This is a genomic window from Agromyces sp. Y558, from assembly GCF_059445415.1.
Map to the genome: position 1 here is coordinate 156,115 of NZ_JCAIUH010000004.1, position 57,671 is coordinate 213,785.

The window sequence follows — 57,671 nt, forward strand, 5'->3', positions numbered from 1 at the left end:
TCGAGACGCTCGCTTCGCTCGCTCCTCAACCCGCGAAGCCTCGAGACGCTCGCTTCGCTCACTCCTCAACCCGCGAAGTCCGCGCCGAGCGGGATGCGCACCGTGATCGTCGTGCCGGCACCCACCGGGCTCACGATGAGGAACCGGCCGCCGACGGCGTCGACGCGGTCGGCGATACCGAGCATGCCCGAGCCCGCGTCGACGGATGCCCCGCCCACGCCGTTGTCGCGCACGACGAGTTCGAGTTCGCCGCCGTCGATGCCGGCTCGCACCCATGCCCGCGTCCCCTCCGCGTGCTTCGCGATGTTCGCGAGCGCCTCTGAGACGACGAAGTACGCGGTCGACTCGACGACCTCGGGCAGGCGCCCCTCGGCTTGCACATCGAGCTCGACCGGCACCGGGCAGCGACCGGCGAGTTCCGGCACCGCGAGCGCCAGTCCGCCCGACGACAACAGCGACGGGTGGATGCCGTGCGCGAGTTCGCGCAGGTCTTTGAGGCCCTGGTTCAGCATGCCGATCGTGCCGTCGAGTTCGATCCCGAGCGGCTCGACACCGCGATCGCGCGCCTGGTTCGCCGCGAGGCGCAAGCGCATGCCGAGGGACACGAGCTGCTGCTGAGCCCCGTCGTGCAGGTCGCGTTCGATGCGACGCCTCGCCTCGTCGCCCGCCTCGACGATGCGACTGCGCGACTGGCGGACCTGCTCGAGGGTGCGTTCGATCTCCGAACGCAGCCGCCCGTTGTCGACCGAGAGTCGCAGCGCGCTCGAGACCCCGTCGAGGAGGCGCATGTTGTCGGTGAGCACCCGGTCATGGCGGATGACGGCGATCGGGATTCCAGTCGGCGACGCGACGGGCAACAGGCCGTGATCGCCACGTCGGTCGTCGGGGCCGTGTTCGAGCGGCTCGCCCGCGGCATCCGCATATCTGGCGCGCTCTTCGTCCCACCAGTAGACGCGTACCGAGGCGTCGCGCAGGGTGCGCGCGAGCGATTCGGCCCACAACCCGCGATCGGCGCCCTCGCGCGTGATGCGCATCAGGTCTGCGACCCGGGCGCGCATGTTCCGCGTGTGGGCGATGCCTGCGACGAAGCTGACGGGGATCGACGCGATCGCCACGAGCGAGACGGTGTCGAGCACGAGGTCGGCGGTGCCGGATGCCGCATAGGTGGCTGCCTGGGCCGCGAGGGTGATCACCCAAGCGAACAGGGCGACCGGCATGAGGAACGCCACCGTGCGGGCGGGAACGCTGCCGCGCACCCAACGGACGAGGAGCCGGCCGGCGATCACGAGTGCGAGCAGCACGCCGACGATGCGGTAGCCGATGTCGATCATCGCGAACAGCGCAGGCGCCTCCGCGATGCGGTACGGATTGGGAGCGCAATCGCACACCCCTGCAGACGGCTGGCCGAGCAGGAGCACTCCGAGGAGGTAGCCGACCGACGCGACGAGCGCGATTCCCGCGATCCAGCGATCGACCCGGTCGACGAGCCAGCCGCGCGGATACACGAGCACGAGGATGCCGGTGAGCACCGCCCACCAGAGGTGCAGGCCGTAGAGCAGCGGCCAGAGCCATCCGATGTCCTCGACGACGCGCAGGAACGACAGCGGTATCCACACCACGGCGAAGGTCACCATCAGCCGTGCCGGCACTCGCGAGGGGCCGATCGACCAGGCGATGCCTGCGCACGCCACGAACACGAGCGGAACGAGCGCGTGAAGGGTCGTCCATGACACTTCACGACGGTCCGCCGCTGGGGTGGCGATGTATCCCGAGATCTCCATCGCGAGGCTCACCGCCACGACCACGGCGATGATGATGCTGCGTCTGATGATCCGGCCCTTGCGGCCGGGGGCCATCACCTCGCGCCGAGGAGCGTCAGTACCGCGAGCACCCGTCGGTGGTGCTCGGGCGACTCCTCGAGATCGAGCTTCTGCAGGATGGAGCGGACATGCGTCTCGACGGTCTTCAGCCCGAGGAAGAGCGACTGCGCGATGCCACCGTTCGAATACCCCTGCGCCATGAGTTCGAGCACGGATCGCTCGCGTTCGGTGAGGCGCGAGAGGGGGTCGTCGGCGCGGGTGCGCTGCACGAGCTGTTCGACGACCTCGGGGTCGACGACCGACCCGCCCGAAGCGACCGTCTCGACCGCACGCACGAGCGTCTGAGGCTCGGAGACGCGTTCCTTCAGCAGGTAGCCGGTGCCGCTGCCCGCGCCCATGACGCGCAGGGCGTACTCGGGCGTCGCGTACATCGAGAGCAGCAGGACGCCGATGGTCGAACCCTGTGCGCGCATCTCTTCGAGGGCGAGGATGCCCTCGTCGCGGTGGCTCGGGGGCATGCGGATGTCGAGGACGGCCGCGTCGAGCTCGCCGCGAGCAGCGACCTCGAGGAGTTCGGCACCCGTGCCGACGGAGGCGACGACCTCGATGCCGCCGTCAACGAGCACCTTGGCGATGCCCTCGCGCAGAAGGAGCGCGTCATCGGCGATCGCCACGCGCAGGGGACGTGCGGCCGTCTCCATCGCTCCTCCATTCCGGGGCAGGCGTGACCGTCATCGGGTGGACCCGCCTCCCGTGAGGGTACCGCGGTTGCACTCGGCCCGCGCGGCCCATTTCAGGGGGCACCCCGGTGCGGGCGCACCGGATCACTGCCAGGCTGGAGAGTTCGTGCCCGTCGAGCGCACGCCGATCCCGCTCAGTGCCTGCACCCCGGGCCGCCCCGTGGTCGCCCTGATCCCGCACCCCCGGCCGCGCGGCAGACTTCGGGTCATGTCCTGGTCCGAGCGTTTGCATGGGCTGCTCGATGAGCGCGCACCGGCGTCCGTCGTGCCGCCGGGCACCGGTTCGGCAGCCGAGCGCGTGCCGCACCGCGAACTCGTGCGCCGCGACCTGGCCGAATACGCCGAGCACATCCGGCTGGGCGAGCTCGTGCGCCGTCATGGCACCCCACTCCTCGTGCTCGACACCGACCGGGTCACCATGCGGCTCCTCGACCTGCGCCGGCAGCTGCCGAACGTCCGCATCCACGTCGCGGCGGGAGCACTGCCCCACCCGGCGGCTGCATGCGCCGTCGACGCGTTCGGCGCGAGCATCGACGTCGCGTCCCGAGCGCAGATCGCCCTCCTCGAGCATCACGCCATCTCGGTGGATCGCAGCGTTCACACCCACCCTGTGAAGACCGTCGCCGATCTCACCAGTGCATACCTCCGAGGCATCCGCACCTTCGTCGTCGACAACGCGGCCGAGGTCGCGAAGTTCGCCGGCCTGCCGACGGATGTCTCGGTGCTCGTGCGCCTCTCAGCAACTGCGCCGACCGGCTCGAGCACGCCGGCGGTGAAATTCGGTGTCACCATGGCCGGGGCACCGGACCTCGTCGAGATCTGTCGGCACGCCGGACTGCACAGCGCAGGGTTCAGCGTGGACCTCGCGGTCGGGGCGACGCCGGCGACGTGGAGACGCGCGATCCACGACGCGCTCCACCTCGAGCATCGGCTGCGGAAGCAGGGCGGGCGCCGGAGCTTGCTGCACCTGGCCGGTGAGCTCCCCCTCGACCACGGCGAGCGTGCTGGGGTGCGCGCCGACGTCATTCGCGCCATCCGCAGCGCGCTGGCGGGCGCTCCCGGAGACCTCCGTGTGTCGTTCGACCCCGGCCGCTCCGTCACCGCGCCGGCGATGACACTCGTGACCCGCGTGATCGGCACTGCCGATCGCCCCGACGGGCGCTGGCACCACCTCGACGGGTCGTTGCCAGTTGCGCAGCCCGGCGAGGCCGGTGGCAATATCGCGGAGCGGGTGTTCGCGGCGGCAGAACTCGGCGCTGAGCCGGTGACGGATGGTGCCACGGAGCGGCCGACCCGGCGGCTGTTGATGCGCGGACGCCGACACGTCACCCTCGCCGGTCCCAGCCTCGACCCCGGAGACGGAGTCGTGCGCGGCTGCCTGCTCCCGCCGCTCGGCGACGGCGACCTGCTCGTGAGCCCGATGGCCGGAGCGGGGTTCCCGAACCATCCGGCGGCGCCGGTCGTCGTCATTCCCGGCTGAGGCCCGGGACGCGGATGCCCCGCGCCGATCGTTCGGCGCGGGGCATCCGCTCGCGGCAGGCGTGTTCGACCTAGACGAGCGAGTCCCGCCAGGCCGCGTGGAGCGCCGCGAACCTTCCGGAACCGCCGATGAGCTCGGCCGGAGTGCCGTCTTCGACGAGGCGACCGTGTTCCATCACGAGCACCCGATCTGCGATCGAGACCGTCGACAGGCGGTGCGCGATGATGATGGCGGTGCGGTCGGCGAGGAGCTTGGTCAGCCCGTCTTGCACGAGCCGCTCGCTCGGGATGTCGAGCGAGGACGTCGCTTCGTCGAGGATCAGTACCGCAGGGTTCGCGAGGAACGCCCGCGCGAACGAGATCAACTGGCGCTGTCCGGCGCTCACTCGCCCGCCACGCTTGTTCACATCGGTGTCGTAACCGCCGGGCAGAGCCTCGATGAAATCGTGCGCGCCGACCGCCATTGCCGCCCGTACGATCTCATCGGACGTCGCATCGGGCTTGCCGAGCGCGATGTTGTCGGCGACCGAGCCCGAGAAGAGGTAGGCCTCCTGCGTGACCATGACGATCGCTCGCCGGAGGTCTTTCGGGTGCAGGTCGGCGAGCGCGATGCCGTCGAGCGAGAGGACCCCGTCACTCGGGTCGTAGAAGCGAGCGATGAGCTTGGCGAGCGTCGACTTGCCGGCACCCGTCGAGCCGACGAGCGCGATCGTCTGTCCGGCCGGAATGTCGAGGTCGAACCGGGGCAGGATGACCCGGTCCTTCGTGTAGGCGAACTCGACGCCGTCGAAGCGCACGTGGCCCTCGGCGTTCCACAGGTCGACCGGCTTCACCGGGTCGGGCACGCTCGGCTCCTCTTCGAGCACGCCCGAGATCTTCTCGAGCGCCGAGGAGGCCGACTGGTACCCGTTGTAGAACATCGCGAGGTCTTCCATGGGGTCGAAGAAGCGCTTCGTGTAGAGCACTGCGGCGAGCAGTACACCGACCTCGAGGCCCCCGTCGACCACACGGAAGCCGCCGAGCACGAGCGTGACCGCGACCGCGGTGTTGCCGATGAACGCAAGTCCCGGGTTGAACACCGCGAACAGGCCGAGCACCTTCGCGTTGACGTCGCGGTAGTCCTCGGTGAGTCCGGCGAACTCGGCCTCGTTGCGGCGTTCCTTGCGGAACGCCTGCACGGCGCGCATGCCCGTCATCGTCTCGACGAACTGCACGATGAGCTTCGCGGATGCCACGCGTGAACGCCGGAACAGCGATTGGGAGCGCACCTGGAACCACCGTGTCAGAATGCCGAGGGGCACGAGCGCGACGACCAGCACGAGCCCGGAGGGCAGGTCCATCAGGAGCAGTGCGATGGCGGTGAACACCATGTACATGAGCCCGCGCACGAGGAGTGTGAGCCCCTCGTCCATCAGCTCGCGGATGGCGTCGAGGTCGCTCGTCTGGCGTGAGATGATGCGCCCCGACGTGTACGACTCGTGGAACTCCAGCGAGAGCTTCTGCGTGTGCAGGAACACCCTCGTGCGCAGGTCGATGAGCACGGCCTGGCTGATGCGGGCCGACATCCGGATGTACACCGAGATGAGGAACGCACCCGCGAGGCCCGTCAGGAGGTACGCGAGACCGGCGAATGCGGCGGGGTACCAGTTCTGTTCGATCAGCGCGGGAATGCCCTGGTCGATGCCGAACGCGATGAGCGCCGGGCCGGCGACCTGCGCGGCCGACGACACGACGATCGCCAGCGCCGTGACCCACAGCTTGGCCTTCAGCGGTGAGAGCAGCGAACCGAGGAGCCGCCGCGAGCGGGCGCGGATCTGCGCGGATTCCGCCTTCGTGTAGTCCTGGCGTTCTTCGCCCTGCACTCCGGTGACGCTCATGATGCCGCCTCCTCTCGGATCGTGGTGTCGACATCGACGGCATCGATGCCGGTGTTCCTGCGCTCGTCGTCTTCGAGGCTCGAGATGACGAATCGGTAGTGTTCGCTCTCCTGCAGGAGCTCGGAGTGGGTGCCCACCGCGGTGATCCGCCCGTGCTCGAGCAGCGCGACCCGGTCGGCGAGCATGACCGTCGACGGGCGGTGCGCCACGATGAGCGCCGTGGTCGAGGCGAGCACGGAGCGCAACTCAGCCTCGACCCTTCCCTCGGTCGCGACGTCGAGCGCCGAGAGCGGGTCGTCGAGTACGAGAACGGCGGGCTTGGCCGCGACCGCGCGAGCGAGCGCGAGTCGCTGGCGCTGTCCGCCGGAGAGGCTCATGCCCTCTTCGCCGACCTTGGTGTCGACGCCCTCTGGCAGGTCGTAGACGAACCCGGCCTGCGCGATCCGCAGGGCCTCGTCGAGCACCCGCTCGGCCTCCGCCCGTGTCTCGGGGTCGTCGGCGGCGAGTTCGGGTCGGCCGAGCAGCACGTTGTCGCGCACAGAGGCGCTGAAGAGCGTCGCATCTTCGAAGGCCATGGCGATGAGCGTCCGCAGCTCTTCACGGCTGAACGCGCGCACGTCGACGCCGTCGAGCGTCACCGAACCCGCAGTGACGTCGTACAGGCGCGTGGTGAGTGCGGTCATCGTGGTCTTGCCGCAACCGGTGAGGCCGACGAGCGCCATGGACTCCCCTGGCTCCAGCACGAGGTCGACGCCGTCGAGGAGGTCGTCGAATCGCTCGGGCGAATCCTGATAGCGGAAGTGCACGCCGGTGAAAGCGAGTTGGCCGCGCGGACGTTCGAGGGTGCGCGGTTCGGCCGGGTCGAGGATCGTGTTCTCGCTGTCGAGGATGTCGAAGTACCGGTCGGTCGCGGTGCGCGCGTCGAGGGCGAACGCGAGCATGAAGCCGATCGACTCGATCGGCCACGCGAGCACGGTTGCCGTCGCGAAGAAGGCGACGAGCTCGCCGACGCTCAGCTGTCCCTGCGCGGCCAGCCACACACCCGCCACGAGGCAGATCGAGAGGGCGACCGCCGGAATGACCATGATCCACACCCAGATGGTCGCGTCGAGGCGCGCCTTCTCGATCTCGGTGCTGCGCAGCGACTCGGCCTGCGCGCGGAACGTGGACAGGGCGTGCTTGCCGCGCCCGAACGCCTTCAGCACCCGGATGCCGTGCACCGACTCCTCGACGGCGGTCGCGAGGTCGCCCGCCTGGTCTTGGCTGAGCCGCGACATCTCGGAGTAGCGGCCCTCGAAGCGCCAGCCCGCCCACCAGAGCGGCAACGAGCAGACGAGGAAGATGAGCCCGAGCAACCAGTTCATCGACATCAGGATGCCGACGCCCACGACGATGATCACGACGTTCGCACCGGTCAGCACGAGCCCGAACGAGAGCCACCGGCGGATGAGGCCGAGGTCGCTCACCGCGCGGGAGAGCAACTGGCCGCTCGGCCAGCGATCATGGAAGCTCACGGGCAGATCTTGGAGCTTCGCGTAGAGCGCGTTGCGCATGCGCGCCTCGACCCGGGTGCCGGGGCCCACGACGAGCCAGCGGCGGATCGCATAGAGGATCGCCTCGACAGCGCCGAGGACGAACACGAGCACCGCGAGCGGGATGACCGCGTCGGCCTCACGATTGGCGAGCGGCCCGTCGACGATCTGCTGAAGCACCTGCGGGATCGCCAGGGCGATGAGGTGCGCCCCGATCGCAGCGGCCATGCTGCCGGCGAATGCGGGCATGGCCGGCCCGGCGTACTCGCGCAACCGCCAGAGCGCGCGCAGGGTACCGAGCCGCTCAGGCCCTGCGGTCGAGTCGGGTGCGCCGTGCGCAGGCGCTTGGGGGGATTCGGACACAGCCGGTTCCAATCAGAAGGGGCGCCGAACGCTCCGGCGCGAGCCCGAACGGCGAAGGTTTGGTGAAGAGAGAGTGGCGCGGATCGCGAAGGCGCGTGAATCCGCGGGGCAGGCGAGGCTTGCGCGGCAGGAACGGGCGGTCTACCCGGCAAGCCCGACGACGAGATACGCCGGGCGGGCAGAGCCGTGGACCGCAATCGTGCGGGCGTCGGTTTCTGTCTGCATGGTGTCCTCCTGCAAGTCGTCTGCGAATCTCGAGGCCGGTCGGATCACTCACCGCGGCCAGCCCTTCAGACTATGGCGTTTCCGGGGTGGCACGCAAGACCGCACTCACCGCTAGGCTGTGCGGATTCGTCGCCTACGCGGGCGACAGCGATCGTCTCCCCCCAGACGAACCGCCCGGCCCCGCCCCTACGCCCCTGCGCGTGCGACCCGATCAACGAGGAGAACGCGTGGGTGCGGCACGGATGGCGTTCGCCCGAGCAAACGCTCGCGCTGGCGTGCTCGCATCGATCGCCGCCGTCGTCCTCCTGCTGTCCGCCCTCGGCACCGGAGTCGTCGACTCACTCGCGGGTTCGTCGGCGAGCAGCCTTCGCAGCGGTCTCGAAGCCGTCCAGGGCGCAGCGGGAGCGGCGCGCTGGCAGATCCGTGTGGCGAACGACACGGCGGCCCAAGCGGATGCCGCGGCATCCGTGCTCGATCGCACGCTCACGCCCCACGGCGCGTCGTGGAGTCGCACCGTCGAGACCGCACCTGTGGATGCCACGAGCGGCGAGACGGCCTTCGGCGCCGTCCTCCTCGCGGATGCGGGCGCCGCTGCACGTTCCGAACTCGTCGACGGCGCCTGGCCCGACGAACCCGAGGCGCTCGCCGCGGCCTCGGCCGACGGCGCCGAACCTGCGACGCTCCATGCCCATGCTGCGGAGGCGCTGGGCCTCGCGCCGGGCGACCTCGTCGAGTTCGCCGGTACATCGACTCCGCGCCTCCTCATCGTGGGCACGTGGCTGCCGATCGATCCCAACGATCCGGCGTGGTTCGGCGAGGCCGTCGTCGCGTCCGGCGGCACGCCCGAAGGCGCCGGCCCCTTCCTCGTCGCCGAGGAGGCGACGCTCGACGTGCCCGCCGCGGTCGTCGTACGCTGGACCGCCGTCGTCGACGGGGCCGTCGCCACGCCCGAGTCAGCGCAGGCCCTCCGCGCCGAGCTGCCCGACGTCGAGCCCGCACTCCGCGCGGAGCCCGCCATCGGCACCGACGGCTTGAGTTCGCTCGGCGGCCTCGGTGCCACCCTGACGAGGCTCCTCGCCAGTCTCGGAGCCGTGCGCGCGATCGCACCACTGCCCCTGCTCCTCCTCGCCTTCGCGGGCTTCGCCGCCCTCACCCGGCTCGCAACGCTCCTCGGCGCCGCTCGACGCGGCGAGACCGTGCTGCTCCGTGCTCGAGGAGCCTCCGCCGGCCGGCTCGCACGCGACACCGCGTTCGAGGTCCTCGCGCTCGGCGTACCGGCTGCACTCGTGGGTGCGGCCGTCGCCGAGGCGTTCCTCACGATCACCCGGCGCGGGGAGGCCCGTGACTGGACCACCGCGGCGCTCGTGGCATCCGTCGCGCTCATCGGTGCCGTGCTCATCGTCGCCGGAGGCGCCTGGCTCGATGCCCGACGGCCGGTCGTACGCGGGTCGGGCGATGAGGTGGGCCGGATGTCCCGTGGTCTCGTCACCGGCGGCGTGGTGCTGCTCGTCGCGGTCGCGGCCATCTCCCTCTGGCAGTTCCGCCTGTACGGCTCACCGCTCGTGGCGACCGCGTCGGGCACGATCGACGTCGACCCGATCGCCGTGCTCGCACCGGTGCTCGTGCTCGTTGCGCTCTCACTCGTCGCGCTCGGGCTCTCCCGACCGATCGACGCCGTACTCGAGCGGCTCGCCGCCGCCCGGCCGGCCCTCGTCCCGTCGCTGCCGATGCGCCAGCTCGCGCGACGCGCTGCGCTCTACGCCTCTGCATCGCTCGTCACGATGCTCGCCATCGCGGGGCTCACCCTGACGGCCGCCTTCTCGGGTGCATGGCACGACATCGACCGCACCGCTTCGGCGCTCGCCACCGGCGGCGAGGTGCGTGTCTCGATCGCGGGCCGCGACGTGGTGCAGGGCCCTGACGCGCTCGCGCTCGACGACGCGGTCGCCGGCGTCGAGGGCGTCACCGCCGAGGCACCGGTCTTCCGCGGCGAGGTGCGGGTCGGTTCCGAACCGTCGACCTTCGTGGCGGTGCCCAGCGCGGAGGTCGACGCGGTCGCCCCCGGCACCGGTACGGGGCACGCGACCGCGGCACTCGCCGACTCCGCAGCCGCAGCCGGTGCTGCGTTGCCGCCCGAAGCCACGACGGTCGACTTCACCGTCGAAGTCGATGCGCTGGACGGCATGAGCGGGACCGTCGCGGTGACGGCGTGGCTCCTCACGGAATCGGGCGCGGCGACACCGGTCACCCCGGCGGTCGTCGACATCGCCGCTGGCGGCGGCGCCGTGACCCTCGAGCTCCCGGAAGCCGAAGGCCTCCGATTCATCGGCCTCGGCGCTTCGCTCTCGGGTGCTTCGAGCGCCGACGTGCTCGTCTCGTTCGGCGCGATCTCATTCGACGGCACGAACGTCGCCGCACCCGAGTTCGAGACGGAACGCGAGCTGCGCCTCTCATCGAAGGCGTCGAGCGGGCGGGTGTCGCTCGTGTCGGGCGGGAGCGACCCGCTGCCCGTCGTACTCGGCTCCGAAATGGCCGAGCGGATCGCTGCCGACGTGGGCGACGAGTTCGCGTTGAGAGTACTCACCGGTGGCGTCGAGGTCGACGCGGTCGTGGCCGGAATCCTGCCGGTGGTGCCGACCGCGGGCAGCGACGCCGTACTCGCCGACCTCGGCGCGTTCGAACGGTACGCCTTCGATACGGGCGCAGGCGTTCCTGCGTTCGGGGAACGGTGGGTCGCGGCATCCGACCCCGACCAGGTCGCCGACGACCTGAGTCGCGACCACGGCTCGGCCGTCATCGCCGATGCACGGTCGGCCGCCTCCTCCGCGCCGTTCATCGCTCCCGCGATCGCAGCCCTCTGGACCGGGACAGCCGGCGCCCTGCTCTTCGCCCTGATCGCGGTCGTGGCGCTCGTCGCCGCACTCTCGGGCAGCCGATTCGGCGAGATCGTCGTGCTCCGCGTGCTCGGCGTGCCGGCGCGAACGCAGTCGCGCGCCCGATTCGCCGAGTTGGCCGTGACGCTCGGCACCGCCATCGTGATCGGCGTGCTCGTCGGGATCGTCACGGCATTGCTCACTGCACGCGAGCTCGCCCGGGTCGCCGTGGCGGGAGTTCCGGCGGTGATCCCAGTCGAGTTCGTCCTGGATCCGGTGCCGTTGATCGGGGGGGTCGCAGCGTTCGTCGTGCTCGCTGCGGCGATCGCGGCCGGGGCCGCGGCATCCGTTCGGCGAGTCGCATCACGCCCCGGGCTCAGGCAGGAGGAAGGATGACCGGCCTGCATCACTCACGACTCACCACCACAGGTCTGCTGCGGCGCCAGTTCTTCGCAGCACCGAGCGCATCGATCATGCTCGCGCTGCTCGTGTTCGCCGGAGCGCTGCTCGCCACGGGGGTGCCACGCGCGATCTCGTCCATGCACACGGCTGCGCTCGAAGCAGAGCTCGAACAGTTTCCGGCTCGCGAGCTCGACCTCGTCGCCGCCAGCCGCAACCTGCCCGAGCTCGGGGCATCTGCGGGCGACTCGACGCTGCCGCCCGAAGTCGACGCGGTCTGGGGCGCACAAGAGCAGCGCATGCTCGACATCCGCGCCAATATGCCCGAGCTGCTGCACAGCGTCACGGGAGAACCGCTCACCTCGCTCGTCGCCGGGCCCACCGCCGCAGCCGTGGAAGGTGCCGCACCCGGCTCGACCCTGTACACGCTGTTCACGGGGATCGACCCGAGACTCCGTGAGCACGTCACGCTCACCGGCGGCGAGTGGCCTGCACCCATGACCGGCACGGCACCGAGCAGCACGCCCCTCGACATCGTGCTCGCCGATGCAGTCGCCGCAGAGATGGAATGGGCGTTGGGCGAGGTCCGCTCGATCACGGTCGGCTCCTCCCCTCAGCCGGTGCGCCTGGTCGGCACGTTCGCGGCGGTCGATCCCGACGACGGTTTCTGGACGCACGTGCCGGTGGCGCTCGAACCGTCGGTCGCGTACACCCCCGGCGGCTTCATCAACGTCACCGGGCTCGGCTTCGCCGATCCGGTGTCATGGACGGCGCTGCAGAACTCGCAACTGCCGACCGCGATGGACGCGTGGTTCCCGACGCTGCCCGAGCGCATCCGCGCCGCCGACTCGGCCGAGCTCACGACGCAACTCGGCGAATTCACGAGTCAGTCGTTCGTGCTCGGCGGCGGCTCATGGGAGTTCTGGTTCGCGACGGTCGGCGACGTCGCCTTCACGAGCGGCCTGGCCGACGCCCTCGGTAACGCGGCCGTCGCGGCGAGCGCGACCGACGCGGTGCTCGCCACGATCGCGTCCGGACCGATCGGCGTGATGGTCGCGGTGCTCGTGCTCGGTGCCCGAGTGGTGTTCGAGCGTCGGCGCACCGGACTCGAACTGGCAGCCGCCCGAGGCGCATCGCCCGGCCAGCTCCGTGGCATCCTCGCGCTCGAAGGCCTGGCCATCGGCGTACCGGCCGCCGTCGTCGGCGGTGTCATCGGCACGCTGCTCGTCGCAGCCGACGCCGGACTCGGCGGGTGGGCGATCGCGGCGCTCTTCGCCCTCACGCCCGCTGCCCTCCTCGTCGCAGCTGAGCCCGCACTCAGCCCGCTGCGGCGAGCCAGGTCGGATCTCGGTCGCCCGAGCAGTGGCCGCTTCCGGTGGATCGCCGAGGTGCTCGTCACGGTGCTCGCGGTCACCGCGGTCGTGCTGCTGTTCCGCCGCGGTCTCTCCACCTCCGCCGCGACGACCGGCGTCGACCCGCTGCTGGCCGCGGTCCCGCTGCTCCTCTCGCTGCTCGCCTGTCTCGTCGTGCTTCGGCTCTATCCGCTCCCGCTCTCGGCTCTGGTGCGCCGCACGGCGCGCCGAGCCGATCTCGTGCCGTTCCTCGGTTCGGCGCGAGCGCTGCGCGACCCCTCGGCGGGCCTGGTCCCGGTACTGGCCGTCGTCGTCGGCGTCTCGGTCGCGGTGTTCTCCTCGGTGCTGCTCGGCACGGTGCAGGCCGGCGTCGATCGCGCCGCCGACGCGCAGGTCGGCGCCGACGCCTCGGTGGGCGGCACGCCGTTCACGCTCGTCCAGCTCGACGAGTTCGCAGCAGTACCGGGTGTCGATGCGATCGCGCCGGTGTTCTCGACGAGCCCGACCAAGGTCAGCGCCGACGGGCGCTCCCGCACATCGACGCTCATCGTGATCGACTCCGAGCAGATGCGTCGCGTGCAGGCCGATCGCGCCGGGTCGACCCCCCTGCCCGCCGGACTCGAGTCACCGGATGCCGACGCGGTGCCCGTCGTGCTCTCGAAGACCGTCGCCGACATCGTCGAGGGCGCAGACGCCGCCGAACTCGACGGCCACGAGTTCGAAGCGCTCGCGGTCGTCGACGGGAGAACCGCGTACTCACCTCGCTCGAACTGGGTGCTCATGGATCGTGTGAACGCGAAACCGTTCACCGATACGCTCGTGCCGCGCACGGTGCTCGTTCGTTTCGAGCCGGGTGCCGACGCCGACGAGATCACCGCGGCACTCGCGGAGATCGCCGGCCATTCGGCGACGGTCACGACTCCCGACGAGCTTCTCGAGGAACTTCGCGCGAAGCCCACGACGCAGGCCCTCGTGCTCTCGCTCATCCTCGCCATCGTGCTCGCGAGCCTGCTCACGGCACTCGCGATAGTGCTGACGCTCGTCGTCGGCCGTCCGGCCCGCGACCGGCTGTTGCCGCTCCTGTCGACTCTGGGCCTCGGCCGTCGCGGCGAGCGCGCACTCGTCGCCTGGGAGATCGGACCGGTCGCGATCATCGCCCTCGTCGCCGGGGCGCTCCTCGGAGCGGCGCTGCCGTTCGTGGTGCTCTCGGCGATCGACCTGCGTGCGTTCACGAACGGCGACGTGCAGCCCGCCGTGACGTTCGACCCCTGGCTCATCACCGCGGTGCTCGCGGGCAGCGTGCTCGTGACCGTTGTCGCGGCCGCCGCGGCATCCCGCATCGACGGCAGCGTGAACGCCGCTCGCGCGATGCGCAAGGAAGAGGAAGGATGACCCCGTGACCCCGACCGACATCCAGACGCAGCAGGCGCAGCCAGGCCAGCAGGGACAGCAGGCGACGCAGCGGCCGCACGCCTCACCGGGAGCGCAACCGCACATCCTGTGTACCGACCTGGTGCGCATCTTCAGCGCCGACGGCGTCGAGGTGCAAGCGCTGCAGGGACTGAACCTCCGCGTCGATCCCGGCGAGATGGTCGCCGTCGTCGGCGCATCCGGCTCCGGAAAATCGACGCTGCTGACGATCCTCTCCGGCCTCGACACCGCCACAGCGGGTGTCGCCCACGTGGCCGGACACGACCTGCTCACTATGGGCGGGCGCGAACGCGTGGCGTACCAGCGGCACACGGTCGGCTTCGTCTGGCAGCAGACCTCCCGCAACCTGTTGCCCTATCTCACCGCCGGCGAGAACATCGCCCTCGCGATGAACGTCGCCGGCACCCTCCGTGGTGCGGCGAGGGCGAGCCGTGTCGACGAGCTTCTCGAGCTGCTCAACGTCGGCGATGCGCGCGATCGGCGTCCGGGCGAACTCTCGGGCGGTCAGCAGCAGCGCGTCGCGATCGCGGTCGCGCTGGCGAACTCACCGCACGTGCTGCTCGCCGACGAGCCGACCGGTGAACTCGACGAGGCGACCTCCGCCGCCGTCCTCGAGGCGATGCGCGGCGTCAATGAAGAGCTCGGGGTCACCACGCTCATCGTCACCCACGACCCGACCGTCTCAGACCACGTGCGGCGCACCGTGCAGATCCGCGACGGGCGCACCTCGACAGAAGTGCTGCGTTCGACACGGCTCGACGAGTACGGCGAGGAGGAGCACATCGCCGAGGAGTTCGCCGTGCTCGATCGAGTCGGCCGCCTGCAGTTGCCGCACGACTTCATGCAGAGCCTCGAGCTGAGGGACCGCGTGCGCCTCGCACTCGAAGCCGACCACGTCGGCGTGTGGCCGGGCGACGAGGGGCGAGCGGATGCCGCGGCACGGCCCTCCCCCGAAACGATCGATGCCGCGCCCACGAGTGCCACGGATACCGACCGCACCGGCGACGGCGGCTCGCCGACTGCCGGTGGCACCCCGGCTGCCGGTGGCTTGCCGGCTGCCGGTGGCTCCCCAGTGGACCACGGTGCATCCGGCCCGGCCGAGCCGGCGGACTCGGCGCCGTCGAGTCGGCGCGAACGTCGTGCAGCAGAACGGGCGGCCGATGCCACTTCGACACGCTCGAGGAACGCCGTCACCGACGAACCGGAGGAACCACGATGACCACGCTTCGTGCCGAATCGATCAGCCGCGTCTTCGAGTCGAAAGCTGGCGCGGTGCACGCCGTCGCCGAGGTCTCGCTCGAGGTGAAGCCGGGCGAACTGCTCGTGGTCACCGGGCCGTCGGGCGCGGGCAAGACGACACTACTGAACCTGCTCGGGGGCCTTGACCGGCCGACGGCCGGTCAGGTCTTCCTCGGCGACGACGAACTCTCAGCGCTCGGCGAAGACGCGCTCGCGACGGTGCGCCGTGACCGACTGGGGTACATCTTCCAGTCGTTCGGCCTGATCCCGGTGCTGTCAGCGGCCGAGAACGTCGAGGTGCCGCTTCGCCTGCAGCGCATGGCGCCCGCCGAACGCGACGCGCGCGTCGCCGAGTCGCTCGAACTCGTCGGCCTCGCGGGTCACGCTGCGCAACGTCCATACGAACTCTCGGGCGGCCAGCAGCAGCGGGTGGGTATCGCGAGAGCGCTCGCCGCGCGGCCGCAACTGCTGCTCGCCGATGAGCCGACCGGCCAACTCGACAGCGGCACCGCGGCGACCGTCATGGATCTCATCGGCGAGCTCGTGCATGCGCGCGGAGTCGCCGCCGTCGTGACCACCCATGACCCGGCACTCGTCGGGCGCGCCGACCACGTGCTCGAACTCCACGACGGCCGGGCGGTCTCGCTCAGCGCACCCGCACCGACAAGCATGTGACGCAGCCCTCGAGCTTCTCGAACTCGCCGATGTCGACGGTCACGACCCGGTAGCCGAGACTTGCGATCATCGCGGCCGTCTGCGGTGCCGACGACGACATGAGCAGCGACTCGCGCGACAGCTCGACGACAGCGACGCCCTCGGGTTCGAACACCGGCAGGAAGCGCGGGAAGAGACTCGCCACGTCGAGCAGAGCCGGCTCGCCGATGATCGTGCCGTCGGGCAGCGCCGTCGCGGCGCTCTTGAGGTGCAACGCCTTCGTGATGGGCACCGCGACGACCGTGTAGCGGTGCGGAGTGAGCAAGGTGCGCAACTGCCTGATGCCCTCGGCGTTCGTGCGCTCAGATGCGCCGACGTAGACCGTCGAGCCGACCTTCAGCACGTCGCCGCCGTCGAGCGTGCCCGGCAGCTCGATGCGGGTCACCGTCACGCCCGGCACGGCGCGCACCGCACGTTCGACCGCTTCGACCTCTGGGCGCCGCGACTCGGCGCCGGGGCTCGCGAGCACCGCGAGGTCGCCGAACATCACCACCATGTCCTCGACGAACACCGAGTCGGCGAGCTCGGGCGCCGCGTCGACCTCGATCGTCTCCCAGCCCTCGGCCACGAGCGCGGCGCAGTAGTTGTCCCACTGCCGGTCGGCGAGCGCCTGGTCGATCGGCTGCCGGTCGCGGTGGGTGAGCACGGCCTCGTCGAGGTTCGACGCCGGGATGCGCACGAGCGCGATTCGTCGGTCGGCGACGGCGGGCGCGTAGCCGAGGATGCCGCGGAAGACACGCGGTGCGAGCACCATCTCGCCCACGATGATCGCGATGATGAAGATGAGGTTGAGGCTCACGAGCGACCCGACCACGAAGAGGAATACCGCGCCCGAGAACGGGTTGCCTGCGGCGCTGGCCGTCACGGTCGTCGCGATCAGTGCGGCGAGGCATCCTGATGCGAATCCGGTGATGAGCGTGAGGAACCACGCCCGCGTCGCCCCCACCGCGTTCGCGACGGAGAGCAGCACCCACGCGACGAACGCGGCGAGCGCGAAGTGACCGACGACCTGGCTGAGCACCTGCGGCGACTGGCCGCTGCCGATGAAGAACGCCAGGAGCGCGACGAGCATCGCCGAGCAGGCGACTGCCGCCGAGGAGGCGAACACCGCCGCCACCCGCCGCCCCGGGGTGATCGCCGGAGTGAATCGGGCCGGGGCGGTCGGGGGCATGGCGGGGGACGTCATGGCATGAGCCTACTGGCCGCACGGACACCCGGCGCGCGCCTCCAGCCGGCCCCCCATGAGCCGCACCGATGCGCCGCACGGACACCCGGCGCGCGCCTCCAGCCGGCCCCCCACGAGCCGCACCGATGCGCCGCACAGACACCCGGCGCGCGCCTCCAACCGGCCCCCCACGAGCCGCACCGATGCGCCGCACACACACCCGGCGCGCGCCTCCAGCCGGCCCTCCACGAGCCGCACCGCGGTCGCCTCAGCGGCCCGCGTCGAGCCTCGTGCGTGCGAGCTGTTCCGCGGCCTCGAGCGTCGTCGTCCCGCTGTCGTGAGCACTGCGCAGCACGGATGCCACGGTGTCGCCGATGCCGGCGATGCGCGCGTCGAGCGCCGCTTGATCGGCGCCCGGCCCACTCGCGACGTCGAGGTAGATGACCCCGCCTGCGTTCACCACGAAGTCGGGCGCCCAGACGATGCCACGCTGCTGCAGGAGCGCCGCAACATCGCGCGAGGCGAGCTGGTTGTTCGCGGCGCCGACGACGGCGCTCACCTGCAGACCGCGCACCACCTCGGGCGTCAGCACACCGCCGAGCCCGCACGGCACGAAGACGTCGGCTTCGACGAGGTGGGCCTCGGCCGGCTCGACCCACTTCGCGCCGAGCTCATCTGCGAGGGCGCGCTTGCCCTGCGCGACATCCGTCACGGTCAGGCGAGCGCCGGCGGCGGCGAGGCTGCGTGCCAAGCGACCTCCGACCTGCCCGAGGCCCGCGACCACGAAGTGGCGCCCGGCCGGATCTTTCGAACCGAACACCTCGCCGAGTGTCGCGAGGATGGAGGCGTGCACACCCGCGGCTGTGGCATCCGCCGGCTCGCCGACGCCGCCCTGCTCGGGCGGGAGCCCGCAGACGTGCTCGGTGCGCTCGTGCACGACGGCCATGAGCTCGGCGCTCGTGCCGACGTCTTCAGCGGTCATGTACGCGCCGCCGAGGGACTCGATGGCGTCGCCGAGGTCGAGCATCGCATCGTGGGTCTGGGCCACGTCGAGCGTCGTTCCGGCGGGGATCGCGATCACGGACTTGCCGCCGCCACGGGCGAGACCGGCCGCGGCGTTCTTCAGGGTCATGGCCTGCGAGAGGCGGAGTGCGTCGGCGAGAGCGTCGGTCCATTGGCCGTACCGCCAGAGGCGAGCGCCGCCGAGTGCCTGGCCGAGCCGTGTGGAATGCACGGCCACGATGATTGTGAGGCCGGAGCGGGAGCCGCGGGTGATGAGCACCCGTTCGTGCTCGGGGGCCTCCGTCGGCAGTGCTGCATTGACCTCGGCTGCGGGGGTCGCCGCGGCGTGGGTGATCGTCATCGACCGTTCTCCTTGATTCATCCGCTTCGTGGGCGGAACCTGGCCGCGCGCCTCATGAGCGCGGGTTCGTTTCAAGGGTACCGCCACGCTCATGCGCTCGCTCGCATGCCGCGGCATCCAGCACACACCTCGCACACGGCCCCGCACCGCCACGCCTCCGTCTGGCCACCTCGTCGCGCCACCTCACCCATGCCCCGCACGCGGCGCGCCGTGGTTTGTAGGACATCTGGCGCTGTGTAGGACGTCCCATGCGGCAGGTGTCCTACAGAAGCGCCAACGTCCTACAAAACGTGGCGGGGTGGCAGAAGGAGAGAGAGAGAGAGAGAGAGAGAGAGAGAGAGAGAGAGAGAGAGGCGTGAGCGATCAGTGGAAGAAGTGGCGCTCGCCAGTGAAGTACATCGTGACGCCCGCCGCGCGGGCCGCGGCGACGACCTCGTCGTCGCGGATCGAACCGCCGGGCTGCACGACCGCGCGCACCCCAGCGTCGAGGAGGATCTGCAGGCCGTCGGCGAAGGGGAAGAAGGCGTCGGATGCCGCGACCGAACCCGCGGCCCGCTCCCCCGCACGCTCGACCGCGAGCTTGCACGAGTCGACCCGGTTGACCTGGCCCATGCCCACGCCGACCGAGGCCCCACCCGAAGCGAGCAGGATCGCGTTCGACTTCACGGCGCGACACGCCTTCCACGCGAACTCGAGGTCGGCGAGTGTCGCAGCATCGGCGGGCTCGCCCGCGGCGAGCGTCCACTCCGAAGCCGGCGCGAAGTGCCGGTCGGCCTGCTGCAGCAGCAGCCCGCCCGAGACCTGGCGCAGCTCGACGGCCGTCGGCGTGAACCCCTCAGGCAGCGTCAGCAGCCGGATGTTCTTCTTCTTCGTGAGGAGTTCGAGCGCCTCGGCCTCGAACGCCGGCGCGATGAGCACCTCGGTGAAGATGCCCGACACCGTCTCGGCCATTTCGAGAGTGACGATGCGGTTTGCAGCGATCACGCCGCCGTACGCAGAGACCGGGTCGCATTCGTGCGCTCGACGGTGGGCGTCGGCGATCGGGTCAGCGCTCCCTGAATCTGTCGAAGGGGCCCCGGCAGACGACACGGCGATGCCGCACGGATTCGCGTGCTTGATGATGGCGACGGCCGGCTCTGCGAAATCGAACGCGCTGCGCACGGCCGAATCGGCGTCGACGTAGTTGTTGTACGACATCTCTTTACCGTGCAGCTGCACGGCTTGAGCGATGCCGGGTCGACCTCCCGACGAGGCATAGAGCGCGGCCTTCTGGTGCGAGTTCTCGCCGTAGCGGAGGTCGGAGTCCTTGGTCCAGGTGCCGCCGACCCACGCGGGGAACGGCGACTCGTCGGCCGGCTGGTCGGGGGCGACGACGCTGCCGAGCCACGAGGCGACCGCGACATCGTACGACGCCGTGTGCCGGAACGCCTCGCGGGCCAGCGCGGTGCGCTGCGCGAGGGTCGTGCCACCCGCGGCGACCGCGGCGGCGATCTCGTCGTAGCGATCGGGCGAGACGACCACTGCCAAGTTCGCGTGGTTCTTGGCCGAAGCGCGCACCATGGCGGGGCCGCCGATATCGATCTGCTCGATCACGGCGTCGGGAGCGGCGCCCGCTGCGACGGTCTCGGCGAAGGGGTAGAGGTTCACGACGACGAGTTCGTAGGGCTCGATGCCGAGGCCCGCGAGCTCGGCCTCGTGGCTTTCGAGCCGCAGATCGGCGAGCAGGCCCGAGTGCACGGCCGGGTGCAGCGTGCGCACGCGACCGTCGAGGTGCTCGGGATAGCCAGTGACTTCGGCCACCTGCGTGACCGGCAGTCCGGCGTCGGCGATGGCCTTGCCTGTGCCTCCTGTCGAGACGATCTCGACGCCCGCACCCACGAGCACGGTCGCGAGTTCGACGAGGCCGCGCTTGTCACTGACTGCGATCAGTGCCCGGCGCACCGGTACCAGGTCGCGTTCGCGGTAGAGGCTCGGGTCGTGCGTGGGGCCGCTCATGATCGTGCGAGTTCCTTCAGGTCGAGGTGCGAGTTGGCGATGTCGAGCACGGTCTGAATGAGCAGGCGCCGCTCGACGGGCTTGATGCGGTCGTGGAGGCTCGACTCGGTGTCGCCCGGCAGCACCGGCACGCGCTCCTGCGCGATGATCGGGCCGCCGTCGACGGAGTTGTCGACGACGATGAGGCTCGCACCGGTCTGCGTGACGCCCGCTGCGAGCGCGTCTCGCACCCCGTGCGCACCCGGGAACTCGGGCAGGTATGCGGGGTGCGTGTTGATGAGATTCGGCGAGAACGCGTCGACCACGGCCGGCGGCACGAGCCGCATGAGGCCCGAGAGCACGACCACGTCGGGCTCCCAGCGCCGCACCTCTTCGATGAGAGCCTCGCCCCAGCTGTCGCGATCGGGATACGCCGTGAACGGCACCGAGAACGTCGGTACGCCGTACTCCTCGCCGAGCACGAGGCCTTCGGCATCGCGGTCGGCGCCGATGGCGACGACCCTGGCCGGGAACTCCGCGTCGGCGGAGGCGTCGAGTAGGGCACGAAGGTTCGAACCGGTGCCCGAGATCAGGACGACGAGCTTCAGCACGCTTCGAGCCTACCGGCCGCCAGAGGTTCGAAACTGCGCCATCGCGACGCCCGAGATCAGGACGAAGAGCTTCAGCGCTTCGAGCCTACCGGCCGCCAGAGGTTCGAAACTGCGCCACCGCGACGCCGCTCAGCCCAGGCCGCCGTCGACGGAGCGGATGACCTTCTGCTCGTCTTCGGGCACGAGCACCTCCGTCTCGCGGTTCAACGCCTCACCGCGGAAGAACGGTCGCGAGTCGGCGAAGAACGACCAGACGACCATGAGCACGGCGCCGAGCGCGAGCGATCCCACTCCGACGACGAACACCCCGCCCACGCCGAAGAGCACCGTGTACCCGTAGTCGGGGTCGAGCATGTCGATCGCCGAGAACACGAACGCGAAGATCAGCAGCACCGCCCCGACGAGCGGGAACACGAGTCGATTCCAGAAGTTGCGCCACGAGCTGAAGAGCGTCTTGCGGAAGTACCAGACGCACGCAAGCCCCGTGATCGAGTAGTAGAACGCGATCGCGAGGCCGAGTGAGAGGATCGTGTCCTGCAGAATATTGTCGCTGACGAGGGTCATGCCGATGTAGAACACGATGGCCACGAAGCCCATGAGCAGCGTCGAGAACGACGGTGTGTGGTAACGCGGATGCACCGTGGCGAACCGCTTCGGCAGCGCCTTGTAGACCGCCATCGCGAGCGTGCCGCGCGCCGTCGGAAGGATGGTGGTCTGCGTCGACGACACCGCGGAGATCATCACGGCGACGACGAGAAGCCAGGCCCACGGCCCGAACACCGCGTCCTTCAGCGCGAAGAACACGTCGTCGGCGTTGCCCTCGTTCGCGAGCCCGAGGCCCGTGTCGCCGAGGCCCGCATACGACATCGCCGCGACGGCGACGCCGACGTAGGTCACGAGCAGGATGAGCGTCGTGAGCACCGCGGCGCGCCCAGGGATGCGCTTCGGGTCGCGGGTCTCCTCGTTCAGCGCGAGGCAGGTGTCCCAACCCCAGTAGATGAACAGTGCGAGCAGCACCGCCTCGACGAGGCCGTCGAACGACTCGAACGCGAACGGGTTGAACCAGTCGGCGCTCGGCGCGGTCGACCCTTCGGGCGCGGTGCCCGTCATCACGGCGCCCGCCGCGAACACGACGAAGAGTACGAGGGCGATGTACTGCACCGCGAGCAGTACGTTCTGGATCCGCTCACCGATCTCGAGCCCGCGCCAGCTGATCCACGTCATGAGCGCGATGAACACGACGCCGGTCGCCGTGACGAGGGGCACGTTCTCGGCGAGGTCGGGCGAGACCAGCAGCCAGAAGTAGATGCCGCCGATCTGCGCGAGGTTCGCGAGCACGACGGTGCCGGCGACCGCGACGCCCCATCCGCCGAGCCAGCCGACCCAGGGGCCGAACGCCTTCGTCGCCCAGGTGAAGGTCGTACCGCAGTCGGGCACTGCCCGGTTCAGCTCGCGGTAGGCGAAGGCGATGAGCAGCATCGGCACGAAAGCGATGATGAAGGCGATGGGCGCCTGCGCACCCACCGCGAGCACGACGAACCCGAGCGTGGCGGCCAACGAGTACACGGGCGCAGTCGAGGCGAGACCGATGACGGTCGAACCCCACAGGCCCAGTGTTCCTGCGGCGAGGCCCTTGCCTTCAGTTGCGGGTGGCGCAGTCTCGTTGGGAGCCGACATCGATCCTCCTCGATCAAGCGGTCACGCGCAGAGTAGCACTCGCGCGACCACCCCGGCAGGCCCGGATATCAGCGCAGACCGCTCCCGACATCCGCACCGGTCACGGCGAAGACGCCCTCGTCGTCGTGAGGGCCACGCCGACGCGCCGCATACCCGCCGACGATGGCCCCGACGCCGACGGTCGCCGCTGCGATCACCGCGACCTCCCATGGGTTCGGGCCGACGTCGGCCAGTCGACCCGGGCCGGCAGCGCCGCCAGACCACCAGGCCAGCAGGCCGAGCACGATTCCGGAGACGAGCGCCGCACCGACAGCGACCATGAGCGGCGTCCACCAGCCGCCGCGAGCGGAAGGGCGCACGGATGCCTCGCCGCCGAGTACGAGCCAGGCGCCGATGAAGCCCAGCAGCACCGGCACGATGAGCCAGAGCGCACCGAACGGCGCTGCTTCGGTCGGCAACGCACCGAGCAACGGGATACCGGGCACGGGCCCGAGCAGAGTGCCGGCCGGAGAGACCGAGGTACCGGCGCCGAGCGCGAAGCCCGGCCCGAGTAGCCACGCCGCCGCCCACACGACGACGTTCGGCACGAGAGCGAGTTCGGCGACGGTCAGCGCGATGCCGCCGTCGATGCCGGTGCCGAGCGACTGGTAGAGCCCAGCGATCGTCGCGTAGTCGGCGGCGATGAGCCCCGCGACGAGCACCCCCGCGACGGTGAGCACGCCGAACGCGGCGCCCGCGCCGATTCGTACTGCGGCGCGCACGTTGCGAACGAGCACCGCGGGCAGTGCCGAGATGCCACGACGCACGACGCTGCTCGCGGCATCCGTCATCGGGTCGTCGCGCAGCGATTCGAAGACCGCACCCATCACGACACCGACCGCCATCGTGAAGGCCGGCAGCAGTGCCGCCTGCCACAGCGAGGAGCGTGCGCCATCGACGCCGGCCGTCGCCGCGAGCACGAATCCGGCGAGCGCGTACACGCCGATCGCTGCCAGGCCACCCGTGAACGAATGTCCCTCGGCGGCCGAACGGCGGCCGATGCGGCGGCCGAACGCGACGGAGATGAGCGCGAACCCGAGCAGTGCGATCGTGATCGGGAACGGGTCCCCCGCGCCCGGCAGTCCGGTGCGGGCCGCCGTCACCGCGTCGATCTGCAGCTCGAGGTCGACCCCGTGCCCGAGCAGCCACACGTCGGCTGCCGCGCGGAAGAAGATCGTCGCGTCGACGGCGAGACCGAAGTGCACGGCCCAGAGCAGCATGAGCGGCACGAGCGCGATGCCGAGGCCGATGAGGGCGGCGACGGATGCCTCGAGGCCGGCGAGCAGGGCGATCGTCGTGCGTCTCATTCCGACGCCGAGCTTATCCCGGCCGAAGCCGCTCAGTCGGCAGGACGTGCGGTGTCGGGCGGACTCGGGGTCGCGGCGTCGGCGCCTTCGATCACTTCGACACCGGTCTCGACGCCATCGGTTCCGGCGACGACGAGCACCTCGACCTCTTCGTCGACCGCAGCGGCAGCAGCAGCGTCGGCGTCGGCGTCCTCGGCAGCGGCGGCGCCGTCGGCAGCGACCTCACCCTGAGGTCGCCGGAGCAACTCGACGATGAGCAAGGCGACGAGGGCGACGAGAAGCGTCGTGACGACGAGACCGGCCGAGGCGGGCCGAGAGAACAGCACGACGAGTGCGGCGATCACGGCGATCGCGACATACACGACCACTCGCCAGCGGTCGAGCCCGATGCCGAAGCGACCGGTCGTGATCCCGTGCGCGGCCGCGGCGCGGCGCACCGCCGCGAAACCCGACTCGGCGAACCCGCGCAGTGCGCGGGCGGGCCGCCACGGCCCCGAGAACCAGGCCACCACGGCGACGAGCACGCCGAGTACGACGAGTGCCACGATCGTCGACATCATGATCTCGATGAGCCCCGAATAGATCGCCTCGGCCGTATCCGGCGGCATGACCGACGGACTGACGGCGCCCACGAAGAACCAGCGACCGACACCGACACCGCTCGCGAGGATCAGCATCGAGAGCGCGAAACCGCCGGCGGTCCACACGAGCGCCCTCGTGCGCTTGCGCGCGACGACGACGCCGACGACGAGGAAAGCCAGGATGATCCAGGGCAGCCAGGTGCCGACCCCGATGGCGAGCGCGTAGATCGTGCGGATCAATGCGAAGGCGTCGTCTTGAGCGATGACGACGGCCCGGTCGACCGTCGGGATCGCCTGGGCGAATCCGACGCCCTGCTCGATGAGCCGTTGCTTGACGGCCTCAACGATGGGGCCGAGTTTCACCGAGAGCGTGCCGTCACTGCCGATCGCGAGTGCGGCGTCGGGGTCGCCCTCCATGGCGGCCACGAACTGCCGGTGGGTGATACGCAGCGTCGACGCCCAGACATCCGCGAAGGCCGGGGACTCGACCACCCGATCGACGACGTCGGAGACGAGCGACTGGATGCCCTGCGTCGCGGGCACCTCGAGCAGGCCGAGCGCGGCCTCGGCACGAGGCGGCAGCCCGAGTTCCCGGATGCCGTCGAACAGGTCGGCCGTGATCCCCGGGATGTCGACCTGCTCCTCGATGGCGGCCGTGACCTCGTCGCCGAGGTACGCCTGCACCGCCGGGTCTTCGGCGAGCGGCGCGAACGTCGCCACGAAGCGATCAGTGTCGGCCAGTTCGAGGCGCGCCCACGCGGAGATCACCGCGACGGGTGCGAGCAGGAGCCCCACGACGATGAGCACCACGGCGGTGACGCTGCGGCCCCACCCGCGCCTGGCACGCTGCTGGGCGACGGATGCCGCGGCATCCGCCCCCGGTGCCTCCCGCGCCGGCTCGGCGTCGAGCACGCTCGCGCGCAACGTCTCGTTCTCAGCTTCGAGCGCCGCAATACGTGCCTCGAGCTCAGCCTCGTTCGTGCCGGCCATGGCTCCCCCTTTTGTGAGAAACCTATCGCCACCGGCGGCCCACCGCACGGATTCAGTGGATGAAGGCTTTCAGGGCGATCATCGCGACGCCGAACATCGCGGTGACGAGCGAGCCCGCGAGCCGGATCGGCCAGCGTACTCCGCGCCGTGCGAAGGCGATCCAGCCCAGCACGGCGAGCACGACGACGCCCGCCCAGAGTGCAGTCCAAATGGCGACGGCATCGGGAACGACCCGCGTCGAACCGAGGAGCAGGATGAGCGACGGGATCATCGCCGAGGCGAGCAGCCCGAGCGCACGATTGAACGAAGCACGGAACGCATCGCGCAACCCGATGACGTGCCCCTCCTCGAGACCGTGGCGCGCCACCGTGCCGGCGTAGACGTGCGCGGCCCAGAAGACGATGACGGTCCCGACCACCTTCCAGAACACCTCGAAGGCGTTCGTCCCCGGTCCGCCGGCGACGACGATCATGCCCGAGACGAGGATGACGCCGTACACGCTCTCTTCGGTGACGAATGTCGTGCGCACGAGTTCGTTCGCGATCGTCCGACGCGCGCGTCCCCGTGGCATCGCATTCACGGCATCCGGTGTCGGCTCGACCAAGGACTCACGTTCTGTTCGCGCCGAGTCTTCGCTCATGTTCCCACTCTGGCACGACATCGATCAGGGCGACCGAGACGGGCCCGCCGGTCAGCGCGCGAGCCGCGCTGCCGACGTACTGCGTCGCCGCCGGGCAGTCGCGATGCCGTTGGAAATGGGGGCTTGCGGCTGTCGAGGATGGATCTACAATGCCCTTAACGCTCTCCCGAATTCATCGAGCGCGACCGCGATCTGAATCGGATCGTGTGAAGTCATCCCCCTCGCTAATAAGTACGGTTCGCGCCAATCACGGTCCCGTGACATGCGCCCGACTCTCGAGATGGGAGGCTCCGTGCCATCGACCGCGATGCCCCACGTGGCAGCGACCACGGCACCACAGGAACGGCGAGCGAGGCTTCGAGCCCGGGAATCTCTGCTCGCATCTCGCAACAACCTCATGATGAGGAAACGGATATGCGCATCCACATCGATCAACGGAGATCGAGCAAGACCTCGATCGCACTCATCGCCGCTGGGGCCCTCGTAGCCGCAGTGGCCGTCGTCTCAGGCTCGGGAGCGGCACTCGGCGCCCCGGTGGATTCTCCCGAGACGCGCGCCCAGGCGCTGTTGGAACAGATGACGCTCGACGAGAAGATCGACATGCTCGAGGGCGAACTGAACAACTTCTACGGTTTCTACAATGCTCCCATCGAGCGTCTCGGAATTCCCGCGCTCACCATGGCCGACGGCCCCGCCGGAATCCGAATCGCCAACCCGAACGTGAACGGCAAGCGTTCAACGGCATTGCCGGCCCCCATCGCGCTGGCCGCCACGTTCGACGTCGCCGATGCGGCTGCGTACGGCGACGTGATGGGCGACGAAGCTTTCAAGACCGGTCACAACGTCTCGCTCGGCACCGCGGTCGACATGGCGCGAGTCGGCGTCGCAGGTCGTGGCTTCGAAGGCTACGGCGAAGACCCATTGCTGTCGGGAACGCTCGCGGCGGCGCAGCTCAGCGCCATCCAATCCCACAATGTCGCCGGTGACATCAAGCACTACGCGGCGTACAACCAAGAGGAGGATCGCCTGAGCGGCGGGAATGCCATTGTGGGCGAACGGGCGCTGCAGGAGATCTACATCCGGCCGTTCGACATCGGAGTCAAGGGAAGCGATCCCGCCACAGCTATGTGCTCGTTCAACAAGATCAACTTCATCTACGCCTGTGAGAACTCCGAACTGTTGAACGGCATCCTGCGCGACCAGATCGGCTTCCGAGGTTTCGTGATGAGCGACTACGGCGCGACCCATAGCTCGGTTCCGGCGTTCCGCGCCGGCCTCGATCAGGAACAGCCGAGCTTCGGATTCTTCCTTGCGCTCGAGGACGCAGTGCTGAACGGCGAGGTGGCCGAGTCGGAGATCGATGTGGCGGTACTGCGCATCCTGACAGCCATGTTCCGCATCGGACTGTTCGATACTCCTCCGGTCGAGCAACCGTTCGATGAGGCAGGCCATGCTCTCGAATCGCAGCGGATCGCCGAGGACGGCATGGTGCTGCTGAAGAATGACGGACTCCTTCCGCTCGATCCGTCAGCGATCGACTCCGTTGCGGTGATCGGCGCTGACGCGGACAACGTCACCGCCGGCGGTGGCAGCTCACTGATCCAGATTCCGACCTCGACGATCTCTCCGCTGCAGGGCATTCGCGACGTGGTGCCGGGGGCCACCGTCTCGTTGGCGCGTGGTACCGACTTCGTCACCTCCTCGACGCTCCTGCCCGGCATGGACGCCATTCCGTCGGACTACCTCCGAAGCTCGAATGGCAGTCCGGGCGCCGACGTGATCGTGTACGACGCGGGCGGAAACGTCATCGATCAGGAGACCCTGCAGGACATCTCGATCAACGGCGGGTTCTTCTACTTCGAGGGGTTCAACGCGCAATCGCCGCTGCTGCCGACGCTTCCGGGCGGCGGCATCGCCGCGACGTCGTACTCATCGACACTGACCCCGCCTGCCTCCGGAACATACGAACTGGAACTCGTCGCGGCAGGCGAAGCATCAGTGACTCTGGACGGCGCGACGATTCTCGAGACGACGACGACAGCGCTCACCACGGACACGGTGACGCTCGATCTGGTTGGGGGGCAGGGCTACACCGTCACCGCGACCCACGACGCGAGCGGTGCCACCGGCGATCTGGGTCCGCGCATGAAGCTGGGCTGGACGAAGCCGGCGGGTCTGGTCGACCCGAAGGCGACGGAGGCAGCGGCCCTGGCAGCTGAATCCGACGTTGCGGTCGTCGTCGTCAGGGACTACTCGTCGGAGGGCGGTGACAAGGCCGACATCGGACTGCCCAGCGGGCAGGAGGCACTCATCGACGCGGTCAAGGCGGCCAATCCGAACACCGTCGTCGTGCTGACGACCGGTGGCCCGACCACGGTCGAGTGGGAAGACGGCGTTCCCGCCATCCTCGAGGCGTGGTTCGGCGGTCAGAATCAAGGGGCGGCGATGGCGAGGATCCTCTTCGGTGAGGTGTCACCGTCGGGCAAGCTGCCGGTCACGTTCCCCGTCTCAGAGGGTGAGACGCCGATTTCGACACCCGAGCAATATCCAGGCATCGGAGTCGACTCGTATTACACCGAGGGTGTCTTCGTCGGCTACCGGGGATATGAGGAGTTCGGCATCGCGCCGAAGTATCCGTTCGGGCACGGCTTGTCGTACACCACGTTCGAGTACTCCGACCTGAAAACGAAATCGCGTGGCCACGCACGCGTCTCCGCCACCTTCACCGTCACCAACACCGGCGACACGGCGGGAACCGAGTCACCGCAGGTGTACGTCGGGGCCCTGCCGACGAACGTCGTCCAGTCGGCACCGAAACAACTGGCGGGATACGCCAGCGTGTACCTGGAGCCGGGCGAGTCGGAGAAGATCACGATCGACCTGTCACGGGAGTCCTTCTCGTATTGGGACTCGTACACCGACGCTTGGGTCACACCACGCGGCACGCTCGACATCCTGGTCGGTTCGTCCTCACAGGACATCCGCCTCGATGACGCAGTGAAGGTGAGGTCGGCGGACAAGGAGGAAGCCTCCGGCATCTCGACCCGGGCGGTCTACACGATCGTCAACGAGGGGTCGGGAGCCTGCCTGGATGCGGTGGACCACGGCACGGCCGTCGGCACCCCGGTGCAGCAATGGTCCTGCCCCGCACCGCAGGCGAACGCGGAGTGGACACTGACGAAGGTGAAGCGCGATATCTATCGCATCAGGAACGTGAACGCACCCCTGACGCTCGAGATCGCGGACGCATCGAGGGCGAACGGAGCGCCGGCGGAGCTCGGGAAGTGGACGAGGGATCGCCACCAGCAGTTCGAGCTTCGTCGCATCGGCGACGGCAACTACCAGTTCGTGGCCGTGCACAGCGGCCGCTGCCTGGCGGTCGACGGCGGAGTGCGCGACGACGGTGCCCGGATCGTGCAGCGTTCCTGCAACGCCGACGATCCGGCTCAATCGTTCGCACTGCAACGGCAAGCCGGCTGAGCACTCGCCTGCACACGAGAGGGGTCCGGCGCTGCCGGGCCCATCTCGTCCTCACCTCCCGCGAGAGGAGCACAGATGATCAGCACGCGACGACCTGGTGCCGACTGGCTCCACCAGCGGAAGGTCGGGTGGGTCATCGCGGGTCTGGTCGTCGCCGGCCTCATGGCCGTCGTGGCCATCACGATCGCGACCTCCACCGCATCACCACCGACCGGAGGCACAGAGAGTGCGGAGTCGAGTGCACCGGAGCGCAGTCGACCGGTCGCAGTGACGACGAGCGCGAACGGCGGTGAGCGACTGCAGGAGATCAGCGTGGAAGTCACCTCATCGGCCGGCAACGAGCCGCCGGACATCCGCGTCGATTCAGCCACGACAGCACAGGAGATCCGCGGATTCGGGGCTGCGATGACCCATGCCTCCGCAGACCTGCTCGCACAGATTCCGGAGGCTGCGCGGGCGGCGCTGATCGACGAGTTGTTCTCGCCGCACGGGCCGGTGCGGCTGACGGTGCTGCGTCTGCCGATCGGCGCCTCGGACTTCGTCGCAGGTGACGCGTTCACCTTCGATGATCTCCCGCCGGGCGAGACGGACTGGTCGCTCGACGGCTTCGACATCGCACCCGACCGAGCGTCCATGATTCCGGTCCTGCTGGAAGTGCTCGCCATCAACCCGGACATACGCTTGATCGCATCGCCGTGGAGCCCGCCGGCATGGCTCAAGACGAGCGGTTCGCTCGAGGGAGGTCGTCTCATCGACGAGGACCGGGCGTACGACACCTACACGGAGTATCTGGTGCGATTCGTCGAGGCATACCGCGATGCCGGTCTCGACATCGCTCTGCTCACGGTGCAGAACGAGCCGCAGTTGCGCCATCCCGACGGCTACCCCGGCACCGACATGCCTGTCTGGCAGGAGGCGAAGCTGATCGAGCGGCTCGGCCCGGCGCTGGCCCACGCCGGGCTCGACACCGGCATCCTCGGATACGACCACAACTGGACGTTGAGTCCGGCCGACGCCGCCTCGACGCCCGAAGGAGAGGACCCGGCTTCTCAGTATCCCGCCGACCTCTTGCGCACGACAGCCGCCGAATGGCTCGACGGCATCGCCTACCACTGCTACTTCGGGGATGCCTCGGCGCAGTTGCAGATCTGGGAGCAGTTCGGCGACATGCAGATCTGGGTGACCGAGTGTTCAGGGTCGGGCGCGCCAGGTGATGCCCCCGAGAAGGTCTTCGCTGACACGTTCTCGTGGCAATCGACGAACCTGCTCATCAGTGCGCTCGAGAATCAGGCGACGGGCGTGCTCACGTGGAACCTGGCTCTGAACGAGCAGCACGGGCCGCATCGAGGCGGCTGTGAATCGTGCTCCGGCGTCGTGACCATCGCCGATGACGGCACGGTGACCCGCAATGCCGAGTACTACGTTCTCGCGCACGCCGGCTCGGCGGTGCCGCCCGGTTCCGTGCGGGTGGAATCGTCTTCGGATGAGACGGACCTGCGGCAGATCGCCTTTCGCACCCCAGCCGGCTCGCTGGTCGTCATCGTCTGGAATGGCGCCGACCAGCCTCGGTCGGTGCGAATAGAAGCTCAGTCTCAGGAGTTCGTCCTCGAGGTGCCAGGACACTCGCTCACGACGATCACGCATCAGGTGGGTTGACGTGAGAGGTGATGACGAGTCGTTCATTCATGGCACGAGTCCCAACCGACATCCGCCCGCCGACCGAAAACGGCCCCGCAGGTCGAAGTCTGCGGGGCCGTTCGTCGAGCGGAAGTGTCTAGAGCGCGGCGTACACCTCGCGGAGCAGCGCGGCGGTCTCGGACGGCGTCTTGCCGACCTTGACACCGGCGGCTTCGAGGGCCTCCTTCTTCGCCTGAGCGGTACCGGCGGAGCCGGAAACGATGGCGCCGGCGTGACCCATGGTCTTGCCCTCGGGAGCCGTGAAGCCAGCGACGTAGCCGACGACCGGCTTCGTGACGTTCGACTTGATGAAGTCGGCCGCCCGCTCTTCGGCGTCGCCGCCGATCTCGCCGATCATCACGATCGCCTTGGTCTCAGGGTCGGCCTCGAACGCGGCGAGCGCGTCGATGTGCGTCGTGCCGATGATCGGGTCGCCGCCGATGCCGATGGCTGTCGAGAAGCCGAGATCGCGCAGCTCGTACATCATCTGGTAGGTCAGCGTGCCCGACTTCGACACGAGGCCGATCGGCCCCTTGCCGGTGATGTTCGCGGGCGTGATGCCGACGAGCGACTCACCGGGACTGATGATGCCGGGGCAGTTCGGCCCGATGATGCGGGTCGTGTTGCCCTTCTCCTTGGCGTACGCCCAGAACTCGGCCGAATCGCCGACGGGAACGCCCTCGGTGATGATCACGAGGAGCGGGATCTCGGCGTCGATGGCCTCGACCACGGCGTCTTTCGTGAAGGCCGGAGGAACGAAGGCGATGGAGACATCCGCCCCCGTCTGTGCGATGGCCTCGGCGACCGTGGCGAAGACGGGCAGCTCGACCGAGTTGCCGTCTTTGTCGGGGTGCAGCACCGTGGTGCCGGCCTTGCGGGCGTTCACGCCGCCGACCACCTGGGTGCCCGCCGCGAGCATGCGCGCCGTGTGCTTGGAGCCCTCGCCGCCGGTGATGCCCTGGACGATGACCTTGGAGTCCTTGTTGAGGAAGATAGTCATTCTTCGATTCCCTAACTACGCGGCGTTCGCCAGCTCGGCGGCCTTGTCGGCGCCCTGGTCCATGTTCTCGGCGAGGGTGACGAGCGGGTGCGCCGCCTCCTCGAGGATGCGGCGACCCTCGACGACGTTGTTGCCGTCGAGACGCACGACGAGCGGCTTGTTCGCCGTGGAGCCGAGCTCGGCGAGCGCGCCGACGATGCCCTTCGCTACCTGGTCGCACGCGGTGATGCCGCCGAAGACGTTCACGAAGACGCTCTTGACCTGGGGGTCGCCGAGGATGATGCCGAGGCCGTTGGCCATGACCTCTGCCGAGGCGCCGCCGCCGATGTCGAGGAAGTTGGCGGGCTTGACGCCGCCGTGGTTCTCGCCCGCGTAGGCGACGACGTCGAGCGTCGACATGACGAGGCCCGCGCCGTTGCCGATGATGCCGACCTCGCCGTCGAGCTTGACGTAGTTGAGGTCGAGCGCCTTCGCGGCGGCCTCGAGCGGGTCCGCGGCGTCTTTGTCTTCGAGGAGCGCGTGGCCGGCGTGACGGAACTCGGCGTTCTCGTCGAGCGTGACCTTGCCATCGAGTGCGATGACGTTTCCGTCTTCGTCGAGGATCAGCGGGTTGACCTCGACGAGGGTCGCGTCTTCGCCCTTGTAGACCTCGTAGAGCTTCACGAAGACATCGGCGACCTTGTCGACGAGCTCGGCCGGGAAGTTCGCGGCGACCGCGATCTCGCGGGCCTTCGCCGCATCGATGCCGGCGATCGGGTCGACCTCGACGCGAGCGAGCGCCTCGGGCTTCTCGACGGCGAGCACCTCGATCTCCATGCCGCCCTCGACGCTCGTGAGCGAGAGGTAGGAGCGGTTCGCCCGGTCGAGCAGCACGGAGAAGTAGAACTCCTGCGCGATGCGTGCGCCACCGGCGACCATGACGCGCTTGACGACGTGGCCCTTGATGTCGAGGCCGAGAATCGCCTTCGCGGCCTCGTAGGCCTCGTCGGGGGTCTTCGCGACCTTGACGCCGCCGGCCTTGCCGCGGCCGCCGGTCTTCACCTGGGCTTTGACGACTACGACGCCGCCGAGCTGCTCGGCCGCCGCACGTACTTCATCGGGGGTGTCGGCGACGATGCCCGGGAGCACCGGGACCCCGTATCGCTCGAACAGGTCTCTGGCCTGGTACTCGTAAAGATCCACGCTCTACTTCCAATCGGTCCGCACGCGCGAAAGCGCACAGGGGCTGGTGGGTGTCGGCCCGACGCGCCGAAGAATCTCGACGTCAAGATAAGTGGGCCATGTTCCATGCTACTCCCCCCGTTCGGCGCGGCCGAACCGGCTCTGCCCGGCCCGCCGGCCGAGCGCACACACTCGTGCAGTCGCCTCGGACGGTGGAAGACTGGCGAGATGACGGCCGCCGGAGAACCGATCCACCGCACCGACCCGCACGACGGCTCGGTGCACGCGAAGCTCAATTGGCTGCGCGCCGGAGTGCTCGGCGCGAACGACGGCATCGTCTCGGTCGCCGCGCTCGTCGTCGGCGTCGCGGCCGCCACCGACGACGTCGGCCCGGTGCTCGTCGCCGGAGTCGCGGCGGTGGTCGCCGGTGCCATCTCGATGGGCCTCGGCGAGTACGTCTCCGTCTCGAGCCAACGAGACTCCGAACGCGCACTCATCGCGAAGGAGCGATGGGAGCTCGAGACCATGCCGCAGCAGGAGCTCGCCGAGCTGGCGGGGCTCTACCGGGCGAAGGGGCTCTCCGCCGAGACCGCCGACACGGTGGCCCGCGAACTCACCACGCACGACGCTCTCGCCGCGCACCTCGAGGTCGAGCTCCACATCGACCAGACCGACGTCGTGAACCCATGGCATGCGGCCGGGGCATCCGCTCTCTCATTCCTCGTCGGCGCCGTGCTGCCGATGCTCGCGATCCTGCTGCCACCGCCGGAGTGGCGGATCCCGACGACCTTCGTCGCCGTCGTCGTCGCGCTCGCCATCACCGGTTGGCTGAGCGCCTGGATCGGCGGCAGCCCCGTGCTCCGCGCGATCCTCCGCGTCACGATCGGCGGCGCGCTCGCGCTGCTCGTCACGTGGGCGATCGGCGCCGCACTCGGGGTCGCGGTGTAGTCGTGATCGCACCGGCGGGCCGGCAATCGGTGCGCGCCGTCGAGCCCACGCATCGCGCCCGCACCCCGCACTCACGCCGAGTGCGAGCCGAGATGGGGGAACTCGTCGAGCGAGAACACGAAGTCGACCGGCACGTCGAAGTACCGGGCGATGCGAAGCGCGAGGTGCAGGCTCGGATTGAACTCGCCCCGTTCGAGGTATCCGATCGTCTGGTAATGCACGCCGAGCGCGTCGGCGAGTTCGCGACGCGAGATGCGACGATCGGCACGCAGCATCGCCACCCGGTTGTGCACCTGTTCCGACCGACCGTGGTCACGACCGGCGGGCGTGCTCATGCGCGCTGCAGCGCGGCTTGGCGCCGGGCTTCGATGCCCGCGACGGTCTCGCGCCTGGCCACCCGGCGGATGAGGATCGGAGAGATCAGGAGGCCCGCGATCGCCCAGGCGGAGACCACCGCGAAGGCGAGCAGCAACCGCCACGACCCGTCGATCTCGAGGCTCGCGAACTCGTCGGGGAGGAACGCGCTCCGAAGCCCCAGACCGACCCAGTAGAGCGGCGTCGCCTGGCCGATTGCCTGCGCCCACGACGGCATGCCCGCGAGCGGCTGGATGAGGCCGGAGAACCAGGCGAGCGCACCCACGGCGAGGATGCCCCACCCACCGACCATGCGGGGATTGCGGAAGATCGCCCCGAGCACGAACCCGAGGGTCGTCAACGCGACGAATCCGACGACGAGGATTCCCGCGACGACGGCGATATCGGCCCAGTCGAGCCCGAGGCTCGAACCGAGCAGGATCGCCGCGGCGACGAGTGTGATGCCGACGTTCGTCACGAACTCGGCCAGCGTCTTCGCAGTGATGCCGGTCACATAGGCGAGCACACCCGTCGGCAGCGATCGCGCTCGAAGGAGTGTGCCGTCTTCACGTTCGGTCGCGACCACAGCGGCGAGGCTATAGCACGCGACGAAGACGAGCTGGATGGTCAGGATGCTCGCGACGATGAACGAGGCGGCCGGCAGTCCCGGCACGATCTCGGCGTCGCGGTTCAACCACAGCACGACCACCACGATGACGATGCCGACGCCGATGTACGACGCTTCGCTCGGCGTGCGGAGCGAAATGCCGAACTCGGTGAGCCCCCTGCGGATGCCCGCCCGCACGGCCGATGCGGTCGCGCTCACGATGCCACTCCCCTCTCGCCGGCCGTCACTCCGACCGGGTCGGCCTCCCGTTTCGCAACCATGGCGAGGTACGTCTCTTCGAGGGTCTGCGACCGAATCTGCAGTTCGGTGATCTCGACGCCCGGGCGTGCGAGCAGCTCTCGCACGAACGGCACGGGATCGGCCGCGCTGTGCACCTGGAACATGCCGTCTTCGCGCCAGGTGACCTCGCTCGCGCCGGCAACGGCGGAGGCGAGCTCGACGGCACTCCCGTTCGCCACGATGCGACCGCCGTCGAGGATGAGGATGCGGTCGGCCATCTTCTCTGCTTCGGCGAGATCGTGGGTCGTGAACAGCACGGTCGTGCGATCGAAATCGCTCAGGCGGTGGATGAGTTCGTGGAACTCGTGCCGGGCGATCGGATCGAAACCGGTCGTGGGCTCGTCGAGGACGAGCAGCTCTGGATGTCCGACCAGTCCGATCGCGACGTCGAGACGCCGACGCTGGCCACCCGACAGCGACCGCACACGCGCGGTGCGGTGTTCGGCGAGTCCCACCATGTCGAGCAGCTCATCCACCTCGTACGGCCCCGACCGGCCGGCTTCGACGAAGGGCAGGTACAGCGAACGGAACTGGCGGAGGAGCTCCCCGACCGGCCACCGGCCGTGGTCGCGCCACGATTGGAGGACCACGCCGATGCGTGCCCGCCATGCCTCACCGGCGTGAATGGGATCTTCGCCGAAGACGAGCACCGTGCCGTCGTCTCGGGCACGAAACCCCTCGAGCACCTCGATCGTCGTCGTCTTTCCGGCGCCGTTCGGTCCGAGCAGCGCGACGACCTCGCCGCGATGCACGTCGAGATCGACGCCGTCGAGCACGACGTGGGATCCGTACTGCATTCGCAGTCCGTGCACTTCGATGACCGCATCAACGGGTGCCACGTGACTCACCTCTCCCCACCGTCGAAGGCGTACGTAATGTAGTAGAGATACTACATTCAGGCCGATGAGTACTTCAAGCCCCGGGCGCAATCCGTCGCGCGACGCCGATCAGCCGATGCGACCGAGCGCTGCTGCCGCGTAGAAGAGCGCCGCGACGGTCTCGCCGTCGGTGATCTCGCCGTCGCGCACCATGCGCACGGCCTCGCGCCACGGCACCGCCTGCAGGCGGCTGATGCCCTCTTCGGCCTGAGAGTCGGCAACGGATGCCACGTGGCGCAGGCCCGTCGCGAGGTAGACGACCTCACGGGCGCGGCAGATGCCGTTCAGGGCGGTCATGCGTCCGATCTCGCGCCACTCGGCCGCCTCGTGGCCGGTCTCCTCGAGCAACTCGCGGCGAGCGGCCGAGAGCGGGCTCTCACCGTCGGTGCCACCCGCCGGCACCTCGACGGATTCGCCGACCGTGTGCCGGTCGATCGTGACGAGGAGCACCTCGTCGTCGTCGGTCATCGCGACGACGAACACGGCGTCGTTTCTGAGTTCGACGACCCCGTAGATGCCGTCGTGACCGTCGGGACGCACGACCTCGTCTTCGGTGACGGTGATCCACGGGTTCTCGTACACCGTGCGTCGGGCGCGGGTCGGCCAGGTCATGGTTCCTCCTTCGGTCGGATGCTCGGTGTGGCGGCGGTCGGCGGTGGCATCGGCACGCGCTCGACGAAGCCTCGGGCGAGGAGCACCGCCACGACGCCGATCACCGCGCCGACGACGGTCTCGATCAATCGGTCACCGAGCAGCACCGGCAGCGACGTCGAGCCGGCGAGGCTCGCGACCACGAGTGCGAGCGGCGTGACGAAGACGAGCGCAGCCCCGTAGTGCCGACCCACGAGGATCTCGGCGGCGAACTGGCAGATCGCAATGACGATGACGAGCACCCAGATCGGCGGATCGGGCCAGAGCACGAGCCCGGTGACGCCGACGCCGACGGCCGTGCCGATGACCCGGTGCCACGCGCGCTGCACGGTGTGGGCGGACCTCGCCGGAGGAATCACGGCGACGGCGCTGACCACAGCCCAGTACGGGTGGCCGATGCCGAGCAACACGGCGATGCCGCCGGCGACGAGGGCCGCGACGACGCTCTGCACCACGTTCAGCCACACCCGGGGGTCGGCGTACGCCCGCACCCGAACCGGCGTCGTGCGAGGCAGCGACTTGAAGATCTGCTCCCCGCGGGTGCGCACGGCGCGGCGCAAGAGCCATCCCGACATCGCAAGCAACCACGCGAACGTCGCCGCGGCCGCGGCGACGCCCCAGCGGAGCCATCCGCTGCCGTCGTCGACGGGCTGGGCCGCGCAGACGAGCACGGCGAAGACCGCGAACAACGGCCCCGACGGCGTGACCCCGAGCGTATTGAAGAGCACGATCACGAGGGCGATCACCGCGGCGAGCGCGGCGGCCTCGACTGCGAGCGGCGCCTCGGCGACCGACAGCAGGATGCCGACGCCCACCGCACCGAGCTGCACCGCCCCTGCGGCCGTGACCGTGCGCAACCGTGTGCGGTACGGCTCGCTGCGCCCGAAGATCGCGGTCATTCCGCCGAATGCGGCGTACGCGGCGAGATCGACGCGGCCGAGCACGACGAGCACCGTGAGCGGGATGCCCGCCGCGAGGGCGGCCCGGAACGCCACCTCGAGGTCGAGTGCGCGCAGCGAACGCAGTCGCGCGACGAGCCCCTCCGGCCGGTGCGATGCGCGCGAGTCGGGCATCGCTCAGAGCTTCTCGATGGGCGCGATCTTGATGAGGAGCTTCTTCTGCCCTGCGGTGTCGAAACTGACGTGCGCGATGCGCTTCGTGCCCTCGCCCGTGACCTGGGTGACCTTGCCCTCGCCGAAGTCGACGTGGCGGATGCGGTCCCCGACCTCGAGCGTGAGGTCGCCGTTGTCGCGCACCGTGCCGGTGACCCGATTGGCCCACTCCGTCTTCGGCTTGTCGGACTTCGTCACGCTGAACCGCTCGAGGTCGCGGTCGCGCGTACCCCACGCCCCGCCAGGAGCACCGCGACGGGCGTTGAGCGCGCGCGGCTGCGTGCCACCGCGCGACGTCGCCATGCCCGGCGACTGGCGCCAGTCGATGAGGCCCTCGGGGATCTCCTGCAGATAGCGCGACGGCATCGCCACCGCGACCTCGCCGAACTGCGCCCGGCTCATCGCGAGCGAGAGATACAGCCGCTTGCGGGCACGCGTGATGCCCACGTAGAAGAGCCGTCGCTCTTCAGCGGGCCCACCCGGTTCGGAGGCCGACATCTGGTGCGGCAGCAGGCCCTCTTCGATGCCGGTGAGGAACACCGCGTGGTACTCGAGACCCTTCGCCGTGTGCAGCGTCATGAGCGAGACGGTGCCGGATGCGTCGTCGAGCTCGTCGGCCGCAGCCACGAGCGAGACCTGGGTGAGGAAGTCGACGAGCGTGGCCCCGGGGTTCTCACGGTCGAAGTCGCGCGTCTGCGCGACGAGTTCTTCGACGTTCTCGGCGCGGGTCTCGTCTTGCGGGTCGCGGCTGTTGCGGAGCGCGTCGAGCAGACCCGAATGCTCCATGAGGTACACGAGCACATCGGAGACCTTCGCCGCACCCAGGTTCGTGTCGGCGGCTCCTTCGCTGGTTGAGCCTGTCGAAACCGGCACGAGCATCGCGGCGGCCTCGTCGAGCACCTTCGCGAGCGCCGAGATCGCGCCCGTCACCTTCGGACCGAGGCCGAGCCCGTCGGCAGCGCGTATCGCCTGCCGGAACGTCAGCCCGTTCTGCTCGGCGAACGTGGCGAGTGCTGTCTCGGTCGCCGGCCCGATGCCGCGCTTCGGGGTGTTCAGGATGCGGCGGAGTGCGAGCTCGTCGACGGGGTTGGCAACCGCGATCAGGTAGGCCATCGCGTCTTTGATCTCGGCGCGCTCGTAGAACTTGGTGCCGCCGACGACGCGGTACGGCACTGCCGATCGCACGAAGATCTCTTCCAACGCGCGGGTCTGCGCGTTGGTGCGGTAGAAGACGGCGATGTCGCGATAGGCGACGCCCTCGCGGTGCAGCGACTCGATCTCGTCGGCGATGAACTGGGCCTCGTCGTGCGCGGTGTAGCCCGTGTAGCCCGTGATCTGCGCGCCATCGCCGTCGGCCGTCCAGAGCTTCTTCTCTTTACGGTCGAAGTTGTTCGCGATCACGGCGTTCGCCGCCGAGAGAATGTTCTGGGTCGAACGGTAGTTCTGCTCGAGCAGCACGACCTTCGCCCCGGGGAAGTCGCGCTCGAACTCCGAGATGTTGCGAATGTCGGCCCCTCGGAATGCGTAGATCGACTGGTCGGAGTCGCCGACGACCGTGAGGCTTGCGCCGGGGATCGCCCCCGAGGCATCCGTCAGCCCTCTCACCAGGATGCCGTTGCTGTCGAGTTCTTCGACGAGCTCGCGCGCGACGGGCCTCGTCAGCTCGTGGATGAGCGAGTACTGCGCGTGGTTCGTGTCTTGGTACTCGTCGACGAGGATGTGCCGGAACCGGCGCTGGTAGAGCGCGGCGACCTTCGGGAAGGCCCGGAAGAGATACACCGTCTCGGCGATCAGATCGTCGAAGTCGAAGGCGCTCGCCGCGCGCAGCCGCCGCGTGTACTGGCGGAAGATCTCGAGGAACATGACCTCTTGCGGGTCGTTCATGTTCGCGTTGCGCGCGTGCGTCTCTGCGTCGGCGAGCTCGTTCTTGAGCTTCGAGATCTTGGCCTGTGCACTCGCGGGCGTGAAGCCCATGGTGTCGGCCGCGAGCTCTTTGATGATGCGCTTGAGAATCGTGCGCTGGTCGGCGGAGTCGTAGATCGTGAACGTCGACGACATGCCGATCGACTCGGCCTCGCGGCGCAGGATGCGCACGCACGCTGAGTGGAAGGTCGAGATCCACATGCCCGACGCGCTTTCGCCGAGCAGCGCCTGGACGCGCTCGCGCATCTCGGCCGCGGCTTTGTTCGTGAATGTGATCGCGAGGATCTGGCTCGGCCACGCCTCGCGGCTCTCGATGAGGCTCGCGATGCGGTGCGTGAGCACGCGTGTCTTGCCCGAGCCTGCGCCCGCGACGATGAGCAGTGCAGGCCCGCGGTACTCGACGGCTTCGCGCTGTTCGGGGTTCAGCCCGTCGGTCAATCGGGAGCCGGAGTGGCCTTCGGATGTCGCGGGCTGGGCCTCGCGCCAGCCGGCCGGTTCGTCGGGGTCGAGGATCAGCGTCATATCCCTTCAAGTGTAGGCGCGACGGCCGACATCACCCCTCGGGCGTCGGGCTCGTGGTGCCCGTCTCGACGCCCTGGACTCCCGGCCCGACCCCTCGACGAACATCCTCAGAATGTCGTAACATTTGCGCACCCCCAGCGAAGGACGATGATGACCGAACGCTCCGAGATGCCCCCTGCCCCCGCCACCCCGCCCTGGCGGTACGCCATCGGCATGTTCGGCACCTCGATCCCGATCAACATGATCAAGGGGTCGATGATCCTCTACTACGTCGACATCCTCGGCCTCGATGTGCGGGTGTATGCGGGCGTCATGATCGTGTACGCCGTGATCGACGCCGTCGACAACCCCGTGCTCGGCCACCTCTCCGACCGCACTCGCACCCGGTGGGGACGCCGCCGCCCGTGGCTCGTCATCGGCGCGCCGCTCCTCGCCGCGAGCATGATCGCGTTCTTCTCCGCCCCCGACTCGCTCGACGGCATCGGACTCGTGCTCTGGTTCGCGGTGTTCGCGATCCTCTGCGAGGCGTTCGACTCGATGCTGAACGCGAACTACGGGGCCCTGCTGCCCGAACTCTTCCCCCGCGAGCGCACCCGTTCGATGGCGAACTCGTTGCGGCAGGGCTTCCAGCTCGTCGCGCTCGTCGTCTCGCTCGCGGTGACGCCGCTGTTGACCACCTCGGTGTTCGGCACCGAGGAGACGACGGTCGGCTTCACGACGACGGCGATCATCTATGGCGCGATCGCCACGATCGTCATCCTCTTCATGGCGTTCAGCGCGAAGGAGAACCCTCGCTACGCCGAAGCCCAGCGCTCGCGCTTCTTCCCGACGCTCCTCACGATCATCCGCAACCCGAAGTTCTGGTCGATCGGTGTGGCTGGCGCCTGCTACGCGAGCGCCATGGCGCTCGTGCTCGCGGGACTCCAGCTGTTCGTGCGCTATTCCCTCGGTCTGCCCGTCGCGAACGCGCTCTACCTCCAGGCCACCGTGATCCTCTGCTCTGCGGGCGGCCTCGTGGTCTGGACGCGCGTGATCCGACGCAAGGGCGCTGCGTTCGCGTGGCGCCTCGCCTTCGTGATCCTCGCGCTCAGCTTCATTCCCCTCTTCTTCGCCGTCGACCTCGTCACGGCACTCCTCGCGGGCCTCGTCGTCGGCGCAGGCTACTCGGGCATGCTCGCCACGAACGATCTCATCGTGGCGCGAGTGCTCGACGACGATGCCCGTCGGCACGGCCAGCATCGCGAGGGCCTCTTCCTCTCGGCGTTCGGGTTCTTCGGTCGGCTCAACGGCATCATCACGGGCCTCGCACTCGCCTCGCTCGGCATCTTCTTCGGCTACAACTCGGGTGACGATCCGGGCACCCAGCCGGATGTCGCGTACCGCGTGTACCTCTGCGTCTACCCCTTCATCCTCTGCGTCATCGGGGCGATCCTCGCCCGCTTCATCCGGGTTCCCGAGGGGCTCTCCGAAGCCGAGGCCGACGGCGCCACGACCCTCGCGTCGGTGCGCGCCGCCGCAGCAGACGACGAGACGGCGCAATGACCCGACGACTCGTGCTCACCGCCGACGACCTGGGGCGCGAGCCTGAGAGCGCCGTCGAGATCGCACGCCTCGCCGCCGAGGGCGCCATCACGGCGACGACGGTCATCGTCGTCGCCCCCGGTGCGCAGGCGGCGGCGACCGCGGTCGCCGCCGCAGGGGTCGTCCCGCGCCTGCACGCGACGCTTTCGAGCGAGCGCGGCCTCGCCGGATGGCGGCCGATCGAAGCCGCCGCCTCACTCGTCTCGGGCGACGGCATGCTGCCGTTCGATCCCGCCGAGGTGGGCACCCGGGCCGACCCCCGCGAGGTCGCCGCCGAGCTCGGCGCACAACTCCAGCGGTTGCTCGACTGGGGCATCCGACCGCTCGCCCTCGACTCGCATGCCGGCACGCTCTACGGACTCACCGGACGCTCGTTCACGGGCGAGGCCCTCGAACTCGCGGCGCGCCACCGACTGGGATTCCGGCTCCCGCGCGACCCGACGCTCTACATCGGCGGCGCCCTTCCCGCCCAAACGGCGGCACGGCACGCCACGGCGGTGGCTGCCGCTGACGCACTCGGCGTGCCGATTCCCGCAGCGATCGCGACGAACCGCAGCTCGGCGGCGCAACTCGGCGGCTACGACGCACTCCTCGACGGCTATCTCCGCATCCTCTCCGCACTGCCCGAGGGCACGAGCGAGGTCTTCATGCACCCAGCGCCCGAGCACGCGGTCGCCGGCCCCGACGGCATCGTCCGCGCATGGGAGCTCGCACTGCTCCGCGACGATCGGTTCCGTGCGGCGATCGACGCGGAGGGCATCGAGCTCGTCGAGGCGTGGTGAACCGTCAGACCGTCGCAGCCCGACGTGCCTCGAGTCCGAGGTCGGGCTGGTCGACGAACACCCCGTCGACACCCATGCGCATGACCTCGACGAACTCGCCGAGCCAATCGCCGTAGGCCGCACGGGCGGTGCCGCGCCGGAACGGAGCCGACAGGAACCGGTTCTCGGGGCGCAAGGTCCAGGTGTAGATCTCGAGGCCCGCGGCGTGCGCCGCATCGACGAGGTCGGCCCCCGTGAGCGGCCGGCTCGAGGCATCCGCAGCCCGCTTCACGCGAGCCCCGCCGACGAGCCGCGCCTTGCCGACGCTCACCCCGTCGAATCTCCCGGTGAGTCCCAGCAGTCCCGCCTCGGTCACGAACGAGTCATAGCGGGGCGCAGCTCGGCCCTGCTCGAGCACGAGATCCCACGGCGCACCCGCGCCCTCGATGAGGAACACCCGCTTGCCCCGGATGCCGCGTGCCCCGAGCCGGTCGAGCAGAGTCGGCTCGAACGCCTCCATGATGAGCCGCTCATCGCCGCGGCCCCAGCCTGCCGTGCCGAGCTCGCCTGCGAAGAGCTCGTCGAGCGGGAGCCCCAGCGCATCGAAATGCGCGGCGTGCTTGAACTCGGCGACCATCCGCAGCAGCCGCCGCTGCTCCCCCGCGGCGACGTCGATGAGCTCGAAGAGCTCGCGCAGCCGGATGATCGGGAATCGCCCGTCGAAGCTCGCGCTCGCCTGACGGAGCGGGCCGAGGCGCTCCCGCGCACGCAGTGTGGCGAGTTCGGCCCACGTGAAGTCTTCAGTGAACCAGCCGGTGAGGGCCGTGCCGTCGATCTCGCGCGTGGTGCGCCGACCGGCGAATTCAGGGCGGCTCGCGACATCCGTGGTGCCCGAGATCTCGTTCTCGTGTCGCAGCACCAGCACGCCGTCGCGCGTCGCGACGATGTCGGGCTCGACCGCGTCGGCGCCGAGCGCGAACGCGAGTTCGTAGGCCGAGCGAGTGTGCTCTGGGCGGTAGCCCGGTGCGCCACGGTGACCGATCACGAGAGGGCGCGGAGTCTCGTCGGGCAGCATGCGATCCAGCGTAGTCAGGGCACGCGACGAAAACCGCGGGAATTCCGCGAGAACTCAAGGCGTTGTCACGGGTAACTCGGGTACGTTTGTTCCGACAACGGATGCCACGTGCAGCCGCGGCCCGAGCAAGACCACAGCCGAAAGCAGAGGAAACCCATGGCTCTCGACAACCCCGCCTTCGCGCGGAACTCCGCGTTCTCCGCCAAGGGAGGCGTGGCCGCGCCAGACATCTCGGCACAGCAGCTGCAAGAGATGTACAACCAGCCCGCCACCCCGCCCGCCGGCGAGACCATGGCGGTCGACACCACGATCCAGAAGGCGGCCGTCTCGTTCGGCCTGCTGCTCGTCGGTGCCGCGCTCGGCTGGGTCACGACCGAGGCCGTCCCGTTCCTCTGGATCGGCGCCGGCATCATCGGCTTCGTGCTCGCTCTCGTCAACATCTTCAAGAAGGAGCCGTCGCCGGCCCTCATCCTCGCTTACGCGGGCGTGCAGGGCGTCTTCGTCGGCGGCATCTCGTCGTGGTACGAGACGGCGTTCGGCGGCGGCATCGTCGCACAGGCCGTCATCGCAACCCTCGTCGTCGTCGGCGTGACGCTCGCGCTCTTCGCCTCGGGCAAGATCCGCGCGTCGAAGAAGGCGACGAAGATCTTCCTCATCGCGATGGTCGGCTACGCGGTGTTCTCGCTCGTGAACTTCGGGCTCATGATCTTCGGTGCGACCGACAGCCCCTTCGGCCTGCGTTCGGCTGAGTTCTTCGGCATCCCGATCGGACTGATCCTCGGCGTGCTCGTCGTCATCATGGCGGCGTACTCGCTCGTGCTCGACTTCGACTTCATCCAGCAGGGTGTGCGCAACCGCGCCCCGAAGAAGTACGAGTGGTCGGGTGTCTTCGGCATCATGGTCACGGTCATCTGGCTGTACCTCGAGATCCTGCGCATGCTCGCGATCGCCCAATCCGGCGACTGACGCGCAACCCGCACCAGCTCCATCGAACGGCCGCCCTCGGGCGGCCGTTCGTGTTTCCGGCGCTCGGCGCCGTGCCCGCTGCGCCCGCCGTGCCCGCCGCCCGACCGCGTCCGCCGTGCCCGCCGTGCCCGCCGCCCGACCGCGTCCGCCGTGCCCGCCGCCCGACCGCGTCCGCCGTGCCGCGCCTCGCTGCGCCCATCCGCGCGGCCAAGTGACGAGTTGCACGGTGATTCGCGCGGCACGCCGCTCGAACCCGGCGCGTCGCCCGAATCACCGTGCAACTCGTCACACACAACGACTCGTCACACACAACGCCGAACGGCGCCAGCCCGCCCGCACCGGCCAACGTCGACTTCGAGTTCTCGACGGCGCCCATGCCTCCATCCAGTCGCGGTCATCGCGTCTTCCGACGGCACCGGACGCAGGTCGATCGGGTGACCGTAGGTGCGGCCATCGCCCGGCACGTCGGCAACAGTCCCTGCACCGCACGAGTCGAGCGGACCGCAGCTCGCACTCGTGCTCAGCCGGCGATGCTCGCGTCCCGACGGCCCGGCGTGGTGCGACTCGTGGCCCGGCTGCCGGCGATCGCCAGCAGGCGGTCGCGCAGTGGTTGGGCGCGTTCGGCGAGCGCGAGATGCATGAGCGCTCCGGATGCCACACGCAGACGCTGCGACGATCGAACTCGAGCCCGGTCGTACGCATTCAGCGCCTCGTCGACCGGCAGCTCCCCGAGCAGCCGCCCGAGTGCGACGGCGTCGAGGAGCGACTCGCATGCGCCTCGACCGAGGTTCGGCGTCATGGCATGGGCCGCGTCTCCGACGAGCACGAGTCGTCCGCTCACGTAGGAACGCAGGCGCGGAACCGTCCAGACGCGCTGCGCAAGGGTGGCCTCGGGCGCGGCCGAGGCGAGCACGACGGCGAGGCTCGGGGCGAGCTCGTCGAAGCCCTGCCGAGCGAGCTCGAGCGCGGCGGCGACATCGATGCGGCGCGGCCCGAGGTCGGAGCGGAACGCGGCATACCAATTGGTACCCGACCGGTGCGGCCCGACGCCGTAGAGGCGACCGCGACCCCAGTACTCGCCCATCGCCTCGGTCGGCGCGGAGTGCGGCACGACGCCGCGTACCGCGAGGTACGGCGTCAGCGAGGCATCCGCTCGACTGCCCCAGCCCGAGCGCCGCACGACGCTGTGCACGCCGTCGGCCCCGACGACGAGCTCGTGGGCCGCCGCAACCACGCGGTCGATGCGCTCGGTGGTGCGAACGACGGATGCCGGGACGGCCGCGTCGAGCGCGGCGAGCAGGTCATGGCGGGCGACGAGCACTGCCACGGGCGTCGGCAGCTCCGTCCAGGTGCGTCCGGCGGAGCTGCGCAATGGGAACCGGTCGATGGAGGGGGTCGAGCGACGCAGCCCGTCGGCGATGCCGATCGACTCGAGCGCGTCGACGGCCTCGGGCCACATGGCGAGGCTGGTGCGGATGTCGGGCAGCTCGGTGCGTTGCTCGACAAGTGTGACGTCGAAGCGGTCGGGGTCGAGTACTGCCGCGAGGGCGAGCCCGGCGATTCCGCCGCCGACGATGCGTATGCGGGTCATGCGCGACACGCTACTACAAAAATAGTAGGCACACTACTTCTGTAGTTGATTCGATACACTCGCCCCATGGACCGCCGCACGCTCGTCGCCGACGCCGCCCTCGATGTCGTCGCCGCCGAGGGCATGAAAGGGCTCACGCACCGCGCTGTCGACGCGGCATCCGGTTCCCCTGCCGGCACCGCCTCGAACTATTACCGCACGCGTGCGGCGCTCGTGGCGGCCGCAGTCGAGCGCCTCGAGCAACGCGACCTCGAGCTCTGGTCCGCCGGCGCGCAGCTCCCGCCCCCGGTCGACCCCGACGCCCTCGCCGACCACCTCGCGGCCACCCTCGCCACGTTCGTCACCGAACAGGCGGACCTCACGCGTGCCCGTCTGGTGCTCGCGCTGTCGGAGCCCGAGGCCGTCGTCGCGGGACACGGCCGATTCGTGGACGTGGCGCGCGCCCTGGTCGACGCCGCGGGCGTCGACCGCGCCGAAGAGCGAGCGCGCTGGCTCGCGGACTACTCGGACGGCGTGCTCCTGCACCAGCTCACGACCCGGAAGGGCGAGCCGCTCGACGTCGAGTCGCACCGCCGCGCCATCCGTCGACTGCTGCTCGAGTGAGTTCGGCCTCAGTCGGCCGCGAGCCGTTCCAGCCGCCGGATGTCCGCCCGGATCGCACGCGCGAGCATCCACCGCAGGGGCAGGGCAAACCAGCGCTCCACGCCGTGCGGCCGGATGCGCACGTGGAACGTGAACACGCAGCGCAGCCCGTCGAGCGGCTCGACGGACCGCCCTCCCTCCGCATCGATGCCAGAGGTCGTCCGCCAGGTGAACGCCCGCCCGTGCTCCACGCTCGTCACGATGCCGCCATTGCGGTAGGCCGTGCCCGCGAATCGCATGAGCTCTCGCGTCGTGGTGCCGACCGCGACAACTCCCGAAGGGTCGGGGTCCATCGTCGCAACGCCGGCGCGCCAGAGCGGGTCGTTGCCGTAGTCGGCAACGACCGCCCAGACCTCGCTCGCGGGGCGGCCGACCTCACGCGAGATTCGAAGGGAGATCTGCCTCCCGGCCGTCGCCATCAGCGGTCGAGCGTTTCGAACGACGCACGGGCCGCATCGGACCGCCGCAGCGTCACTCCCACTCGATGGTGCCCGGCGGCTTCGACGTGACGTCGAGCACGACCCGGTTGACCTCCGCCACCTCGTTCGTGATGCGGTTCGAGATCTTCGCGAGCACGTCGTAGGGCAGCCGGGTCCAGTCGGCGGTCATCGCGTCTTCCGAAGACACCGGACGCAGCACGATGGGGTGACCGTAGGTACGTCCGTCGCCCTGCACGCCCACCGACCGCACGTCGGCGAGGAGCACCACGGGGCACTGCCAGATCTCCTGATCGAGACCGGCGGCGGTCAGCTCTTCACGGGCGATCGCATCCGCCTCGCGGAGCAGATCGAGACGCTCACCGGTAACCTCGCCCACGATGCGGATGCCGAGGCCTGGCCCCGGAAACGGCTGGCGGCTGACGATCGCCTCGGGCAGGCCCAGCTCGCGGCCGATCTGGCGCACCTCGTCTTTGAAGAGGGTGCGCAGCGGCTCGACGAGCTCGAACTGCAGGTCTTCGGGCAGGCCGCCGACGTTGTGGTGGCTCTTGATGTTCGCAGTGCCGGTGCCGCCGCCCGATTCGACCACATCAGGGTAGAGCGTGCCCTGCACGAGGAACCTGATCGGCTCACCGTCGGCCGCGGCCTCGGCGATCAGGTCGCGCTCAGCCTGCTCGAACGCGCGGATGAATTCCCGGCCGATGATCTTGCGCTTCTCTTCCGGGTCGCTGACACCGGCGAGCGCGTCGAGGAAGATGTCGGCCGCGTCGACCGTGACGAGGCGCACGCCGGTCGCGGCGACGTAGTCGTTCTGCACCTGCTCACGCTCGCCCTTACGCAGCAACCCGTGGTCGACGAACACCGCGGTGAGCTGGTCGCCGACGGCCTCCTGCACGAGCGCGGTGGAGACGGCCGAGTCGACACCGCCCGACAGCGCGGAGATCACGCGCGCGCTGCCGACCTGCTCGCGGATGCGCGCGACCTGCTCGGCGATGACGTTGCCCGAGTTCCAATCGGCCGGGATGCCGGCAGCACGGTGCAGGAAGTTCTCGATGATGCGCTGGCCGAACTCGGTGTGCTTCACCTCGGGGTGCCACTGCACGCCGTAAAACTTCTTCTCGTCGTTGGCGAAGGCGGCGACGGGCGTCGACGCAGTCGACGCGAGCACTTCGAACCCCTCGGGTGCACGCGAGACCGAGTCGCCGTGGCTCATCCACACGGTCTGGTCGGCAGGCTGGCCCTCGAGCAACGCGTTGCCCGAACCCGGCCCAGTGGGCTCAGTGGTCACCGTGGCGGCCGTCGCGCCGTACTCGCGGAGGCCCGTGTGCGCGACCTCGCCGCCGAGCTGCTTGGCCATCACCTGGAAGCCGTAGCAGATGCCGAGCGTCGGCACGCCGAGCTGCAGGATGCCCTCGTCGAGCGCGGGCGCGCCCTCTTCGTAGACCGATGACGGCCCGCCGGAGAGCACGATGCCGATCGGATTCCTCGCCGCGACCTCGGCCGCCGTGATCGTGTGCGGCACGATCTCGGAATAGACGGATGCCTCGCGCACCCGACGCGCGATGAGCTGCGCGTACTGCGCGCCGAAGTCGACGACGAGCACAGGCCGCTGCTCGGTGGGCTGATCGGTCACTGCTGGGCCTCCACGGGGTCGGAAGAGTCGGTGTCGGATGTCGCGGCTGCTGCGACCGCGTCGGCCTCGCGTGACTCGCGGGCGTCGAGGTAGTCACGCACCTCGCGGCCGATGCGCGCCTCGAGGAAGAACGAGAGGAACGGCACGATGCCGCCGAGCGCGATGATGATGAACCGGGTGAACGGCCAGCGCATGAGGCTCCAGAGCCGGAAGTCGCTGAAGAGGTATACGACGTAGAACCAGCCGTGGGCGATGAGGATGCCGGTCGAGAGGTTCACACCCGTGCCGGTCGACTCGAGTCCGGCCGCCGTCTCGATCACCGGGGTGAACGCGAGCACGCCCTGGTCGCCGAACGCGTAGAGCTCGAGGTGGAACGCGTACTTCATGATCATCTCGGCGCAGAGCAGCAGCAGCATCACGCCGGTGATGACCGAGGCCACTTGGTAGAACTTCAGCGCCCCGCGAATGCGCGGCAGATCGGCGGATTTCGGCTCGAGCGGCATGCGTTCAGTCTACGCGGCGTCGCTGGGCGTGCGATCGACGGATGCCGCGGCCTCCGCCGCCTCCTCGCGTTCACGCTCCACGGCGTCGCGCACGAGCCGGTACCAGAGGTAGATCGCGAAACCGGCGAAGACGACCCACTCGGCCGCGTAGAAGATGTTGAGCCAGTTCAGCTCAGCCGTCTGCTCCGGCGGCGGCGAGACGATGGCGTCGAGCCCAGCGGCCGGCTCCGACGCGGTGACGTAGCCGAAGTAGACTGGCCGGTCGTCGTAGTCAGCCCACACGTTGATGAACTGCGCGACGGCGACGGTCTGCATCGAGAACGGGTCGGCTTCGTCGTCGGGGGCGATCGGCGCCTCGCTCGGCAGGAACCTGCCGACGAGCGTGACCGGTTCGAGGGGGTCGATGTCGGCCTCGAACTGTTCGGCAGCATCACGAGCGGTCTGCTCATCGGCGGCCCAGCCGAGCGCGACGGGCAACCCGCCGGGCGTGCCATCCGTCACCTCGAGATGCACGACCGGCCAGAAGCCTGCGACGCCGTCGTTCAACCGCCCCTCGACGATCACCGTGTCGCCGGGCACGACGGTGCCCGTCACCTCGACGGTCTGGGCGGTCGCGGCCTGCTCCGTCGGCTGATCGGGCTCGGCGAGCTCGGCGAACGGCCGCACCTCTTCGGTGGGCCGCTCGACCACGACCGATTGCTCGACCGCGCGCTCGAGCTGCCACTGGCCGAGCAGCGCGAAGGCCGCGGCGATGCCGAGGGCGAGGAGCAGTGCGAGCACCCACCGTGGGCGCAGCATCATGTGGAGCATCAGGCGCTGGGGTCCTCGCCGCGCTCGAGTGGCGCCGCCCCGTGGCGGAACGCGCTGAATGCGGCGTCGACGCGCTCTTTCGGTCCAATGGCGACGAGGGTGTCGCCGATCTGGGTGACGAAGTCGTCGGACGGCGTCGGGTACGCGTGGTCGTCGCGCACGACCGCAGCGATCACGACCTCACCGGGTCGACTGAACTCGCCGAGCGGACGGCCGCGCACAGCGTCGTCGGCGTCGACGATGAACCAGTCCATGGGCACGCCCGGCAGATCGTCGAGTTCGGAGATCGACGTCACGATGCTCGTGCCGCCGAGGAGTTCGGCGACCGCGCGTGCCTCTTCGTCGCTCAGCCGCACCGTCGTGACCGGTTGGTCCTCGCCGCTTCCAGCCGCGCGCGTCATGAGATCGCTGGCGCCCGTTCGGTGCGCGACCACCGACAACTCGACGCCGTCATCGGTCGTGAACGAGTGGAGCACGCCGACTCCGGGGAGCGCCACCCGGCGGACGTCGATCATGGCGCGGTCACCTCCGGGTCGAGCGGGATCGTCCCCAGTCTATCGACGTCCACGGTCCTCGACGCCCAGGCGCCCAGGCGCGAGCGCCCGCTGAGCTCGCAGCTCAGTCCACGAGCGCTCAGTCCACCTTCACGATGTCGGGCGCTTCGAGCCGCACCCGATCGGCCGACTCGTCGTCGGGCTGCTCTTGCGAGGCGCGCTCCGCAGCGACCCGCTCGAGGTATCGCTCGACCTCGAGCGCCTGGCGCGCCGTGTCCCAGCCGAGCACCTCGCCCATGAGCCTCGCGGCGACGGGCGCCGCCGAGACTCCGCGATCCCATGCCTCGATCGAGATGCGGGTGCGCCGAGCGAGCACGTCGTCGAGGTGCAGGGCTCCCTCGTGCGAGGCCGCATAGACCACCTCGGCGCCGAGGTAGTCATCGGCCCCTGGCAGCGGTTCGCCGAGTGCGGCATCATCGCGGATCAGGTCGAGCAGCTCGTCGGTCATCGTGCCGTAGCGGTTGAGCAGGTGCTCGATGCGCACTTCGTGTACGCCGAACGCGCGGGCGATCTTGCCGCGCTTGTTCCACGCGGCCTGGTAGCCCTCGGCCCCGAGCAGGGGAATGTCTTGCGTCGTCGACTTCGGCACCTTGCCGTCGAGGGCGTCGACCGCGGCGTCGATCGCGTCTTTCGCCATGACCCGGTAGGTGGTCCACTTGCCGCCGGCGATGACGACGAGGCCGGGCACGGTGTGTGCGACGAGGTGCTCGCGCGAGAGCTTCGAAGTCTGGTCGCTCTCGCCGGCGAGCAGGGGCCGGAGCCCCGCGTAGACGCCCTCGACGTCTTCGCGGGTGAGTGGCACGGCGAGCACGGCATTCACGTGCTCGAGCAGGTAGTCGATGTCGGCCGCGGTCGCCGCCGGGTGCGCCTTGTCGAGGTTCCAGTCGGTGTCGGTCGTGCCGATGAGCCAGTGCCGCCCCCACGGAATGACGAACAGCACGCTCTTCTCGGTGCGGAAGATCATGCCCATCGCCGACTGGATGCGATCGCGCGGCACGACGAGGTGCACGCCCTTCGAGGCGCGCACCTTGAAGGTGCCGCGTTCGCCGACCATGCGCTGCGTGTCGTCGGTCCAGACGCCCGTGGCGTTCACGACCTGCTTCGCCCGCACCTCGAAGTGCTCGTCGGTCTCGAGGTCGTGCGCCTTCACGCCGACGACGCGCTCGCCGACCTTGATGAAGCCCTCGACCTTCACCCGGCTCGCGACGTGCGCGCCGTAGAACGAGGCGGTGCGCGCGAGGGATGCCACGTAGCGGGCGTCGTCGACCTGCGCGTCGTAGTACGTGAGTCCGCCGACGAGGGCGTCGTTCGCGAGCGATGGGATCGCCCGCATCACCTGCCGCTTCGAGAGGTGCCGATGGTGCGGCACTCCGGGCGGGCGTCCTCCGGTGTAGCTGAAGATGTCGTAGAGCATCATGCCCGCACCGACGTAGAACCGCTCGAAGATGCGGGTCTTCAGCGGATAGAGGAAGCGCACGGGCTTCACGAGGTGCGGCGCGATGCGCTGCAGCAGCAGGCCGCGTTCGATGAGCGCCTCGCGCACGAGGCGGAAGTCGAGCTGTTCGAGATAGCGGATGCCGCCGTGCACGAGCTTCGACGATCGGCTCGAGGTGCCCGACGCCCAGTCACGAGCCTCGAGCATGCCGGTCGAGAGTCCTCGCGTCACGGCGTCGAGCGCCGCTCCGGTGCCGACTATGCCGCCGCCCACCACGAGGATGTCGAGTTCTTTCTCCTTCAGCCGCGCGATCGCGGCCGCTCGCTCCTCTGGTCCGAGCTTGGTCGAACGCGTCACCGGCTTGATGCTCGCCGAATTCTGAGTCGCCATCGTGCCACTCCATCCCCACGGCCTCACGGCTGGGCCGCGCGATCCGATTCAACGCTACCCGAACCACCTGCGGAAAGAGCCCCTGCTGATTGAGCTCGTCGAAATCCGAACCAAGAGTCTGCCGATTGAGCTCGGAGTTCTGCTGATTGAGCTCGGAGTTCTGCTGATTGAGCTCGTCAAAATCCGAACCAAGAGTCTGCTGATTGAGCTCGTCGAAATCCGGACGCCAGGTTTCGACAGGCTCAACCCGCAGAAGCTACAACCCCTGATACGGCGCGACGACGACCTCGACGCGCTGGAACTCCTTCAGGTCGGAATACCCCGTGGTCGCCATCGAGCGGCGGAGCGCCCCGATGAGGTTCGTGACGCCGTCGGCCGACGGTGCCGGCCCGTAGAGCACCTCTTCGAGCGGGGCGACCTGGCCGACGTGCACGCGCTGGCCGCGCGGAAGCTTCGGGTGGTGCGCCTCGGCACCCCAGTGGTATCCACCCCCGGGGGCATCCGTCGCCCGCGCGAGCGCTGTTCCCAGCATGACCGCGTCGGCGCCGCACGCGATCGCCTTGACGATGTCGCCCGACTTTCCGACGCCGCCGTCGGCGATGACGTGCACGTAGCGGCCGCCCGACTCGTCGAGGTAGTCGCGGCGTGCGCCGGCGACATCCGCGACGGCCGTGGCCATCGGTGCGTGGATGCCGAGCGTCGCCCGGGTCGTCGACGCCGCTCCCCCGCCGAAACCGACGAGCACGCCCGCAGCTCCCGTGCGCATGAGGTGCAGGGCTGCCGTGTAGGTGGCTGCACCGCCGACGATCACGGGTACGTCGAGCTCGTAGATGAACTTCTTGAGGTTCAGCGGCTCTTGATTCTTCGAAACGTGCTCGGCCGACACCGTGGTGCCGCGAATGACGAACAGGTCGACGCCTGCGGCGGCCACGGTCTCGTAGAGCTCTTGCGTGCGCTGGGGCGAGAGCGCACCGGCGACGGTGACGCCCGCGGCGCGGATCTCGGCGAGACGTGCCGTGACGAGCTCAGGCTTGATCGGCTCGGAGTAGAGCTGCTGCATGCGCGCCGTGGCATTCTCGGGTGTGAGATTGCGGATCTCGGCCAGCACGGGCTCGGGTTCTTCGTAGCGGGTCCAGAGCCCCTCGAGGTCGAGCACGCCGAGACCGCCGAGCTGCCCCATCATGATCGCGGTCTGCGGCGAGACGACGGAGTCCATGGGCGCCGCGAGGAATGGGATGTCGAACTGGTAGGCGTCGATCGACCATCCCACCGAGACGTCTTCGGGGTCGCGAGTGCGCCGGCTCGGCACGATCGCGATGTCATCGAATGCGTAGACGCGCTGGCCCCGCTTGGAGCGGCCGATCTCGATCTCCTGAGTCACCACTCAACCCTACCGAACCGACTCCCGCTGAGCCGCGGGTCGAGGAGGAGCGCAGCTTGTCTCGAAACCCACGACGGGGTTTCGTGACGCTGCCTCCTTCGTCGGCTGCTCCTCAACCCACTGAACGCTCAGCGCGCTCGCGCGACGCGCGTCTCGTCCCACACCGGGGCATCCGACTCGTAGACCTCACCGTCGCCACCGAAGACGAGGAACCGGTCGAACCCGCGCGTGAACCAGCGATCGTGAGTAACGGCGAGCACCGTGCCGTCGAAGCGCGAGAGCCCCTCCTCGAGCGCCTCGGCCGAGACCAGGTCGAGGTTGTCGGTCGGCTCATCGAGCAGCAGCAGTGTCGCGCCCGAGAGCTCGAGCAGCAGGATCTGCAGCCGAGCCTGCTGACCGCCCGAAAGCGAGTCGAAGGTCTGCTGAGCGGATGCCACGAGCCCATACCGATCGAGGGCGGAACTCGCCGCCTCGCGTGCCATGCCGTCGCGGTTCGCATCACCGCGGTGCAGGATGTCGAGCAGGGAGCGACCGCGGTACTCGGGGTGCTCGTGGTTCTGCGCGAACCAGCCGGGCACGACCCTGGCGCCGAGCACCACCCGGCCGGTGTGCGGCACACGTGCGAGCGTCTCGCCGACGGTCGTGATGTGCCCGAGCGTGCGATCGGGCTCGGTGCCGCCGCCCGCGAGCAGGCGCAGGAAGTGCGACTTGCCCGAACCGTTCGAGCCGAGCACCGCGACCCGGTCGCCGTACCAGACCTCCAGGTCGAAGGGCTTCATCAGGCCCACGAGTTCGAGACGCTCGCCGACGACCGCGCGCTTGCCGGTGCGCGAACCCCGGAGTCGCATCGAGACGGCCTGCGCGGGCGGTCGCTCTTCAGGCGGCCCAGCCTCTTCGAACCTGCGCAGCCGGGTCATCGCGGCGTGGTACCGCGACGCCATGTCGGCGTTGTACTTCGCCTTGACCTTCAGCGTTGCGACGAGGGTCTTCAGTGCGGCGTGCTGCTCGTCCCAGCGGCGGCGGAGTTCGTCGAGCCGCTCGAAGCGTTCCTCTCGTGCGCGGTGGTAGCCCTCGAAGCTGCCGCCGTGCACCCATGCCGTGTTACCGGCCGCGCCGAGCTCGAGCGTCACGATGCGGTCGGCGGCACGAGCCAGCAGCTCTCGATCGTGCGAGACGAGCAGCACGGTCTTGGGAGTGGCCCGCAACTGCGATTCGAGCCAGCGCTTGCCCGGCACGTCGAGCGAGTTGTCGGGCTCGTCGAGCAGCAGCACCTGCTCGGGGCCCCGGAAGAGCGCCTCGAGCGCGAGCCGCTTCTGCTCGCCGCCCGAGAGTGTGGCGAGCTCGCGCCACTTCGCCCGCTCGAACGGGATGCCGAGTGCCGCGATCGTGCAGTGGTCCCACACGACCTCCTGCTCGTACCCGCCCGCTTCGGCGTACTCGGCGAGCGCGGTGGCGTACCGCATCTGCGCCGCGGTGTCGTCGCGTTCGATGAGGGCGTTCTCGGATGCCTCGAGCTCGATCGCCGCCGCTCGCACGCGGGTCGGCGCGACCGAGACGAGCAGGCCCGCGACCGTGGCGTCGGTGCCCTCCACTGTCTGCCCGGTGCCGACGAACTGGTCCATCACGCCGAGACCGCCATCGACCTGCACGCTGCCCTCGTCGGGGCGCAACTCGCCGCGGATGATGCGAAGCAGCGTCGACTTGCCCGCACCGTTCGCGCCGATGAGGGCGGTGGTCGCGGCATCCGTCACCCGGAAGGCGAGGTCGGCCAGCAGCGGCCGTCCGTCGGGCAGCGAGAAGGAGACGCCGTTGACGTCGATGAAACCCATGGGTATGTCCGTTCGGTACGCGGCTGGGCGAATTCACCCGGTGCCGCACCGCCCGACGGGCAGCCGACCAGACTAGCGGGTCGCACCCACCCTCTGCCACCCGCGGCCGTTCTGCGGCAAGCTGGAGGCATGCAACGCACTGCCGCAGAGCCACTCGACGCCCTCCGCACGCGAACCAGCGCGAAGTGGCGCCTCTACCCCGCCGATGTGCTGCCCTTGCCCGTCGCCGAGATGGACTATCCGCTCGCGGAGCCGATCGCCGCGGCCCTGCACGCGGCGATCCGCCGCTCCGACACGGGGTACACGGCGGGGAGCCTGCCGGTCGCCGATGCGTTCCAGGGCTTCGCCGCCGCGCGACTCGGCTGGGACGTCGATCCGGCGCGGGTGACGTGCACCGCCGACGTCAGCATGGGCATCGTCGAGGTGCTGCGCCGGGTCACCGCCCCGGGCGACGGCGTCGTGATCACCCCGCCGATCTATCCGCCGTTCTTCGACCTCGTCACCGAGGCATCCGGCCGAGTGGTCGAGGTGCCGATGCTCGGCGGCATCGACGAAGGCTGGTCGCTCGATCTCGACGGCATCGACGCCGCGTTCGCGGCCGGCGCCCGGGCGATGGTGCTCTGCAACCCGCACAACCCGATCGGCCTGGTTCCGGATGCCGCGCAGCTGGCCGCCCTCGCCGCGATCGCCGCCCGGCACGGCGTCACGATCGTCTCCGACGAGGTGCACGGTCCTCTCGTACAGCCGGGGGTCTCGTACACGCCGTTCCTCACGGTCTCCGACGAGGCCCGCGAGCACGGCGTCGCGGTGACGGCCGCGACCAAGGCATTCAACATCGCCGGCCTGAAGGCGGCGCTCATCGTGACGGCGAGCGAACGCGGCGATCGCGTGCGCGCCTCGCTGCCGTACGAAGTCGAGTGGCGCATGAGCCAGTTCGGCTCGATCGCCTCGATCGCGGCGTTCCGCGAGGGCGGGCCATGGCTCGACGGTGTGCTCGCGAGCCTCGACGACAACCGGCGGCTGCTCGCCGAACTCATCGCCGACGAGCTGCCGGGAGTGCGCTACCGCATGCCCGACGC

Annotated in this window: 42 protein-coding genes and 1 pseudogene (1 of these 43 running past the window's edge); 13 read left to right on the forward strand and 30 right to left on the reverse strand. The window is 69.5% G+C overall.

Going from position 1 to position 57,671, the window contains the following annotated elements; all coding sequences use genetic code 11:
* Positions 1-65: 65 nt before the first annotated feature.
* Complete coding sequence (locus tag AC1C2T_RS18255) at positions 66-1,856, reverse strand: sensor histidine kinase (protein WP_495386232.1); 1,791 nt, start codon at positions 1,854-1,856, stop codon at positions 66-68.
* Positions 1,856-2,521 carry a LuxR C-terminal-related transcriptional regulator gene (locus AC1C2T_RS18260; protein ID WP_495362900.1) on the reverse strand — a complete coding sequence of 222 codons (666 nt, stop codon included), beginning with the start codon at positions 2,519-2,521 and terminating at the stop codon, positions 1,856-1,858. The genes AC1C2T_RS18255 and AC1C2T_RS18260 overlap by 1 nt, the downstream gene beginning before the upstream one ends.
* Positions 2,522-2,768: 247 nt before the next feature.
* On the opposite strand from AC1C2T_RS18260, the gene AC1C2T_RS18265 reads away from it, so the two are divergent.
* Positions 2,769-4,040: a type III PLP-dependent enzyme domain-containing protein gene (locus tag AC1C2T_RS18265; protein WP_495386233.1), complete on the forward strand. Its 1,272-nt coding sequence runs from the start codon at positions 2,769-2,771 to the stop codon at positions 4,038-4,040.
* 70 nt (positions 4,041-4,110) lie between these two features.
* Here the strand turns inward: AC1C2T_RS18265 and AC1C2T_RS18270 are convergent, their stop codons facing one another.
* Both AC1C2T_RS18270 and AC1C2T_RS18275 read right to left on the reverse strand, forming a co-directional pair.
* Positions 4,111-5,916, reverse strand: a complete 1,806-nt coding sequence (locus AC1C2T_RS18270) for an ABC transporter ATP-binding protein (protein ID WP_495386234.1) — start codon at positions 5,914-5,916, stop codon at positions 4,111-4,113.
* The gene (locus tag AC1C2T_RS18275; RefSeq protein ID WP_495386235.1) at positions 5,913-7,811 is read right to left on the reverse strand and encodes an ABC transporter ATP-binding protein; all 1,899 of its coding nucleotides are present in this window, start codon (positions 7,809-7,811) and stop codon (positions 5,913-5,915) included. Before AC1C2T_RS18275 ends, AC1C2T_RS18270 begins: the two co-directional genes overlap by 4 nt.
* Positions 7,812-8,263: 452 nt before the next feature.
* Between AC1C2T_RS18275 and AC1C2T_RS18280 the strand changes: the two genes are divergently transcribed.
* From AC1C2T_RS18280 to AC1C2T_RS18295, 4 genes and pseudogenes are all read left to right on the forward strand, one after another.
* Complete coding sequence (locus AC1C2T_RS18280) at positions 8,264-11,305, forward strand: hypothetical protein (protein WP_495386236.1); 3,042 nt, start codon at positions 8,264-8,266, stop codon at positions 11,303-11,305.
* The gene (locus AC1C2T_RS18285; RefSeq protein WP_495386237.1) at positions 11,302-14,052 is read left to right on the forward strand and encodes an FtsX-like permease family protein; all 2,751 of its coding nucleotides are present in this window, start codon (positions 11,302-11,304) and stop codon (positions 14,050-14,052) included. The genes AC1C2T_RS18280 and AC1C2T_RS18285 overlap by 4 nt, the downstream gene beginning before the upstream one ends.
* A 121-nt stretch (positions 14,053-14,173) precedes the next feature.
* Positions 14,174-15,001 (forward strand): annotated as a pseudogene (locus tag AC1C2T_RS18290) (ABC transporter ATP-binding protein); the annotation flags it as partial.
* Between the two features lie 305 nt (positions 15,002-15,306).
* Positions 15,307-16,005: an ABC transporter ATP-binding protein gene (locus tag AC1C2T_RS18295; RefSeq protein ID WP_495362906.1), complete on the forward strand. Its 699-nt coding sequence runs from the start codon at positions 15,307-15,309 to the stop codon at positions 16,003-16,005.
* On the opposite strand, the gene ddaH is transcribed toward AC1C2T_RS18295, so the two are convergent.
* From ddaH to AC1C2T_RS18335, 8 genes are all read right to left on the reverse strand, one after another.
* A complete protein-coding gene (gene ddaH / locus AC1C2T_RS18300) occupies positions 15,977-17,230 on the reverse strand; it encodes a dimethylargininase (RefSeq protein ID WP_495362907.1) in 1,254 nt (417 codons plus the stop codon). The genes AC1C2T_RS18295 and ddaH overlap by 29 nt on opposite strands.
* Positions 17,231-17,477: 247 nt before the next feature.
* Positions 17,478-18,572 carry a Glu/Leu/Phe/Val dehydrogenase family protein gene (locus AC1C2T_RS18305; protein ID WP_495362908.1) on the reverse strand — a complete coding sequence of 365 codons (1,095 nt, stop codon included), beginning with the start codon at positions 18,570-18,572 and terminating at the stop codon, positions 17,478-17,480.
* Between the two features lie 363 nt (positions 18,573-18,935).
* The gene (purH, locus tag AC1C2T_RS18310) at positions 18,936-20,567 is read right to left on the reverse strand and encodes a bifunctional phosphoribosylaminoimidazolecarboxamide formyltransferase/IMP cyclohydrolase (RefSeq protein WP_495386238.1); all 1,632 of its coding nucleotides are present in this window, start codon (positions 20,565-20,567) and stop codon (positions 18,936-18,938) included.
* Positions 20,564-21,157 carry a phosphoribosylglycinamide formyltransferase gene (purN, locus tag AC1C2T_RS18315; protein WP_495362910.1) on the reverse strand — a complete coding sequence of 198 codons (594 nt, stop codon included), beginning with the start codon at positions 21,155-21,157 and terminating at the stop codon, positions 20,564-20,566. Before purN ends, purH begins: the two co-directional genes overlap by 4 nt.
* A gap of 129 nt (positions 21,158-21,286) precedes the next feature.
* Positions 21,287-22,834 (reverse strand): APC family permease, encoded by a 1,548-nt coding sequence (locus AC1C2T_RS18320; RefSeq protein WP_495386239.1) that lies wholly within the window; start codon positions 22,832-22,834, stop codon positions 21,287-21,289.
* Between the two features lie 68 nt (positions 22,835-22,902).
* Positions 22,903-24,180 carry a cell division protein PerM gene (locus tag AC1C2T_RS18325; protein WP_495362912.1) on the reverse strand — a complete coding sequence of 426 codons (1,278 nt, stop codon included), beginning with the start codon at positions 24,178-24,180 and terminating at the stop codon, positions 22,903-22,905.
* Positions 24,181-24,212: 32 nt separating this feature from the next.
* Positions 24,213-25,751, reverse strand: a complete 1,539-nt coding sequence (locus tag AC1C2T_RS18330; protein WP_495386240.1) for a hypothetical protein — start codon at positions 25,749-25,751, stop codon at positions 24,213-24,215.
* 52 nt (positions 25,752-25,803) lie between these two features.
* A complete protein-coding gene (locus tag AC1C2T_RS18335; protein WP_495362914.1) occupies positions 25,804-26,391 on the reverse strand; it encodes a hypothetical protein in 588 nt (195 codons plus the stop codon).
* Between the two features lie 414 nt (positions 26,392-26,805).
* Here AC1C2T_RS18335 and AC1C2T_RS18340 point away from each other — a divergent pair, with 414 nt between their 5' ends.
* Together AC1C2T_RS18340 and AC1C2T_RS18345 are read left to right on the forward strand one after the other, a co-directional pair.
* The gene (locus tag AC1C2T_RS18340) at positions 26,806-29,871 is read left to right on the forward strand and encodes a glycoside hydrolase family 3 C-terminal domain-containing protein (RefSeq protein ID WP_495386241.1); all 3,066 of its coding nucleotides are present in this window, start codon (positions 26,806-26,808) and stop codon (positions 29,869-29,871) included.
* Between the two features lie 75 nt (positions 29,872-29,946).
* Complete coding sequence (locus AC1C2T_RS18345) at positions 29,947-31,527, forward strand: glycoside hydrolase family 30 protein (protein WP_495386242.1); 1,581 nt, start codon at positions 29,947-29,949, stop codon at positions 31,525-31,527.
* A 118-nt stretch (positions 31,528-31,645) separates the two neighbouring features.
* Here the strand turns inward: AC1C2T_RS18345 and sucD are convergent, their stop codons facing one another.
* Together sucD and sucC are read right to left on the reverse strand one after the other, a co-directional pair.
* On the reverse strand, positions 31,646-32,548 hold the full coding sequence (sucD, locus tag AC1C2T_RS18350; RefSeq protein WP_495362917.1) for a succinate--CoA ligase subunit alpha: 903 nt from the start codon (positions 32,546-32,548) through the stop codon (positions 31,646-31,648).
* 15 nt (positions 32,549-32,563) lie between these two features.
* Positions 32,564-33,730 carry an ADP-forming succinate--CoA ligase subunit beta gene (sucC, locus tag AC1C2T_RS18355; protein WP_495362918.1) on the reverse strand — a complete coding sequence of 389 codons (1,167 nt, stop codon included), beginning with the start codon at positions 33,728-33,730 and terminating at the stop codon, positions 32,564-32,566.
* Between the two features lie 207 nt (positions 33,731-33,937).
* Between sucC and AC1C2T_RS18360 the strand changes: the two genes are divergently transcribed.
* Positions 33,938-34,657: a VIT1/CCC1 transporter family protein gene (locus AC1C2T_RS18360; RefSeq protein WP_495362919.1), complete on the forward strand. Its 720-nt coding sequence runs from the start codon at positions 33,938-33,940 to the stop codon at positions 34,655-34,657.
* A gap of 71 nt (positions 34,658-34,728) precedes the next feature.
* On the opposite strand, the gene AC1C2T_RS18365 is transcribed toward AC1C2T_RS18360, so the two are convergent.
* The 6 genes from AC1C2T_RS18365 to AC1C2T_RS18390 form a co-directional block, all read right to left on the reverse strand.
* Positions 34,729-34,992 carry a helix-turn-helix transcriptional regulator gene (locus AC1C2T_RS18365; protein ID WP_495386243.1) on the reverse strand — a complete coding sequence of 88 codons (264 nt, stop codon included), beginning with the start codon at positions 34,990-34,992 and terminating at the stop codon, positions 34,729-34,731.
* Positions 34,989-35,837, reverse strand: a complete 849-nt coding sequence (locus AC1C2T_RS18370; protein WP_495386244.1) for an ABC transporter permease — start codon at positions 35,835-35,837, stop codon at positions 34,989-34,991. The genes AC1C2T_RS18365 and AC1C2T_RS18370 overlap by 4 nt, the downstream gene beginning before the upstream one ends.
* A complete protein-coding gene (locus AC1C2T_RS18375) occupies positions 35,834-36,757 on the reverse strand; it encodes an ABC transporter ATP-binding protein (RefSeq protein WP_495386245.1) in 924 nt (307 codons plus the stop codon). The genes AC1C2T_RS18370 and AC1C2T_RS18375 overlap by 4 nt, the downstream gene beginning before the upstream one ends.
* A 108-nt stretch (positions 36,758-36,865) precedes the next feature.
* Positions 36,866-37,408, reverse strand: coding sequence for an NUDIX domain-containing protein (locus AC1C2T_RS18380; RefSeq protein WP_495386246.1), 543 nt, complete (start codon positions 37,406-37,408; stop codon positions 36,866-36,868).
* Positions 37,405-38,520: an FUSC family protein gene (locus tag AC1C2T_RS18385; RefSeq protein ID WP_495362924.1), complete on the reverse strand. Its 1,116-nt coding sequence runs from the start codon at positions 38,518-38,520 to the stop codon at positions 37,405-37,407. Before AC1C2T_RS18385 ends, AC1C2T_RS18380 begins: the two co-directional genes overlap by 4 nt.
* Positions 38,521-38,523: 3 nt before the next feature.
* Positions 38,524-41,004, reverse strand: coding sequence for an ATP-dependent helicase (locus AC1C2T_RS18390; RefSeq protein ID WP_495386247.1), 2,481 nt, complete (start codon positions 41,002-41,004; stop codon positions 38,524-38,526).
* 150 nt (positions 41,005-41,154) lie between these two features.
* Between AC1C2T_RS18390 and AC1C2T_RS18395 the strand changes: the two genes are divergently transcribed.
* Both AC1C2T_RS18395 and AC1C2T_RS18400 read left to right on the forward strand, forming a co-directional pair.
* The gene (locus AC1C2T_RS18395; protein ID WP_495386248.1) at positions 41,155-42,546 is read left to right on the forward strand and encodes an MFS transporter; all 1,392 of its coding nucleotides are present in this window, start codon (positions 41,155-41,157) and stop codon (positions 42,544-42,546) included.
* On the forward strand, positions 42,543-43,367 hold the full coding sequence (locus tag AC1C2T_RS18400; protein ID WP_495386249.1) for a carbohydrate deacetylase: 825 nt from the start codon (positions 42,543-42,545) through the stop codon (positions 43,365-43,367). Before AC1C2T_RS18395 ends, AC1C2T_RS18400 begins: the two co-directional genes overlap by 4 nt.
* Positions 43,368-43,371: 4 nt before the next feature.
* On the opposite strand, the gene AC1C2T_RS18405 is transcribed toward AC1C2T_RS18400, so the two are convergent.
* On the reverse strand, positions 43,372-44,421 hold the full coding sequence (locus AC1C2T_RS18405; protein ID WP_495386250.1) for a glycerophosphodiester phosphodiesterase family protein: 1,050 nt from the start codon (positions 44,419-44,421) through the stop codon (positions 43,372-43,374).
* A gap of 156 nt (positions 44,422-44,577) precedes the next feature.
* Between AC1C2T_RS18405 and AC1C2T_RS18410 the strand changes: the two genes are divergently transcribed.
* The gene (locus AC1C2T_RS18410) at positions 44,578-45,387 is read left to right on the forward strand and encodes a Bax inhibitor-1/YccA family protein (RefSeq protein WP_495386251.1); all 810 of its coding nucleotides are present in this window, start codon (positions 44,578-44,580) and stop codon (positions 45,385-45,387) included.
* Positions 45,388-45,907: 520 nt separating this feature from the next.
* Here the strand turns inward: AC1C2T_RS18410 and AC1C2T_RS18415 are convergent.
* The gene (locus AC1C2T_RS18415; RefSeq protein ID WP_495386252.1) at positions 45,908-46,978 is read right to left on the reverse strand and encodes an FAD-dependent monooxygenase; all 1,071 of its coding nucleotides are present in this window, start codon (positions 46,976-46,978) and stop codon (positions 45,908-45,910) included.
* A 66-nt stretch (positions 46,979-47,044) separates the two neighbouring features.
* On the opposite strand from AC1C2T_RS18415, the gene AC1C2T_RS18420 reads away from it, so the two are divergent.
* Positions 47,045-47,581, forward strand: coding sequence for a TetR/AcrR family transcriptional regulator (locus AC1C2T_RS18420; protein WP_495386253.1), 537 nt, complete (start codon positions 47,045-47,047; stop codon positions 47,579-47,581).
* A gap of 8 nt (positions 47,582-47,589) precedes the next feature.
* Here the strand turns inward: AC1C2T_RS18420 and AC1C2T_RS18425 are convergent, their stop codons facing one another.
* The 8 genes from AC1C2T_RS18425 to AC1C2T_RS18460 all read right to left on the reverse strand — a co-directional run bounded on the left by AC1C2T_RS18425 (position 47,590) and on the right by AC1C2T_RS18460 (position 56,592).
* Positions 47,590-48,039 (reverse strand): SRPBCC family protein, encoded by a 450-nt coding sequence (locus AC1C2T_RS18425; protein ID WP_495386254.1) that lies wholly within the window; start codon positions 48,037-48,039, stop codon positions 47,590-47,592.
* Between the two features lie 52 nt (positions 48,040-48,091).
* Positions 48,092-49,690 carry a glutamine-hydrolyzing GMP synthase gene (gene guaA / locus AC1C2T_RS18430; protein ID WP_495386255.1) on the reverse strand — a complete coding sequence of 533 codons (1,599 nt, stop codon included), beginning with the start codon at positions 49,688-49,690 and terminating at the stop codon, positions 48,092-48,094.
* Positions 49,687-50,193 (reverse strand): DUF3817 domain-containing protein, encoded by a 507-nt coding sequence (locus tag AC1C2T_RS18435; protein ID WP_495386256.1) that lies wholly within the window; start codon positions 50,191-50,193, stop codon positions 49,687-49,689. The genes guaA and AC1C2T_RS18435 overlap by 4 nt, the downstream gene beginning before the upstream one ends.
* 9 nt (positions 50,194-50,202) lie before the next feature.
* Entirely contained in the window at positions 50,203-50,991 is a 789-nt protein-coding gene (locus AC1C2T_RS18440; RefSeq protein WP_495362938.1) for an SURF1 family protein, read from the reverse strand.
* 11 nt (positions 50,992-51,002) lie between these two features.
* Positions 51,003-51,518, reverse strand: coding sequence for a cation:proton antiporter regulatory subunit (locus AC1C2T_RS18445; RefSeq protein WP_495362939.1), 516 nt, complete (start codon positions 51,516-51,518; stop codon positions 51,003-51,005).
* A gap of 118 nt (positions 51,519-51,636) precedes the next feature.
* On the reverse strand, positions 51,637-53,382 hold the full coding sequence (locus tag AC1C2T_RS18450) for a glycerol-3-phosphate dehydrogenase/oxidase (protein ID WP_495386257.1): 1,746 nt from the start codon (positions 53,380-53,382) through the stop codon (positions 51,637-51,639).
* Positions 53,383-53,638: 256 nt separating this feature from the next.
* Positions 53,639-54,763, reverse strand: a complete 1,125-nt coding sequence (locus tag AC1C2T_RS18455) for a GuaB3 family IMP dehydrogenase-related protein (protein ID WP_495386258.1) — start codon at positions 54,761-54,763, stop codon at positions 53,639-53,641.
* Between the two features lie 128 nt (positions 54,764-54,891).
* The gene (locus AC1C2T_RS18460) at positions 54,892-56,592 is read right to left on the reverse strand and encodes an ABC-F family ATP-binding cassette domain-containing protein (RefSeq protein ID WP_495362942.1); all 1,701 of its coding nucleotides are present in this window, start codon (positions 56,590-56,592) and stop codon (positions 54,892-54,894) included.
* Between the two features lie 129 nt (positions 56,593-56,721).
* Here AC1C2T_RS18460 and AC1C2T_RS18465 point away from each other — a divergent pair, with 129 nt between their 5' ends.
* Positions 56,722-57,671, forward strand: the 5' portion of a protein-coding gene (locus tag AC1C2T_RS18465; RefSeq protein WP_495386259.1) for a MalY/PatB family protein. It continues 208 nt past the right edge of the window; 950 of the gene's 1,158 nt are visible here — the first part of the coding sequence; it begins with the start codon at positions 56,722-56,724; the stop codon falls past the right edge of the window.

Coding starts and splice junctions, on each gene's coding strand:
- AC1C2T_RS18255 (WP_495386232.1), bottom strand. CDS start 1,856: ATGGCCCCCGGCCGCAAGGGCCGGATCATCAGACGCAGCATCATCATC.
- AC1C2T_RS18260 (WP_495362900.1), bottom strand. CDS start 2,521: ATGGAGACGGCCGCACGTCCCCTGCGCGTGGCGATCGCCGATGACGCG.
- AC1C2T_RS18265 (WP_495386233.1), top strand. CDS start 2,769: ATGTCCTGGTCCGAGCGTTTGCATGGGCTGCTCGATGAGCGCGCACCG.
- AC1C2T_RS18270 (WP_495386234.1), bottom strand. CDS start 5,916: ATGAGCGTCACCGGAGTGCAGGGCGAAGAACGCCAGGACTACACGAAG.
- AC1C2T_RS18285 (WP_495386237.1), top strand. CDS start 11,302: ATGACCGGCCTGCATCACTCACGACTCACCACCACAGGTCTGCTGCGG.
- AC1C2T_RS18295 (WP_495362906.1), top strand. CDS start 15,307: ATGACCACGCTTCGTGCCGAATCGATCAGCCGCGTCTTCGAGTCGAAA.
- ddaH (WP_495362907.1), bottom strand. CDS start 17,230: ATGACGTCCCCCGCCATGCCCCCGACCGCCCCGGCCCGATTCACTCCG.
- AC1C2T_RS18305 (WP_495362908.1), bottom strand. CDS start 18,572: ATGACGATCACCCACGCCGCGGCGACCCCCGCAGCCGAGGTCAATGCA.
- purH (WP_495386238.1), bottom strand. CDS start 20,567: ATGAGCGGCCCCACGCACGACCCGAGCCTCTACCGCGAACGCGACCTG.
- AC1C2T_RS18320 (WP_495386239.1), bottom strand. CDS start 22,834: ATGTCGGCTCCCAACGAGACTGCGCCACCCGCAACTGAAGGCAAGGGC.
- AC1C2T_RS18325 (WP_495362912.1), bottom strand. CDS start 24,180: ATGAGACGCACGACGATCGCCCTGCTCGCCGGCCTCGAGGCATCCGTC.
- AC1C2T_RS18330 (WP_495386240.1), bottom strand. CDS start 25,751: ATGGCCGGCACGAACGAGGCTGAGCTCGAGGCACGTATTGCGGCGCTC.
- AC1C2T_RS18335 (WP_495362914.1), bottom strand. CDS start 26,391: ATGAGCGAAGACTCGGCGCGAACAGAACGTGAGTCCTTGGTCGAGCCG.
- AC1C2T_RS18340 (WP_495386241.1), top strand. CDS start 26,806: ATGCGCATCCACATCGATCAACGGAGATCGAGCAAGACCTCGATCGCA.
- AC1C2T_RS18345 (WP_495386242.1), top strand. CDS start 29,947: ATGATCAGCACGCGACGACCTGGTGCCGACTGGCTCCACCAGCGGAAG.
- sucD (WP_495362917.1), bottom strand. CDS start 32,548: ATGACTATCTTCCTCAACAAGGACTCCAAGGTCATCGTCCAGGGCATC.
- AC1C2T_RS18360 (WP_495362919.1), top strand. CDS start 33,938: ATGACGGCCGCCGGAGAACCGATCCACCGCACCGACCCGCACGACGGC.
- AC1C2T_RS18365 (WP_495386243.1), bottom strand. CDS start 34,992: ATGAGCACGCCCGCCGGTCGTGACCACGGTCGGTCGGAACAGGTGCAC.
- AC1C2T_RS18380 (WP_495386246.1), bottom strand. CDS start 37,408: ATGACCTGGCCGACCCGCGCCCGACGCACGGTGTACGAGAACCCGTGG.
- AC1C2T_RS18385 (WP_495362924.1), bottom strand. CDS start 38,520: ATGCCCGACTCGCGCGCATCGCACCGGCCGGAGGGGCTCGTCGCGCGA.
- AC1C2T_RS18390 (WP_495386247.1), bottom strand. CDS start 41,004: ATGACGCTGATCCTCGACCCCGACGAACCGGCCGGCTGGCGCGAGGCC.
- AC1C2T_RS18395 (WP_495386248.1), top strand. CDS start 41,155: ATGACCGAACGCTCCGAGATGCCCCCTGCCCCCGCCACCCCGCCCTGG.
- AC1C2T_RS18400 (WP_495386249.1), top strand. CDS start 42,543: ATGACCCGACGACTCGTGCTCACCGCCGACGACCTGGGGCGCGAGCCT.
- AC1C2T_RS18405 (WP_495386250.1), bottom strand. CDS start 44,421: ATGCTGCCCGACGAGACTCCGCGCCCTCTCGTGATCGGTCACCGTGGC.
- AC1C2T_RS18410 (WP_495386251.1), top strand. CDS start 44,578: ATGGCTCTCGACAACCCCGCCTTCGCGCGGAACTCCGCGTTCTCCGCC.
- AC1C2T_RS18415 (WP_495386252.1), bottom strand. CDS start 46,978: ATGACCCGCATACGCATCGTCGGCGGCGGAATCGCCGGGCTCGCCCTC.
- AC1C2T_RS18420 (WP_495386253.1), top strand. CDS start 47,045: ATGGACCGCCGCACGCTCGTCGCCGACGCCGCCCTCGATGTCGTCGCC.
- AC1C2T_RS18425 (WP_495386254.1), bottom strand. CDS start 48,039: ATGGCGACGGCCGGGAGGCAGATCTCCCTTCGAATCTCGCGTGAGGTC.
- AC1C2T_RS18435 (WP_495386256.1), bottom strand. CDS start 50,193: ATGCCGCTCGAGCCGAAATCCGCCGATCTGCCGCGCATTCGCGGGGCG.
- AC1C2T_RS18440 (WP_495362938.1), bottom strand. CDS start 50,991: ATGCTGCGCCCACGGTGGGTGCTCGCACTGCTCCTCGCCCTCGGCATC.
- AC1C2T_RS18445 (WP_495362939.1), bottom strand. CDS start 51,518: ATGATCGACGTCCGCCGGGTGGCGCTCCCCGGAGTCGGCGTGCTCCAC.
- AC1C2T_RS18450 (WP_495386257.1), bottom strand. CDS start 53,382: ATGGCGACTCAGAATTCGGCGAGCATCAAGCCGGTGACGCGTTCGACC.
- AC1C2T_RS18460 (WP_495362942.1), bottom strand. CDS start 56,592: ATGGGTTTCATCGACGTCAACGGCGTCTCCTTCTCGCTGCCCGACGGA.